The organism is Streptomyces sp. ICC4, assembly GCF_003287915.1.
GTDB lineage: Bacteria > Actinomycetota > Actinomycetes > Streptomycetales > Streptomycetaceae > Streptomyces > Streptomyces tritrimontium.
The window spans coordinates 799,419-855,459 of record NZ_CP030286.1 but is presented as its reverse complement, the minus strand read 5'-3'; the positions used below and the strand labels follow the sequence as shown (position 1 = coordinate 855,459).

The following is a 56,041-nucleotide window of genomic DNA, read 5'->3' as shown; positions in this document are numbered from 1 at the left end:
CCGCGACGGCAAGGTCATGGGCACGCAGGACGTGGAGCTGTCCGACTCGGGGGGCTTCACCCTCCCGGCGGCGAACGCCGCGTACAAGCTGGTCACCTCGTTCACCCGGCCGGAGACGGTGGCGCGGACCTCGACCAAGGTGACCGCCACCTGGTGGTTCCGTTCGAAGACGACGCCCGAGGACAAGAAGGTCACGGTCCCCGTCTCGACCGTGCACTTCAGCCCGGAGCTGTCCCTGAGGGGTACGTCGCCGGCTGACCGGAAGGTCCGCGTCCCGGTGACCGTCCTCGGCGGCAAGTCGAAGTCCCTCACGGTCCAGGTCTCCTACGACGACGGCCGCACCTGGCGGACCGTCCCGGTGACGTCCGGCGCGGCGACGGTCAAGAACCCGGCGAAGGGCGGCCACGTCTCCCTCCGGGGCACGGTGACCGACGCCTCGGGCAACAGGTCGGAGATCACGGTCACCCGGGCCTACCTGACGGCCTGACCGGTGCGGTGGGGTGCGGTGCGGTGCGTGCGCCCGCGCCCTTGGAACACAGGCCCTCAGGGGCTTGACGCGGGCCTGCGGACCCGCCCCGAGTGGGGCGGTTCCGCAGGCCCGCGGTCGCGCTCAGGGCTGCCGGGAGCTGGGGCCGGGGCCGCACCGGCTTGGGCATGACGGCGTCCACGGGCATCCCTTCGGTGCTGCTCGCAGCATCTCAAGGCCGAAGCCGGCGCTATTTCTCCGCGAGGACGGGGTCGATCATCGAGCGCAGCTTCTCGGCGTTGACCGCCGCCAGCATGCGGGCGGCGATCTTGCCGTCCCTGTCGAGGATGATCGTGGACGGAATGGCGTTCGGGTTGAGCGAGCCCCCGGGGAAGCGGAGCAGTAGCTTTCCATCCGGGTTGAAGAGGCTCGGGTAGGTGATCCCGTAGGTCTCTTCGAAGGCGGCGGCGTTCTCCTTGGTGTTGTCGCGGATGTTGATGCCGACGAAGGCGGCGGGCTGTCCGGCGGCCTCCAGTTCCTTGGAGACCTGCGCGAAGTACGGGGCCTCCCCCCGGCACGGCCTGCACCAGGAACCCCAGACGTTGAGGACGACGACCTTGCCCTTGAGCTCGGTGGTGTCCAGCGTCTTGCCGTCGACGGTCTCGCCGTCGAGCTTGGGTGCCTCGATGCGGTCGGCCTTGGCCGCGGTGGAGATGCCGTTGGAGCCCGTCACGTAGTTGCCGCCGGCGGAGCCGGCGGAGCCGGCGGACTTGGCCCCGCCCGCATCGCACGCCGCGAGGGTCAGGGCGCCGGCGAGGGCCGCCGCGGTCAGCAGGGCAGTGCGGCCGCTGACCGAGCGGCTGCGACGGGGGGCGCGGCTGAGGCTCATCGGAAAAGTTTCGCATGAGCCCGCGCGCGATCCGCCGTGCCCCCGAGTCCGCCCAACCCATGGCCCTCGGCGACGCGAAACGCGGCCACGAGCTGCGCGGCAAACGCCTCGGCATCGTTCTCAGCGGGACCCCGCGGCATGGTCCACGGTCGTCATCGTCCATCGTCCATCGGCCTCGAAGCCTCACGCTGCCCCGCTGGGGCGGACGACCTCGCGCGGCCCCAGCCTGAGCTACCGCGCGGCCCGCAATGCCGCCGCGATCTCGGTGACTTCCAAGTCGACGACGACCTCCTCGCCCTCCCATACGCCGCGCGAGGTGATGGCCAAGCCGATGAAGGCGAGCTCGGCGGCATCGTCGCGCAGCGCGTACTCTTCGCGGCTCTCGTCTGCGACCCCACCCAGTTCGTCGCGATCCCAGGCGGCAACGGCCGACTCGCCAACGGACCGCGGCAACCGCACGCTGATCCGGCCGATCTGGGGATCGAGATGAGCCCCGATCGCCGCCAGCACGGTCCGGTCCTGCTGATACCTCACATGCTCCTCGCGATCTTCCACAAGGCGAGGGTACCCAGGCGGCCCAGGCCGTCTCTTTCGGATCTTGTCGGCCGAGCCCGCAGCGCCTGGTGCCGTGCCTGGCAAGGCGGAGGGGCGCTCCGTGTACTGGACGTACTCGTGGACGATCGCGGCGCGCCGCTCTTCGTCGAGGCCGGCCACCTCGACGCGGGGTCGCCCCGCCTTCTCGTACGGCTTCCGCGTCTCGGCGGCGTCACCGGTCAGACGGTGCAGCGCGTACACGGCCCACAGCTTCGCCTCCTCGGTCGGCGCCTCGGCCAGGTAGGCGCGCAGCCGTTCGGGGTCGGTCAGGAGCGCCTGGGCGCGGTAGGCGACGCCCCGGTCGCCAGTGGGCGAGCGCGCCGGTCATGTCCCCGCCTCCTCGATGGCGCATACGGGCTGCGACGGAGCGGTCCTCGGGCCTGGCCCCGCCGAGTTCGGCCGGCACCGACTCGACCCCGCGCCGGGCGGCCAGTGCGTCCAGCCCGGCCCCGCCGGTCTCCCGCCGGTGACGCCACGGGCTGAAGGCGAGCGTCGCCAGGTCCCTCGCCGCCGTACGGTCGCCGAGCGCACCGCGCGCCTCGAGGACCGCCTCGGCCATGCCGTACGAGTTCTCCCGCATCCGGTCCTCGTGCTGCAGCCGGGGCAGCAGCTCCGGCCGGTCCGCGAGGAGGTGCTAGGCGGCACCGGTTCCTCGCCGCCGTGAACGGGGAACTCGGCGAGCTGCGGGCGCCGGGGCGCTGAATCTCCGGCGGCCCGCATCCGTGGCCGCCCTTACCGGAGAAGACAGGGGTACGAACAAACGGCGCCGGCCCTCCTGGCTGTCGCAACACCCCTCGTCTCATCTCTCTCAATGATTGAGATTGTCAACTGTTGAGACAGATCTCCAGGAGCTTCATGTCCGCCTCACCACGCTTCACCCGATGGCTGATCCCCGTCATCCTGCTCGTCGCATGGCTGCTCGTCGGAGGCGGGCTGGGTCCGTACGCGGGCAAGCTCGGCGAGGTGGCCACCAACGATCAGACCGCGTTCCTGCCCCGCAGTGCCGAATCCACCCAGGTCGTCGAGGCGCAGAAGGCCTTCCGGCAGGACGAGACCCTGCCGGCGGTCGTGGTGTGGACGGCGAAGACGCCGGGCGCGAAGCCGGGTCCCCAGCAGCAGGAGGAAGCCACGCGGGCCTTGGCCGGTCTGGGCGACGCCGACTTCGTGGCCGGTCCTTCCTCCGCCGCCGCCCTCTCCGCCGACGGCCAGGCGCTGCAAGGCGTCGTACAGCTCAAGCCCGACCTCGGAGAGGAGTTGCCCCGCGCCTTGGAGGAGATCGCGGCGGCCGCGGGCAAGGTCCCCGGGACCGTCGCACAGGTGGCCGGCCCCGCGGCGAGCCAAGCCGATCTCGCCGATGCGTTCGCCGGGATCGACGGGCTCCTGCTGGCCGTTGCCCTGATCGCGGTCCTGCTCATCCTGCTGGTGGTCTACCGCAGCCTGCTGCTCCCCGTGGTGATCATCGTCGGGGCCGTGTTCTCCCTGGGACTCGCCTGCGCGATCGTCTACGTGCTGGCCGACCGGGGCGTCGTCCGCGTCGACGGGCAGGTACAGGGCATCCTCTCGATCCTCGTGATCGGTGCGGCCACCGACTACTCCCTGCTGCTCACAGCACGCTTCCGCGAGGAGCTCCAGGCCCGCTCGGACCGATTCGCCGCCGTACGGGCGGCCCTGCGCCGGTCGGTCGGCCCCATCACGGCGAGCGCGGGCACCGTCGCCCTCGGCCTGCTCGCCCTGCTGTTGAGCGACCTCACCAACAACCGCGCCCTCGGCCCGGTGGGGGCGATCGGCATCGTGTGCGCGGTCTTGAGCACCCTCACCTTCCTGCCCGCCGTCCTCGTCCTGCTGGGCCGCGCCGCCTACTGGCCCGCCAAGATCCGCCACACCGCTGACGACACCACAGGCCGCGGCATCTGGGAGACCGTGGCGGCCTGGGTGGACCGCGCCCCGCGCAAGGTCTGGGCCCTCAGTCTCGCCCTGCTCCTGGCCTGCGCCGCGTTCGCCCCCACGCTCAACGCCAAAGGCGTGCCGCTGGACGAAATCTTCGTGAACGACGCCCCGTCGGTGGCCGCACAGCAGACCCTGAGCGAGCACTTCCCCGGCGGATCGGGCAATCCGGCCGTCGTGATCGCGGACGCCGACCAGCTCGCCCAGGTCACGCGGGCGGCCGGGCAGACCGAAGGCGTCGCCGCCGTCACTCCCGTCACCGCACCGGGCCCGGCGGGCGGCACCCCGCTCGTGGCGGACGGGAAGATCCGCCTCAACGCCACGCTCGAGGCACCCTCGGACAGCAGGGCCGCACAGCAGACCGTCGTCCGACTGCGTCAGGCGGTTCACGCCGTACCGGACGCCGACGCGATCGTCGGCGGCTACAGCGCGCAGCAGTACGACACCCAGCGCACGGCCGAGCAGGACCGCACACTCATCATCCCCGTCGTCCTGGTGATCATCCTGATCATCCTCGTCGGGCTGCTGCGCTCGGTGCTGATGCCCCTGCTCCTGGTCACCACCGTCGCCCTCAGCTTCGTCGCGACCCTGGGCATCTCGGCGATCGTGTTCCAGCAGCTCCTCGGGTTCAGTGGGACGGACTCCTCCGTACCGCTCTACGGCTTCGTGTTCCTGGTGGCCCTCGGGGTCGACTACAACATCTTCCTGATGACCCGCGTCCGCGAGGAGTCCCTTCTGCACGGCGCCCGCCAGGGAGTGCTGCGGGGACTGGTGGCCACCGGCGGCGTGATCACCTCCGCGGGTGTCGTCCTCGCCGCGACGTTCGCCGCGCTCGGCGTGATCCCGCTGGCGTTCATGCTCCAGATCGCCTTCATCGTGGCTTTCGGCGTGCTCCTCGACACCCTCCTGGTCCGGTCCCTCCTGGTACCGGCCCTCGTCCGGGACATCGGCCCGGCCGCATGGTGGCCCGGCGCCCTCAGTCGCGCCGCCCACCAGGACGATCGGCACTGAACCCATCCGCCCACGACGTTCCGCACGGTCCACGGCGACGCCTCGATGTTCACCGGGGGCTGGAAGAACTTCCAGCACCGCGGCGATGACGTCCCCGACCACGGTCTCGGTCGGGGACGTCATCGTGCCTCACTCGGCGTGCGGGTGGGTCGGAATCAGCCGCACTGCAGGCCGAGCTGCGCGCTCGCGACGGCCGTGTCGAGCTTCTGCAGGTCCGGGGTGAGCTTGGTCAGGGCATCGGCCCCGGTGGTGTCGCCGGGCAGGTCGTCGTACGCCTTCTTCACGTCGTTGGCCGCGGACTTGATCGCGTCCTTCTGGGCGGCGTTGAACTGCGCGGTGGACTCGGCGACGGTCTTCCAGTCGTCCTGGACGGCGTTGTGCGCGTCCTTGATCTGGTCCTTCGTGGCGGTCGCCGGGTCGAGCGTGCGCAACTTCGCGTTGTCGGCCTTGAGTTCGGTCAAGCTGCTGCACAGCTCCTTGGTCGCGTCGTCAGTGGGCTCGGCGGAGGCCGAGGCGGCCCCGCCGGCCACGAGAAGCGCTGCGGCGGCCGTGCTCACGGCCGTGGCGAGAAGTCGGTTCATCTGCGATGCACCCCTTCGGGAAAGACGCCCCCTGATCCAGCCCCCACTCGTACCAAGCTGGCACAGGGCCACCGGGCCCGCATCCGCACACCACACCTCCACCACGCCGGCACTCCGGACGAAACCGCAGGTCAGCAGGGGTTCACAGCTCGCCAAGCGGTGAAGATGTTGCAGAACTCGCGCATCGTGCGGCCGGAAAGCTTGTGTCGGGGGCACCGATTCATTCGTACATGCTTTCGCATCACGTTAAGTGGGGATGCGTACCGCGCAGGGGGCCGCGCGTCCTGCGGATCCTGCCATCGGTGACATGAGTTGCGCGGAACTGGAAACCAGCGGGGCATGAGAAGCGCCTCGCACGCCCGCCGTGATGACGAACGCACACGCACACGCGCACGCAAGGACACCGGCAAGGACCAGGACGCGGGGCCGACCGAACCGAGTGAACCGGCCCAACCGGCGGAGAAGGGGGCTCCCGAGACGCCCTCCGGGCTGCCGAGGCGGCAGTGGTGGGCCGTACTGCGCGGAACGGCCAGGGAGTTCACCGACGACGAGCTGAGCGACCGCGCCGCGGCGCTGACCTACTTCGGGGTGCTGGCCGTCTTCCCCGCCCTCCTGGTCCTCGTTTCCCTCCTGGGGATCGCCGGCGAGGCTACGACCGCGAAGGTGCTGGACAACCTGCAGAGGCTGGCCCCCGGATCGGCCCGGGACCTCATCAGCGACGCGGTCGCGCAGTTGCAGGGCCGAAGCGGCGTCGGTTCCATGCTGGCGATGGTCGGCCTGGCCATCGCGCTCTGGTCCGCCTCCGGCTACGTCGCCGCGTTCATCCGCGCCTCGAACGCCGTCTACGACGTGCCCGAGGGCCGGCCGGTGTGGAAGACCCTGCCCCTCCGCCTGGCGCTCACCCTGACGCTGATGGTCCTCGCCACCGCCAGCGCGCTCATCGTGGTCTTCACCGGCGGTCTGGCGCGGCAGGCGGGCCTGGTCCTGGGAATCGGCGACGGCGCACTGACGGTGTGGTCGATCGCGAAATGGCCGGTGCTCGTGTTCCTCGTCACGATCATGATCGCGCTGCTGTACTGGGCCTCACCGAACGCCAAGGGCCGCGGCTGGAAATGGGTGACGCCCGGCAGCCTGCTGGCCCTGGTGATCTGGCTGGCCGCCTCGGCCGGCTTCGCGTTCTACGTCGCCAACTTCGCCTCCTACAACAAGACGTACGGAGCCGTCGCGGGCGTCGTCGTCTTCCTGGTGTGGCTGTGGATCACCAACCTGGCCATCATCCTCGGGCTGGAATTCGACTCGGAACTGGCCCGCCAGCGCGCGATCGCCGGCGGACTGCCCAAGGACCGGGAGCCCTACGTCGAGCCCCGCGACACCCGCACCTGGAGCGACAAGGAGCGCCGCCGCATGGCATGACCCCGGTGGGCGGGACGTTTCCCGGCCGTGGCGCTCGTCGGCAACCGGCGGTGGAAGCCGAAGGCCGCGGCGCCGCGCGCCGGCGAAGGCGATGCCCGTCGAGCACTGGCCTCGCGCGCCGATGGGGCGGGGCCGGACCGTGGATCGGTCCGGCCCCGCCCCATCGGCGGCATTCGCGGTGGCGGGGGCGGTGCCGCCCCGGGCCTGCCGTAGGCCGTCGCCTCAGCCGATGAAGCCACCGTAGTAGCCGCCGATCCGGCTGTAGTAGTCCGTGTCCCCGATGTGCTTCTCGCTGGAGAACTCGGGAGCCGCCTTGATCTGCTCCTTGGTGCGGTCGACGTAGATCTTCTCTTCCTCCACGTCGACGTGGGTGACCGTACCCGCGGGCAGGAGCACCTCCCGGCCGAAGATCCACGGTCCGGTGTCCACCACGAGGTAGGAGGAGCCGACCTCGTCGGAGTGCTTGCTCACCTTGCCGATGCCCCCGTCGGCCGCCTCGACCTTGAACCCGCTCAGGTCGATCGCCTCCAGTCGGCCCGAAGTCTCGCGGTAGCTCCACACGTTCACGTTCACGGGTGTCTCCCTCTTCTGTGCGTCGGCGCGCCCGCTCCCCCGGTCCGACGGGTCACGGGCGCCTCTGTCGACGACCGCCTGCCCGACGGTCCCGATCTCACACGTCGACCTCGCGACGGGGCGCCCGCGGCGCCCTCACGTCGGCCAGGTGCCGGTGAAACGCCGGGTCACGACGGCGCCGGACCGGTCGACACCGGCCTTGACGACGGCGAAGATCACGCCCTGGATGGCGGCCGCGATGAGCACCTCCGTCCAGGAACGGTCCTCGTCGGTGGCGCTCGGGGCTTCGTCCTGCCCTTCGATCAGCTTCCAGGCCTTCTTGAACGCCATACCCGCGAGCAGGCCGCTGACGGAACCCAGAGCCAGCCCGACCGGCTTGTACGCGCCCTTCGACACCTTCACTTGTGCCCCCGACCGTGACGTACCCACAGGATGACGGCGAGGACGACCCCGAAGGCGATCAACGGGACCCGGTTGGCCCGGGCCGTGGTCGCCACCTGGCCCGCCGTGTCCAGTACGGGTTCGGCCGTCTTTCCCCTCACCAGCCGTGCGGCCTGCTCCTTCACCGCGGCAGCCGCCTCCACGGCGTGGGCCGCCGTCTCCTTGGCCTGGGCCTTTACGTCGGTTCCGCCCGCGAGGGCCTCGACGGTCCGGGTCAGCCCGGCACGGGTGTGCTCCATCCGGTGGCGCAGCTCTCCAGGGGAAAGGGAGGAGGTGAATCCGTTGCTGCGGGAGTGGTTCTTCATCGGTGTTCGTCTCCTTGGTCTCGGCCTCGTCTGCCCGTGTCGTGCGCCGGCCAGGCGGACTTGTGACTCCACGCGTGCTCAGTCACGCAAGAACGACTCCTCCGGCAAGCGGAGGACGTTCGCCTGAACACCGTCTGCCCCGCCGTTTGGCTCTCACGCCCGAACGGTCTGGTGGTCGGACCGGCTGCGGCTTCCGGGAAGCAGCCGCCTCTGCGCACTCGTGTCTGAAACCTTGCCGAGTGGGTAGCCGGTCGAGGGGAGGCGCCACGAATGAAACACAGTGACTGGATGCTCACCGCCGGTGAACGCGGGAACACCGCCACCCGGGTCGACAGCCGCCACCCCGACGGAGCCGCCTGGACCCGCGGCAACGAGGCGCGCCCGCTCGTGCACGGCGCCACGTACTTCGCGGAGCTCCTGCGGAACATCCGGGCCCAGCGGCGCGGCGACCTCCTCTTCTTCACGGACTGGCGCGGCGACCCCGACGAACGGCTCGACGGCGAGGGCACGGAGGTCGGCGCCGTCCTGGCGGACGCGGCCGCGCGCGGCGTGCTCGTCAAGGGCCTGCTCTGGCGCTCCCACCTGGATGGATTGCGGTTCAGCGAGAGCGAGAACCGGCACCTCGGGGAGGAGATCGCGGCGGCGGGCGGTGAATGCCTGCTCGACATGCGGGTCCGCCCCGGAGGGAGCCACCACCAGAAGCTGGTCGTCCTGCGCCACCCCGGCCGCCCTGCCCTGGACGTGGCCTACGTCGGCGGGATCGACCTGTGCCACAGCCGCAACGACGACGCCTCGCACCACGGGGATCCGCAGGCCATGCCCCTGGCGGCCGCGTACGGCCCCCGGCCTCCTTGGCACGACGTCCAGATGGCCGTCCGGGGACCGGCCGTCGGTGACATCGAGGCCGGCTTCCGCGAGCGCTGGGAGGATCCGGCCGCCTTGAGCCGCAGCCCGCTCGTGAAGCTGCGGGCGCTCATCAACGGGGAGGACACCTACGCGGATCCCATCCCGCCGCAGCTCCCCGACCCCCCGCCCTGCGGCAACCAGACCGTTCAGGTGCTGCGCACCTACCCGAACCGGCTGCTGCGCGGCTACCCCTTCGCGCCGGACGGAGAGCGCAGCGTCGCGCGCAGCTACCTCAAGGCGTTGAAGCGGGCCAGGCGGCTCATCTACCTGGAGGACCAGTACCTCTGGTCCCCGGAGGTGGTGGAGTCCTTCGCCCTGGCGCTGCGCGAGAACCCCGAACTCCGCCTGATCGCCGTGATACCCAGCGTTCCCGACCAGGACGGACGGCTGTCCGGGCCCATGAACCTGGTCGGAAGGGTCCAGGCGCTGGACAAACTGCGCGAGGCGGGTGGCGGACGGGTGGCGGTCTACGGGCTGGAGAACCGCGCGGGCACGCCGGTCTACGTGCACGCCAAGGTGTGCGCCGTCGACGACGTGTGGGCCACGATCGGATCCGACAACATCAACCTGCGGTCCTGGACCCATGACTCGGAACTCAACTGCGCCGTCCTGGACGACGACGTGGACTCCCGCGCGCCCGCCGATCCCGCCGGGTTGGGTGACGGTGCCCGCCGCTTCGCGAGGGAGCTGCGGCTGAGGCTCTCCCGCGAGCACCTCGACGTGCCCGAGCCCGACTCCCCCGACTCCCCCGGCGGCCCGGACTCCCCGTGTGACCCGGACCCGCTCTGCGACCCGGTACGGGCCTTCGAGGCGTTCGCCGCGAGCGCTGCCGCGCTGGACGCCTGGCACGAGGGCGGCGGCCGCGGCCCGAAGCCGCCCGGCCGACTGCGTGCCTACCGTCCGCCCGACCTCTCGTACGCCAAGCGGCGCTTCACGATGCCGCTGTACCGGCTGCTCGTCGACCCGGACGGCCGCACGTTCGGCCTTCGGCGGCGCAACGCGTTCTGAACTCGGCCGGGGACGGTGTCCTGCCGGATGGACGGGGCTGGTGATCAGCCGGCGGTCCCGGTGGTCCCGGCGACCTCCGGGACGGGGTCTTCACCCCCCGCTGCCCCGCTCGACCGGGATCCACAGCTGGGAGCCGGTCTCCGCTCCGACCTCCACCGGCTGCGTCCGCAGCAGCTCCGGCCCCGGCCGGCTCGTGTACGGGTTCGAGGGGAACCACTGCGTGAACACGTCCCGCCACAGCTCCTGGAGGGCGCTCGGATAGGGCCCGCGGTTGTCGAAGACCGCCCAGGTGCCGGCCGGCACGTCGAGGGCGTCGAGCTCCTCGGTCGCCGCCTCGGTCGCCGTCTCGGGACCGGTCACCGCGCCGATCCAGTAGTCCACCTCGGCGCCCTCCTCCCGGCTGTCGGTCAGGTGCACCACCGCCGACAGGATCCCCTCCGGCTCCCGGTCCGCCAGCGACTTCATCCGTACGATCGCCTGCTCGTCCAGGCTCGCCAGGTGCGCCGCGGCGGCCGCGTTGAGCCCTTCGTGCACGAGGGGGACCCGGGCCTTCCTCCCGACGACCCGGAACGACTCCTTCTCCACGATCCGGTACCGCATGGCCGTACTGCCTTCGACGACGACGCGGAAGGACATGCGGGGCTGTGCCGTGAGCACCGCACCCGTGCGGCGGGCCTCGCCCGGCCCGATGCCGTGCACCGACCGGAACGCCCGGGCGAACGCCTCGCCCGAGCCGTACCCGTAGCGCACCGCGACATCGAGCAGCGTCAGCTCCCCGGCCAGCACGTCGGCCCCGGCGAGCGTCATCCGCCGGCGCCGCACGTAGACCGGGAGGGGCATCCCGGCGAGCGCGGAGAACAGCCGCCGGAAGTGGTACTCCGACACCGCGGCGATCCGGGCCACCTCGGCCATGTCGATCTCCCGGTCGAGGCAGGTCTCCAGGTGGTCCAGCGCCTGATTCAGCCGCTCCAGCACGCCGTCCGTCCTTCCTCCGTGTGTCCCCATCGTGTCTCCACGATCGCGTCCCGCCCGACAAAACCGGTGCGGGAATTGTGGGGCAGGAGGCCCTGGCGCCACCTGAGGCTTACACCCATGACAGACATTAAGGGATTTTGTGAGCCCCGTTTCGCCCCGGTCCGGGAGGCACTCGCAGCTCTGCTCGACAAGGACGACGTGGGCGCCTCGGCGGCCGTCTACGTCGACGGCGAGCCGGTGGTCGACATCTGGGGCGGGTACGCCGATGCGGACCGTTCCGTCAGCTGGGAGCGCGACACGCTCACCGGAGTGAACTCGACGACCAAGAACATGACCGCCCTGTGTGCGCTGATCCTGGCCGACCGGGGCCTGCTCGACCTGTCCGCGCCGGTCGCCGCCTATTGGCCGGAGTTCGCCGCTGCCGGCAAGGAAGGCGTGTTGGTGCGGCACGTGCTGTCGCACACGGCGGGGCTGCCGGATCTGTCCGGGCTGAGGGCGGTCGAGGAGCTCTACGACGGGGAAAGCGTGACGGCAGGGCTGGCGGCGCAGGCGCCCGAATGGGAACCGGGAACGGCCGCCGGCTATCACGCACTCACCTTCGGATTCCTCGTGGGTGAGATCGTCCGCCGCATCACCGGCCGCGGCCTCGGCGAGTTCTTCGCGGAGGAGGTGGCCAAGCCGCTGGGCGCGGATTTCCACATCGGGCTCTCCGCGGAGCACGACCACCGCGTCGCACCCCTCATCCCGCCGCCGTCATTGACCGACGAGTACGCCGCCAGCGCGCCGCCCGGACCGGACGGCGCACGCCGGGAGAACACCGGTGCCGTCATCCGGGTCAGGGACGTCAACTCCTCGGCCTGGCGCCGTGCGCAGATCCCTGCGGTGAACGGCTTCGGCAACGCTCGCTCGGTCGCCCTCGTCCAGTCGGTACTGGCGAACCAGGGAACGGCGGGCGGTGTGCGACTGCTGTCCCCGCGGGGTTGCGAACCCGCGCGGCAGGAGGTTTTCAGCGGCGAGGACCGCGTTCTGCGGACGCCGATGTCCTGGACGGCGGGCTTCGGCAAGTTCGGCAACACCTTCGGCTGGGGCGGCTGGGGCGGCTCACTGGTCGTGAGCGACCCCGACGCACGCATGACGGTGGCGTACGTCATGAACCGGATGATCGACCGCGAGCGGCAGGAGGACAACCGCGGCATGGAAATCGTGATGGCCGCGTACAGCGGACTGCACTGACAGCGCGACGGCGGCTACGACTACGAGTCCTGCTCGAACAAGGACGGCTGGCGAACTCCCGGCTGACACTCCGCGACTGAACGCCGGAGCCCCCGGGGGAAGCCGTGTCCGGAGCGAATGCCGGTGTGTCGGCTGACACCGGCCGCGGGCAGGTGGGGTGAGATGGCAGGACGCGGCGAGCGGACGAGGCGATGGGTTTTCCCGGCCCGGCACGTCACCACCGTGGTCGACAACACAGGAGGAGCACATGGCTCAGCTGCTGAGGGTCCAGAACTTCAACGTCTCGAGTGACGGGATCGGTGCCGGTGAGGACCAGACCCTCGAGAGGCCGTTCGGTCATGTCGATCCCGGAAGGCTGTTCGCCTGGGCCGGCGCCACGGCGAGCTGGCCCATGCGCACCGCCCCCGGGGGGAGCCGGGGGCTGGACGACTACCTCACGCGGGACTACCCCCGCAACATCGGCGCCGAGATCATGGGCCGCAACAAGTTCGGTCCCCAGCGCGGGCCCTGGCAGAACCACGAGTGGCAGGGGTGGTGGGGTGACGAACCCCCGTTCCACACCCCGGTGTTCGTGCTGACTCACCACCACCGTCCTTCGCTCACGCTTTCCGACACCACGTTCCACTTCGTCGACGGGGACCCTGCCACCGTCCTCGAACAGGCCCGGGAGGCGGCACGGGGCAAGGACGTCCGGCTCGGCGGCGGAGCCACGACCATTCGGCAGTTCCTCGACGCCGACCTCGTCGACACCCTGCACGTGGCGGTCTCGCCGATGAAGCTCGGGTCCGGAGTGCGGCTCTGGGAGTCCCCCGACGAACTGCTCGACCGGTTCCACCTGGAGGTCGTCCCCAGCCCCAGCGGGGTGGCGCACCACCTGTTCTGGCGGAAGTGACCGGCCCGGGGTCAGACGGACGGGGAACCGGTGTAGTCGTATCCCCGGTAGCCGTGCCCGTCCTCGTGCCAGTCCAGGTACAGGACCGCGTCACCGAGGGCGCCGGGGCCGGCGCGGTGGCGGATGGTCGGGGTGCGGTAGCTCCCGTTGCGGTCCCCGTTTGAGGTGGCCTTCTCCATCCGCTCCTCCAGCTCCGGGAAGTCCTTCTCCGCCACGACGGGGTCGGTGCCCTCGCGGGACCGCTTGATCTGCACCCGCGCCTTGGCCCCGTCGAAGATCGTCGCGTCGGTGGTGGAGTAGAAGGCGGGTCCGTCCCACCTGATGTCGGCGTACGCGTACACGGTGGCCCCGGAGCGCGCTGCGCACACCGACACGGTCACCTCCCAGTTGTCGGGCCAGGGGCCGGAGTACCCGGCATCGTCGATCGACTTGGTGCCGCTGGAGCACGTGTAGCGCGGCGTGGCGGAGGCCGGGGACGCGGAGGCCGGGGACGCGGAGGCGGAGACCGCGCACGCGAGTACGACCACCGCCGCCGCCGCTACCGGCACCGGGTGTGTGGACATCTTCATGCCCGTTCAAAGCCGTCGGTGCCCGGAACGACACGGGCTGGTGCCCGAGACCACCCCCACGCGCAGGACCGCGGGATGCGTGCCCGAACCCGGACGTGGAGTCGCCCGTCCCCCGTCCCCCGTCGCCCGTGTCGGCGTCGGGCCTACGCCGGTGGGGTGGCAGCGCCGTTCAGGCAGCGGTCGAGGAGTGCGCGCATGCGGGGGACGGGGAGGGACGGGTTGGCCGCGGCGCCTTCCGCGGTCCGGGGGTTGACGAGGAGCGCCTCCAGGGCATCCGGCGTCAGGCTCGGGTTGGCGGCGGCCGCCCGGCACACCGACTCGTCGGGGTCGTCCACCGGGGGGTCGGACAGGGTGGGAGCGGCCGCGGCCAGGGCCCGCACCTCTGGATCCGGGTGGCCGACGAGGGGGGTCAGGCCGGTGCGGGGGAACGCGGGCAGGGTCAGCAGGTGCGGACGGTGGGCCGGGCGGGTGACGAAGACGTCCAGGAGGAGGTGGGGCGGAGCCAACGGGTGGTGGCAGGCCAGCCGGATCCGTACCTCCTCGTCTTCGTCCCGCGCGAGGGTCGCGACGAGTTCTGCGGGCAGGCCGGGCCGGCTCGCCGCGACCCGGCGCAGCACCGGTTCCTCGGACGTCGCGCAGGCGGCGAGCCATTCGGGGGACGGCTCGGTGGCCGACTCGGTGATCGGGCCGGTCCAGTCCGGACCGTGCCCGATGACCCCGTAGATCGCCCAGTACTCGGCCCAGGTGCGGGGGAAGGGGTGGAGGCGGGCGCGCATCCGCACGTCCTGGTCCGGGTCCTCCCTCAGTTCGGCGACCAGGTCCGGTGCCAGGTCGGGCCGGGCGGCGGCCATCTCGCGGATCTTCGCCTCGGGGTGGCGGGCGAGCCGGGCAACGGCGTCGGCCGGGATGTGACGGTTCCAGGTCAGGGGGTGCACCTCGTCATCCGCGAAGCACTGCTCGATGAGCGCCGGGGACAGGGCGCACCTGCCGAGGAAGAACGACCTGCTGTGCGAGCCGATGGACGGCAGCGTGGCCTCCACCCGCTCCGGGTCCAGCTCCCAACTGTGCTCCTGCGCCGCTTCCCGTACCGCGGGGACGGCGTCGTCGAGCAGGGCCTCCCGCTGTCCAGGGGTGAGCGACTGCCACTCCCAGGCGGCGCGTTCGCGAATCTCCGGGTGCTCGTGCCCGGCCATGGAGCGGTGGAAGGACAGGGGGATCTGCCGCGAGGAGCTGAGCTCCTGGACGATCTCGTGTTCGGTGAGCATGCCGTCCTCGCCCCCGTCCTGGGCGGTCAGGAGGGTGACGAGGATGTCGTCCGGCAGCGGTCGGACCCGTCGGGGGCGGGGGCGGGGGCCGGCAGCGAGCCGATAGCGGACGATCCCCGACTGGTCCGTGGCCAAGGGGGCGAGTCGCGCGGGGTCGACGTGCCGGTTGAGGGCGAGGGCGCCGCGGATCTTCCTGCCCGGATGGCGCAGGGCCGCGTCGATGGCGGCGTCGGGCAGGTCGCGGCCCTCGCACATCAACAGGCCGGCCTCACCGGCCACTTCACCCATCAGGCGTATCAGTACATCGGAGGGAGCCGCCGGATTGAAGGCGATGCCGCGCAGCCACGGTTCACGGAGAAGATCAGACACCGCGCCATCCTGCCACCTCCGCGGGACCCCCCTGGGCCCGTCGGGTGGCGACCGGGCCCCGTGACGGCGGCTCCCCGGGCGCTACAAGGGGGCGTTGGCGGTGGCTGACCCGTCGGTTTCCGGGCCGGACGGGGGCTCTGTCAACTGCTCGCGCAGATAGTTCCAGACCACCGCGATCAGTGCCGCCGCCGGAACCGCCAGCAGGCTGCCGACCACTCCGGCCAGACTGCCGCCCAGCGTCACCGCCAACAGGATCACCGCCGCGTGAAGTCCGAGACCGCGGCTCTGGATCATCGGCTGGAACACATTGCCCTCCAACTGCTGCACCACGATGATGATCGCCAGCACGATCAGCGCGTCCGTCAGACCGTTCGAGACGAGCGCGATGAGCACCGCGACGAGGCCGGCGAACAGGGCACCCACGATCGGCACGAACGCGGACACGAAGGTCAGCACCGCCAGCGGCAGCACCAGGGGAACACCGACGATCCACAGGCCCAGCCCGATGAAGACGGCATCGAGCAGACCGACGAACGCCTGGGAGCGGACGAACGAACCGAGCGTCTCCCAGCCGCGCTCGGCGACCACGGGGACATCGGTGGCGAGCCGGCCGGGGAGCTGACGGGTGAGCCACGGCAGGAACCGCGGGCCGTCCTTGAGGAAGAAGAACATCAGGAAGAGGGCCAAGACGGCGGTGACGAGACCGCTGAAGACGGTGCTCACGCCGGTGGCGACCGTGGAGACCGTGGTGCCGACGCTGTGCTGGACCCGGTCGACCGCGGCGTCGAACGCCCCTGTGATCTGGGCGTCGCCGATGTTCAGCGGCGGCCCGGCAGCCCACTCGCGCAGCTGCTGGATCCCCTTGACCACGCCGTCGCCCAGCTCGCCGGACTGTGACGCCACCGGTACGGCGATCAGCGCCACGACGCCCGCGGCGACGGCGAGGAACAGTACGGTCACCACGGACGCGGCCAGGGCCGGGGGCCACCCGCGCCGGCGCAGGAAGGCGGCCAGCGGCCACGTCAGCGTGGTGAGGAAGAGGGCCACTATCAGCGGCCAGAGCACCGACCACATCCGACCCAGGAGCCACAACGCCACGGCGGCCATCACGAGGACCAGCAGCAACTCGGCGGAGACCCGCGCGGATGCCCGCAGCGCGGACGCGGTCTTATCGGAACTCAACGTGTCAGACATGGACTCACCCTATGGGCCGCACCGACACCGACACCGCCCGCGACGGGGAACGCGATGCGTGCGCATGTCTGCGAGGCATCCCGTACGTCCTCCATGGCTACGGGGCCGGGCAACTCCTGTCGCTGGAGCAGTACGTGGCGGGTCAGCGGTAGGGGCTCCAGCGTCCGAGGCGTGCCATCAGTTTGCGTGCGGCGTTCTCGTCGAGTCCGAGGGCGGCTGCCGCCTGTGCGGTGTCGAGGTCGTTGGCGGTGCCGCGGGCGGCCCAGTATCCGACGCGTTCGGCAGTGACCTCCAGTCGGCGAACCGCCCGTACGGCCGCGACCGGAGAGGTCTTGGCCAGTTTGTCGATCTCCTCCTCCAGCCGCTCCAACAGCGTGGTGACGATCTCCGGCAGGGGGACGGTCGTCGCCTCGACCCGGACGGTGTGCACGTCCCAGTCCTGGACGCACGCGTCCGCCTGCTCGTCCCCGCCGTCCACCAGGTCCTGGTCGCCGATCGCCGTCCAGTCCAGGCGGTGTTCGGGGCCGGCCCAGCCGCAGGAACACACCGCGCGCAGCGCGGCCGCGCGCGGTACGTGGGTCCAGCGGCCGTCGTAGACGCTCCACTGCGACACCGGCTCGCCGCCCCCGCCGGAACCGCTGTCGAAGTACACGGGCGACGGAACGGTGCCGTCGGCGAGGAGCACCCCGACCGCGCCCTCGTGAGATGTGCCGAACTCCTCCATCGTCCACGCCTCGCGCCTGCTCACAACGCCCTCCTCGACCGACTCCGTGCTCGTGCGGCCTGCTCTCCCGGCCGCCTGAACACGACGATGCCGCAGTGTGGGCTTCGGGTAGGCCGGTATTCACGAAATGACGTCGCCGTCCGCGTCCGTCATCACCTTGCCGGGGCCCGCCCGCACAGGCCTGGGCCCGGCCCCCTGCCGGGTGTCCCTTGGCGCTGACGGTCGCACGCCGCCGTGCTCAGCTCGTGGCTGTCGGACTCCCCTCGGCCTCGACCTGACGCCACGTGACGGCAGCGCCGGCATCGCCGGCGAGGCTCTCCCGGACGTCGCGATAGAGGTCGTCCAGCGACAGGACTCCGCCGCTCGGCTGCTCGGGCGGCCCGGCCCACGTAGCAGGCGTCGATGAAGACGATCAGGTTGCCGGCACGGGCTTGGGAGAGCTGGTGCACCGCCTGAGCGGTACCCGGCAGCGGGGGCAGGTCCGCGTACGACTCGGCTCCGATGATCAGCGCCCGCGAAGCCTGCCGGTGGACCGACACCTTGCCGGTGGAGCGCGCGGGAGCGTCGGGCGGTCCCGTGCGCGGCCCGTGCGGCTCCGGAGCCGCGCGGGCCATGGTTCCGCCCCCGGGATCGTCGTCGGGGCCTCCGTCAGGGCCGTCGTCGGGGCCTGCGTCGGGATCGCTCCGCGCGTCTTCCGCGTCGACCGGGTGAGCGGGCATCGGCAACGGACCGACCAGCAGGCCGGGCTCCGGCACGGCTTCCCGCAGTACTGCCTGCCACAGACCGTCGAAACGATCGCGCTCCACCTCCTCGTCCGCACGCCAGCAGAGCACGGAGAGGTGGCGAACGATGCCCAGGAGCACCCGCAGGTTGGGGAGTTCGTCAGCGGTGAACACGCGGTAGACGGTGCTGCGGGCGACCGGACTGGTCCCCGCGTCCTGTGAGAGACCGCCGGTGATGTGACCGAGCGACGGCCATCCCGCGCGGGCATTCAGCTCATGGAGCTCGTGGTTGGGCGTCCGACAGTTTCGGGAGCTGGCTCGCCACACCGAAGGGCCAGACCTTCCGCTGGTCCGTCACCACGGTGCTCGCCGTGGTCGCCGTCGCCGCCGGCTGCGGCGGAAGGTGAGGGATCACGGAGTCGGCGACGACAACGACCGCGGCGGAGTCGGGCCGGACAGAGGCATGTGCGCGGAACGCCACGTCGGATTGCCGCCAGCACCGACTGCCGCCGTCTCGTTTTATTGAACCAGCAACCAATAGCGAGGGAGAGCACATGAACGGCAAGGCGGTTCTGGTGACGGGTGGCAGCCGGGGCATCGGTGCGGCGATCGCACTGGCGATGGCCGAGGCGGGAGCCGATGTGGCCATCACCTACACGGCGAACGAAGCCGCGGCCAAGGAAGTGGTCCGCGGGATCGAGGCCCTCGGACGCCGAGGCGCCGCCGTCAGGGCGGACGCGGGCGATGTCGGTGACGCCGCCGGCTCCGTGGACTGGGCGGCGCAGACGTTCGGCCGGCTCGACGTGCTGGTCAACAACGCCGGCGTGGGCGTCCTGGGCCCGCTCGCCGGGCTGACGCTGGCCGACGTCGACCGCGTGCTCGCGGTCAACGTACGGGGCGCGTTCCTCGCCTCGCAGGCGGCAGCGGGCCACATGGGCCAGGGAGGCCGGATCATCACCATCGGCACCTGCATGACCCAGCGGGTACCGGGGCCCGGCGGAACGCTGTACGCGATGAGCAAGTCGGCGCTGACCGGGCTCACCAAGGCCCTCGCCCGGGAGCTCGGCGGACGGGGCATCACCGCCAACATCGTCCACCCCGGACCGGTCGACACCGACATGAACCCGGCCGACGGACCCTACGCGGACCCCCAGGCCGCGATGACGGCCCTCGGCCGGTTCGGCCGGCCGGAGGAGATCGCGGCCACGGTCGCCTTCCTCGCCGGAGACGGAGCCGCCTACATCACCGGCTCCGAATTCTCCGTCGACGGCGGGCACGCGGCCTGACGGAGCCGGGCAGCGCCCCGTGCCGTTCGCCTCGCCGTCTTCGGCAGGGCGAAAGGCGCGGGGCTTCGGCCACTTCACAGCCTGGCGGCCAGCCAGGCGGTCACAGCCGCGGTGGCGGCGAGCCCGGCATTGAGTGCGATCCGGCGGTCTCCGCCGGTCAGGTGGACGGCGATCGCACCGGGTTCATGGTTCCCGTTCGTGGGCCACCGGTTCGCGCAGGCCCCGTCGATTGCGTCGATCGCCAGACGGGGTGCCCGGCACGATCGAGTGCACCGCCGGTGTCCAAGACCCATCCCGCGACACGGATACCCCGTGGGTATCGTTGCAGGATGGAGCACATGGAGCACATGGAGCTACGGACCCTGCGCTACTTCGTGGCGGTCGCCGAGGAGCTCCACTTCGGCCGGGCCGCCACCCGCCTGCACATGAGCCAGCCGCCGCTGAGCCGTGCGATCAAGCGGTTGGAAGCCGAGGTCGGGGCTCTGCTGTTCACCCGCTCGTCCGCCGGCGTCACGCTCACCGCGGTGGGCACGGTGCTGCTCGACGAGGCGCGGGCCCTGCTCGCCCATGCCGACCGTGTCCGTGTACGCGTGAGCGCGGCGGCCGGCGTCGCGACCCTCACCGTCGGCATCCTGGGCGACGGCACCGACCCGGGCTTGTCCCGGCTGGCCGACTCCTACCGCCGAAGCCATCCCGGCGTCGACATCCGCATCCGCGACACCGATCTGACCGACCCGACGTGCGGACTGCGCGCCCGGACGGTCGACGTCGCCGTGACCCGGGCGCCGTTCGACGAGACGGCCCTGACCGTGCGTACGCTGCGGACCGATCCGGTGGGCGTGGTCCTGCGCGCCGACGATCCGCTGGCACCTCGCGACCGGCTGCGGCTGGCCGAACTGGGCGACCGCCGCTGGTTCCAGTTCCCGCGAGGCACCGACCCCGTCTGGCAGTCGTACTGGAACGGCGGCCGGCCGCGCGAGGGGCCGGTGGTGCGCGCCGTCCAGGAATGCCTGCAGGCCGTGCTGTGGAACGGCACCGTCGGGCTGGCCCCGCTCGGACACGAACTGCCCGCCGAGTTCGTCGTGGTGCCGCTCGTCGACATGGCGCCGAGCCGGGTGGTGGCGGTGTGGAACGAAGGCTCTGCCAACCCGTTGATCCGGTCCTTCATCGGGATCGCGACGGCCGCGTACCGCCGCTGAGCACCGCTGAGCACCGCCGTCCGTCCGGTGCCGCCGCGGCTCGTGAGGGATTCGAACACTGCGCTCGGGTCTGCCGCTCTGCTGGTTAGGATCCCGACATGGGTGGACCAGCGTTGGTGATCGAGTTGGCCGAGGCGGTTCCGGCCGAGGTTGTCGAGCGGCTCCGGGGCTTCCTGGAGGACTCTTCGGCCTGGTTCGAGGAGAAGCGCCCCGGCGGCTACGACCTCAACGTGTTCGCTGACCGGCTCGGGGCCGCGGACCCGGGTGAGATCGACGGGCGCCGGCCGTTCCTGGTCCATGTCATGGGGCCCGGGAACGGGGACGAGGACATCTTCGAGGCCGAGCACGCGGATGACCCCGACCTGGAACCCCTCATCGGCTTCGCTCCGACACACGCGGTGGGCGTCATCGCCGGGTGCAACAGGCCGATCGACCACATCACCACGGCCCTGCTGACGGCCGCCGTCATGGACGTGGTCGGCGGCGTCGCCGCTGCTGAGCTCCTTGACGGGCAGGTCGCGGTCGTGGACGGGCTTCCGGGTGTGCTCGCGATGACGGACGGCCCGTTGCCGGAGGTGTACGGCACGGCGGAGTTCCTGCGTGCGTGGGCCTCTCAACCGGGCTTCCGGCTTCTCAAGTAGTCGGGCCCGAGGGCGTGGTCGCCGAGTCGGCGCCGCGATCGGCCGACTCGCACCGCGCTTCCGCGATCGCCGCCGCCCGGTGGGGTATACGTCGTCGGGCTGACCCGATGCCGGCGAAGGAAGTGGTTTCCGTGGAGCGTACGACCTGCTGTGTGGTGGGAGGCGGGCCCGCCGGGATGGTGCTGGCCCTGCTGCTGGCCCGGGCCGGGGTGGAGGTCACCGTACTGGAGAAGCACGGCGACTTCCTGCGCGATTTCCGCGGCGACACCGTGCACCCGTCCACCCTGTCGCTGCTGGACGACATCGGCCTCGCCGTACGGTTCGCCCGGCTGCCGCAGCGGCGCGTGACCTCGGTGCAGTTGCCCATCGGGCCGGACCGCTCCCTCGTCACGGTCGGGAACATCGGGGCGCTGCACGGGAAGTACAACTACATCGCGATGGTGCCGCAGTGGGACCTGCTCGACCTGCTCGCCGACGAGGCGGGCAAGGAGCCTTCCTTCCGGCTGCGCATGGACACGGAGGCGACGTCCTTCCTGATGGAAGGCGGCCGGGTCGCGGGCGTGCGGTACCGCACCGCGAACGGCGCCGAGGGCGAGCTCAGGGCCACACTGACGGTGGCCTGCGACGGCCGCGGATCCTTCGCCAGGGTGCTGCCCGAGCTCGGCCTGGAGAGCTTCCCGTGCCCGATGGACGCCTGGTGGTTCCGGCTGCCGCGCCATGAGAGCGATCCCAGCGGGCTCGTGGGAGGCCTGAGCGAGCGGTTCTTCAGCGCGCTCATCGACCGCGGGGACTACTGGCAGTGCGCGGGCCTCATCCCGAAGGGGACCGATGCAGAGCGCCGCGCCGAAGGCCTGGACCGGTTCATGGCCCAGTTCACACAGGCCGTCCCGTGGCTGGCCGACCGGGAGCACTCGGTCGCCTCCTGGGACGAGGTCAAGCTGCTCGACGTACGGCTGGACCGGCTGCGCCGCTGGCACCGGCCGGGACTGCTGTGCATCGGCGACGCCGCGCACGCCATGTCGCCGGTCTTCGGCATCGGCATCAACCTCGCCGTGCAGGACGCGGTGGCCGCGGCCCGCCACCTCGTGGAACCGCTGCGCGCGGGGACGGTCGGGCTGCACGACGTGCGCCGCGTACAGCTCCGCCGCATGCCCACGACCGTGGCGACCCAGGGCCTGCAGCGCCTGGCCCACGCCCAGGTCATCGAACCCCTGCTGGCCGGGCGCGTCGCGTTCGGCCACCTGCAGGTGGCGAAGCGGCTGACGGAGCTCGTCACCGACTCGCGGTGGCTGAACCGGGTGCCGGCCTACTTCATCGCGTACGGGGCGCTGCGCGAGCGGCCGCCGGCGCAATCGATCCGCGGCGGCGCCACGGTGCGGGGGGCGTCCCGCGCGGCGCGACCGTGCTGATCGGCTCGGCCGTCGCCGACCGGGACCCGGGGCGGTTCCCGGATCCCGGAACCGGGAACCGGGAACCCGACCGTACGAGTTCCGTCGTCAGTCGTCGCGCGGCAACGAAAGGTCGCTGTCGATGCCGGTGACGACCGGCGGCCCGAGCGGGGCTTCGGACGTCGCGATCCCCGCTTCCTCCAGCGCGGTCGAGACGAGCCTCGTGGCGTCGAGTTCCGCCTCGTAGCGGTCCGGGGCGTCCACTTCGAGGCGGATGGAGAACGTACCGCCCTCGTTGAGCGTGAGGAGGTCCAAGCCCCGGCTCTCACTGACGTCGGTGTGCTGTGAGGCCAGTTCCCGTTCGAGGTCCGAGCGCTCCGAGTCGGTGATGCCCGAGATGAACGTGCCGGGAACGGTGATGACGAAGGTGGTCATGGCGACTCCTCGTTTGGTCCGGAGCTTGGATGTCGTCCTCCTGCCCTCGTTCTGCCTCATGAACCCGTAGGGGGCGGGTCCGGGCGTCCCGGTCGCGGGCCGGTCCCGTACCGGTCCCGTGCCCGTCCCGTGCCCGCCGTCCGGCCGTTCAGTACGCTGGCGGCATGCGTACGCGCCCCACCCTGAGCTGGACCCCGACCGCGGACCTGCCACCCGGCACCACGGACCCGGGCCCGGTCGCCGACGCGCTGCGGGCCGGCGGGGTGCTGGTGCTCAGCGGGGCCGGGATGTCCACGGAGTCGGGCATCCCCGACTACCGGGGCGAGCGCGGAAGCCTGCGCCGGCACACGCCCATGACCTACCAGGAGTTCACCGCCAGCGCTCAGGCCCGGCGCCGGTACTGGGCGCGCGGCCACCTCGGCTGGCGGACGTTCGGGCACGCGAGGCCCAACGCCGGGCACCGGGCCGTCGCGGCGTTCGGGCTGTCCGGGATGGTCTCGGGCGTGATCACCCAGAACGTCGACGGCCTGCACCAGGCCGCCGGCAGCGAGGGAGTGGTGGAACTCCACGGAAGCCTGGACCGGGTCGTCTGCCTGTCCTGCGGCGCCCTCAGCGCCCGCCGTGAACTCGCCCGGCGGCTGGAGGAGGCCAACGCGGGCTTCGAGCCGGTGGCCGCCGGACTGAACCCGGACGGTGACGCCGACCTCACCGACGAGCAGGTCGGGGACTTCCGCCCGGTGCCCTGTGCGACGTGCGGGGGAGTCCTCAAGCCGGACGTGGTGTTCTTCGGCGAGTCCGTGCCGCCGGTGCGGGTCGGGCGCTGCCGCGAACTGGTCGACGCGGCGACCTCTTTGCTCGTACTGGGTTCCTCGCTGACGGTGATGTCCGGGCTCAGGTTCGTCCGCCAGGCGGCCGAGGCCGGGAAGCCCGTACTGATCGTCAACCGGGATCCGACCCGCGGCGACCGCCACGCCGTCACGCGGATCGCGCTCCCCCTGGGGGCGACGCTCACGACCCTGGCCGAACGGTTGGACGTTCCCGTCGCCCCTTGAGGGGCAGCCCGGGGCCGGTCGACGGCCCGGGGCCCGCGACCTGGTCAGCGCAAGGGGCGCGCGGTGACCCCGTGGGGCGGCTCCTGGCCGGCCCCGGTGGCCAGGACGCGCACTTCCGATCGGTCGCTGATCTCCGCCTGGATGATGCCGGTGGCGTCCTCGTACACGGGATGGCCTCCCGGCCCCGTCCGGCCGGTGACGGTCACCTCCACGGTGTCCGGGCCGCCCTCGCCCCCGTCGGGGAACACCAGCTCGAACGCGCGCCGGATCCCGCCCGCCGGATCGTTCACCACCGGATGCGCGGCGGGTCGGGGTGCTCCGCCGAGGTCGCCGCCGAGGTTTTCGGCGTTGGCGTTGGCGTTCGCGACCCGCTCGGGGTCGGACGGCGGCGCGGTCGAGCCCGTGCCCACCCGGGATGCGGCCCCCGGGGCCCGCCCGTGATCATCGACGACTCCGCCCCGGTGCTGCGGAGGAGACGCCTTCGCGGGACCGTCGGGAGCGGGGCGTACGCCTTCTGCCGCTTCTCCCATCCTTCTCTCCCATCTGCGCTGGTGGCCCCTCACCCGCTCCGACCTCCGCCTCGGCGCCCGTCGGGCAGTCCTCGGCCTGCGGGTGGTCGTGGTGATCCGTCGGTCCGGGCACCCGCCACCACAGGCGACGCGGGCAGCCGGAATGCGTCCGTCCCTTCCATCCTGCGCCGCCGGACCGGTGGTGTCGATCGCAAGTGGGCCGGCCCCCGGCCAGCCGAATCGATCAGGACATCCATTCTTGACCTGTGGGTCAAGAATGGATAGCGTGCGGTCATGGGCAGGCCGAGGAACTTCGAACCGGACGCGGTCATCGCACAGGCGATGGAGGCGTTCTGGACCAACGGCTACGCCGGCACCTCCCCGGCCGATCTCGCCGCGGCCACCGGTGTGGCCAAGGGCAGCCTGTACCACGCCTTCGGATCCAAGCGCGAGCTGTTCGGCAAGGCCCTCGAGCTCTACGATCGCGCCGGCTCCGAGATGACCGAGGAGTTCCTCGCACGGCCGAGCTCGACCAAGCAGTGCATCCGCGACTACCTGACCCTCCTCGTGGACACGGACCTGAACGGGCCGGTCAGGCGCGGCTGCCTGGGCGCCAACACCGCCCTGGAGCTCGGCGGGCGGGACGCGGAGGCCACCCAGGCGGTCCACCGCATGGGGCAGCACACCATCCAGCACCTCACCGCCCGCATCGAGCAGGGGCAGCGCGACGGCGATGTCGCCCCCGAGGTCGACGCCAGGGCGCAGGCGCAGTTCCTCCTGAACACCATCGTGGGGCTGCGCGTCATGGCCAAGACCTTCGACAGGCCGACCCTTCACGGGATCATCGACACCGCCCTGGCGGGCCTCTGACCCGCCGTGCCCCGACGGGGGCATTTTTTACGCCCTGATTCTTGACCTGTGGGTCAAGAAAACCTCCAGCCCAAGAAAGCCACCCCAAGAAGGAGAGTCATGGACCTCGGAATCAACGGAAAGACCGCTCTCGTCACCGGCGCGGGCCGCGGCATCGGCCTCGCCATCACCCAGGCACTGGCCGCGGAGGGCGTCAGGGTGGTGGGCGCCGCGCGCACCATCACCCCCGAGCTGGAGAAGGCCGCCGCCGCCACCGTGTCGGTCGACCTGAGCACGCGCGACGGGGCGACGAAGGTGGTCGAGGAGGCGATCGACGCGGTCGGCGGGATCGACTTCCTCGTCAACAACGTCGGCGCGGGCGATCCGGACGCGCTGTCCCTGGGCGGCTTCCTCGACGTGGACGACGAGCAGTGGCAGACCATCTTCGACCTCAACCTGTTCAGCGCGGTCTGGACGACCCGGGCTGCGTTGCCGAGCATCCTGGAGCGCAGGGGGGCGATCGTCAACATCTCGTCGATCAACGCCCGCGTGCCCGCCGGTTCACCGGTCGGCTACGCGGAGGCCAAGGCGGCACTGAACCAGCTGAGCAAGCGGCTCAGCGAGGAACTGGCACCGCGCGGCGTGCGCGTCAACACCGTCTCCCCCGGTGTCGTCGCGAGCCCGCTGTGGACCGACCCGAACGGCTTCGGCGGCAAGGTGGCCGAGGCCTACGGCGTCAGCCACGGCGATCTGCTCGCGAACATTCCCGGGCAGTTCGGCCTCGCGTCGGGACGCATCACCACACCCGAAGAGGTGGCCGACCTGGTCGCCTTCCTGCTGTCCGAACGCGCCGCCAACATCCACGGCGCCGACCACGTCATCGACGGCGGCACCCTCAAGGCCGGCTAGCCCGGCCGGGCCGGGCTGACCGGCTCTCACGGATCGTGCCCGGCACCGGTTCCACGGTGCCGCCGTGCCGGGCGCGTTCGGCCGCGAGGACCGCGAGGTGGCCGGCCAGGGACTCGCGCGCGCCGGACGTGACGAGGCCGCGGTCCCCGGTGGCGACGGCTCCCACGAAGGCGTCCATCAGTCCCGCGTCGCCTCCGCCGTGGCCGTCAGCGGCCGTCACCCCGCCCTGCCCGGCGGGCGTGACGGTTTCCTCGGCGCGGGTGAGGAAGTCGTACACGCGGATGGTCTCGCCGTCGCCGGTCAGCTCGCCGCGCGTGCCGAAGATCCGGGTGCGGCGGTTGGTCAACTCGGTGAAGGCGGTCATGGTGAAGGTGGCGGTGGCCCCGCCGGGGAACTCCATGGCGACGACCTGGTGGTCGACGACGTCGTTGTCACAGGCGTACACGCACCGGCCGTACGGGCCGGTGCGCAGGGCATCGTCGAGCACGGAGGGGGTGAACTCGTCCACGACGACGCTGAGCGGCCAGACATGCTCTCCCCGGTCGAGCATGCCGCCGTACAGCCGCCGGGCGGAGTACGGGCAGCCGGGCTCGACGGCGCAGTCCGGGCAGCGGTCGGCGGCGCCGGCGGGCCGGTTGGCCGCGGTGAAGTGGGACAGGCGGCCGAAGCTGGACACCCGGGCGGGCGGGCTGCCGATGATGTACTGCAACCAGTCCAGGTCGTGGCAGGACTTGGCCATGAGCATGGAGGTCGACTCGTCGTGGCGGCGCCAGTTGCCGCGCACGAAGGAGTGCGCCTGGTGCCAGAAGCCGACGGGCTCCAGGTGCTGGACACTGACGATGTCACCGATCCGCCCGGAGTCGACGAGCTGTTTGAGGGTGCGCGTGTAAGGGGTGTAGCGCAGCACGTGACCGACGGCGAGCATCACCCCGGACCTCTCGACGGCCGCGACGATCTCCCGGCACCCGTCCTCGTCGAGGGCCATCGGCTTCTCCAACAGGATGGGGTAGCCGAGGGCGGCGAAGGCCACGGCCGGTTCCACGTGCAGCCTGTCGGGCGTGCAGATGAGCACCGCGTCAGCGATCTTGCCGCGGGCGAGGACGTCCTTCCAGTCGGCGACCGCGCCCTCGGGAGCGATGCCGTGCGTCGCCGCGAAGCGGGTACGGCGCACCTCGCGGGGTTCGGCGACGGCGACGACGGTCGCACGGTCCGGGTGGTCAAGGGCCCACCGGGCGTATCCGGTTCCGCGTTCACCGGCGCCGATGACGAGCAGCGAGACAGGTGGCATGCGGCGACCATAACGCGGGGGCCGTCAGCCGATCCTCATGCTCGCGAACTGAACGTTTCGATCATTCGTTCAGATGCTCTTGACGGTCAAGATTCATGAGCGAATGATTCGACTCGTTCAGCCCACTCCCCGAGGAGCGGGCCTGGCGAACCCCACCGAAGACGGGAGCCGACCCTTGTCGCCCTCACCCAGCAGCCCCCGGCGCCGCGTCCTGGTCGTAGGCATCGACGGCGTCCGCCTCGACCTGCTCCGGGCCGTACCGACACCGCACCTCGACGCGGTCGCCGACGCCGGATTCCTCGGCCGGATCGAGATCGACGAGGCCACGCCCACGATGTCGGGCCCGTGCTGGACCACCATCGCCACCGGCGTGGGCGTGGCCAAGCACGGCGTGTACGGCAACCACTTCGGGGGCAATCGGCTGGACGTCTTCCCGGACTTCGCCACGCGCCTGGCACAGGAGGACGGCCGCAAGACCTTCGTGGCCGGCGGCTGGGAGCCCCTGTTCCTCGCGCGGCAGGGCGGCCCGCTGTTCGCCGCCCCCGGCCGTCTCTCCTACATCGCTCCGCGCGCCGACACGAGCGAGGACTGGGACGCCTGCGACGACCAGGTCACCGACGACGCCGTCCGCGTCCTGGCCACCGACGACCCCGAGGTCTCCTTCGTCTACCTCGGCGCGGTGGACGAGACCGGCCACCTGCTCGGCTGTGGCAGCGCCTACCTGCGGGCCATCGAGCGGGCCGACGAACGCCTCGGCAGACTGCTCACCGCCGTCCGCTCGCGCCCCGTGTACGCCCGCGAGTCCTGGACGGTGATCGCCGTCACCGACCACGGCCACCGGGACGAAGGCGGTCACGGTGGACGCACCCCGCAGGAGCGGAGCGCCTGGGTCGCCTGCTGCGGACCGGACATCCCCGCGCGACCCCCCTCCCGCCCGCTGCGCTTCGAGGACGTCGCCGTCCAGGTCTACGCCTCCCTCGGCCGCGCGGCCGACTCGCACCGGACGCCCGACGGCAGCGCCCTCTCCACGCCCGCATCCGCGCCCCTCACCCCCGCCCCGGCCGGCTCCCCCGTCATGTCCCTGACCGTCCAGTCGCCCGGTCTGGCCTGCTCCTGGAGCGCGCCGCTGCGCGTCGCCGCCCCGGGCACGGTGGGGCTCGACCCCTCCTCCGTCACCTCCGGCGCCCCGCCGACCTGTTCGCCGGGCGCCCGGAGCACGCTGCGGCTGCTTCCCGACGGAAGTCTGGTCCGGGAGCTCGAAAACAGCGCGAGCGCCCCGCTCACGTACCGCCGGAGATGATTATTTCGATGTCAATAAGCCTGTAAGTAAAGCTTGTTGCGTCCTGCAACTCCCCCGCACACTGCGGCACATGGAGCCGTTGAAGGTAGTGGCACAGCTGTGGGAGCGGATCGGGGCGCGCGACTGGGACGGGCTGGCTCCGCTGATCGCCGAGGACGCGGTGATCGAATGGCCCGTCAGCGGCGAACGCATCGTCGGGCGGGCCAATTTCATATCCGTCCTCAGCGATGAGGACTACGCGGACGAGAGATCCGTGGAAGTGCTGCGGATCCTCGGTGACGGCGATCTCGTCGTCACCGAGGTGGAGATACCCCAGGACCACGTCGTCTACCGCGCCGTCTCCCTGTGGACCGTGCGGGGCGGGGAGATCGTGGGCGCGCGGGAGTACTGGACGAGCCCCGGCCAGGACCCGGCCCCCCGCTGGCGCGCGGGGTACGTCGAACCGCTCGGCGAGCCGCTCGACGGCCCGGTGCCCGGCTACCCGGCTCCCGGCCCGTTTCCCTTGTCCCGGATGGCGGACTGACCCTCTTTCAGCCTGCCCCCTCCCTCCCTGAGTAGCCCCTGTCATACCTGAGGGCTACTTGGGAAGACCGCTCTCCAGCGGGACGCCGACCATGGCCTCCGCTTCCTAATTTCGTGACCAGAGAAGAACGCAGCACCGCCCCTCTGGCACGAACGAAGGAACGGACCCATGAGCCGCCGCCCCACCGCACGTCCCGACAGCCGCCGCAGCGGCCGTCCGCGCCGCACGCTGCTGGCCGGGCTCGTCGCCGCGGCCGTCGTGTTCCCCGTCTCCGCCGCCGCGTCTCCCCGGATACCCGCCCCGGCTCCCGCCGTTCTCGCCGAGACCGCCTCGTTCCCCGACCGGTACGCCGCGAATCTCGCGAACCTCTCCGAGGCCGCCGGGATGGCCCAGGACGCCGGCCGCAGCGGCCGTGCCGCGAAGCTGCGGGCCATGGAGGCGGACGGCGGCGCCCGGTTCCTCGTCTTCGACGGGCGCGGCACGGGCCGCGCGACAGAGGTCTTCGGCGACCTGGAGAGCGCCGACCGGATCACCGTCCTGGTCCCCGGTTCGGACACGACGCTGGACACCTACCAGAGGTTCCGTACCGGGGCGGTCGCTCTGCAGCAGCGCCTCCAGGCCGAGCATCCGCGCTCCGCCGTGGTCGCCTGGCTCGGGTATGACACCCCCGGCACGGTCAGCCCGTCCGTCCTGACCACCGACCGCGCGGACGAGGCCGCGGCGGAACTGGAGCCGTTCCTCGCCCGCTTGGAGCGCATCACCGTCGCGGACGCCCGGCTCTCGCTGCTCTGCCACTCCTACGGTTCCGTCGTCTGCTCCCGCACCGGGACAGGTCCCAAGGTCACCGATGTCGCACTGTTCGGCAGCCCCGGCACGGGGGCGGACTCCGCCGGGGATCTGCCGACCCGGGCCCGGGTCTGGGCCGGTCGGGGCGCCGGCGACTGGATCGCGAACGTCCCGCACGTCCGCGTCGCCGGCATCGGCTTCGGCGTGGATCCCGTGGACCCGGCCTTCGGCGCCCTTCCCTTCACGGCCGGCTCCGGCGGGCACAGCGACTACCTCAAGCCGGGCACCGAGTCCCTGGACGGCCTGGCCGGGATCGTGCTCGGCACCTCCCCGGCGGCCCGTCCCGCGCCCGCCACCGCGCCCGTCACCGCCCACGTCACGGCGCCCGCCACCGCGCACGTCACCCCGTCAGCCGTCACCGCTCCGGAGGCCTCCCATGCGCTCGCGTAAGCCGCACTCCCGTTGGTCCGCCCTCGCGGACCGCATCGACGCCGGCACCCCCGCCCACCGGGACCGGGCCGTGGACGCTCTCAGGGCCTTCGCCATCCTCGGTGTCGTGCTGGGGCACTGGCTGGTCACCGCGCTCACCAGCGTCGACGGCGGCCTGCGGACCACCAGTCCGCTGGCCCACATGAGCGCACTGGCCCCGGTCTCCTGGGTGTTCCAGACCCTGGCCGTCTTCTTCCTCGTCGGCGGCCACGTCGCCGCCCAGGGGTACGAGTCGGCGCGTGGGCGCGGAGTCTCCTACGGCCGGTGGGTCGGGCAACGGCTGGGCAGGCTGTTCCGGCCCGTCGCCGCCGTCCTCGTCCTCTGGACCGTCGCGGCCTCGGGGATGCTGCTCGGCGGGGTCGGCACGGACACCGTCCACACCCTGCTCAAGCTCGTCCTCTCCCCCTTGTGGTTCCTGCTCGTCTTCGCCGTGCTCACCGCCGCGACCCCGCTCGTCTCCCGGCTCAGCCCCTGGTGGCCGCTGGCCGCCGTGGCCGCCGTCGATGTCTGGCGCTTCGGGCTCGACGGGCCGGAGTGGATCGGCTGGGTCAATGTGGCCGCCGGCTGGCTCGTCCCCTACACCCTGGGCGCCGCCTGGTCGCGGGGCGCGTTCTCCCGGCGCACCCCGGCGGCCCTGCTGCTGGGCGGCGGGGTCGCCGCCACGGCCGCGCTGATCATCTGGGGCGGGTACCCGGCGTCCATGGTCGGCGTCCCGGGGGCCGCGATGTCGAACCTGAACCCGCCGACGCTGGCCGCCGTCGCGTTCGGTCTGGCCCAGTGCGGGCTGGCGCTGCTGCTGCGGGAGCAGCTGGCCCGGGCGATGAGCCGGCCGCGCGCCTGGGCGAAGGTGGCCCTGGTGAACCTGTCCGCCATGACCGTCTTCCTGTGGCACCAGACCGCGATGATGGCCGTCACCTCCCTGGGGCTGCTGGTCTCCTCGGACCTGCCCGGGCTGCACACCGTGCCCGACTCTGGGCGCTGGATAGCCGTCCGGCTGCTCTGGCTGCCGGTGTTCGCGGCCGCGCTGGCCGTCTGCTGGGCCGCGTTCCGCACCTACGAGCAGGGCGGCCGCCGGCCCGAGAAGCGCGGCCCGCGCGGGCGTTCCCCGCAGCCGGTCACGGCCTCGAGGATCGTCGCCTCGTCCATGCCGGCCGCGGGGAAGACCGCGCTCGCCGCCGCCGATGGCCCGGCGGCGCCCCGGAAGGAGGAAGTCCGTGCCTAGTGCTGTGGCCGGGAAGGTTTGCCGGGTCGCGGCGAGGTGCCGTGCCGGGCGCCGCGACCCGGCGGACCTTCCCGGTCACAGCACTAGGCTGGGCGGCGTGAACGATCAGAGCGAGCCCCCGGCCCCGACCGGTGCGGGCTCTGGTGGCCGCCTCGCCAGGACCTCGGCCGTGGTGCGGAGCGTGGCCCGGGACCTGCTCGACCTGAAGTCCGATCCGCTGCCGAAGATGTCGCGGCCGCGGTGGCTGGCCTGGCTCCCGCATGTGGCGCTCGTCTATCTCGCCGCGTTCTTCTGCTCGATCACCCTGAACCAGATCAACGACCACTACAAGGTGACGGGCCCCTCCGCCCTGCTGCTGTCGATCCTGGTCGGTTTGTCCGTCCTGGTCGCCATGCGGCGGCCGCTGGCCGGGTACTGGCTCGGCCTGAGCGCGGCGGCCCTGGTCGCCTGGATGATCCACGACCACGTCGGGCAGGGCCAGAGCTGGCCCTGGCTGCCCGCCGGGATGTTCGCCTTCGCCCCGGTGCTGCTGCTGGTGGCCCTGCGCGTACCGCCCCGGGTGACCGTCGGGGCCGTCGCCGTCGCCGCCGTCTGCACCGGGCTGGCCGAGGCCCTCTTCAAGCCCGGCCAGGCGGGCAGCAGCGCCCCCGGGGCCGTCCTCCTCTTCGCCTTCACCGGCCTCCTCGGGTACGCCCTGCGCTCGACGCGGCTGGCCCGCACCCAACTCGTCGAGCAGGAGACCCTCACCGAGGAGGAGCGCGCCCGGCGCACCCTGCTGGAGGAGCGCAGCCGGATCGCCCGCGAGCTGCACGACGTCGTGGCCCACCACATGTCGGTGATCTCCATCCAGGCTCAGGTGGCCCCCTACCTCGTGGAGAACCCGTCGGAGGAGCTCAAGGAGAACCTGGCCGGCATCCGCGCGAACGCCTTGGAGGCGCTGACGGAGCTGCGGCGCGTGCTCGGCGTCCTGCGCTCCGAGCAGCCGGACGATCCCGGCGCGCCCCACCATCCGCAGCCCACGCTGGCCGAGTTGGACGGCCTCGTGGACAACGTGCGGGGGGCAGGGCTGGATGTCACCACGGAGATCGCGGGCGTCCGCCGGCCACTGTCCCCGGGCGTGGAGCTCACCGCGTACCGGATCGTGCAGGAGGCGCTGAGCAACTGCCTGCGGTACGCACCGGGTTCCCGGGTGGAGGTCGGGCTCGCCTACGGGCCGCGCGAGCTGCACCTGTGCGTCGCCAACTCCGCGCCGACCCGGCCGGTCCCGCCGTCGCCCGGAGCGGGGCACGGGCTGCTGGGGATGCGGGAGCGGGCGGGCATGCTGGGGGGCGAGCTGGCCGCCGGCCCCCGCCCCGGTGGGGGGTACGAGGTGAGCGCCGTGCTTCCCGTCGACCCCGTGTCCGCGGGCGGCGGTCTCCCACCCGCCGCCGGCACGAAGAAGGAGGAGGAGGACTCATGACCGCCCCGACCGCTCCGATCAAGGTGATGATCGCCGACGACCAGATGATGGTCCGGCAGGGCTTCACCGTGCTGCTCAACGCCCAGCCCGACATCGAAGTCGTCGGCCAGGCGGTCGACGGCGCCGAGGCCGTGGCGAAGGTGGCCGAGCTCGCGCCGGACGTGGTCCTGATGGACATCCGCATGCCCGGGATGGGCGGCATCGAGGCCACCTCCCTCATCACCGGCGCCCCCGGCTCCACGGTGAAGGTGCTGGTGCTCACCACCTTCGACCTCGACGAGTACGTGTATGAGGCGCTGCGCGCCGGCGCCTCGGGCTTCCTCCTCAAGGACGCCTCGGCCAATCAGCTGGCGGAGGCGGTCCGTGTGATCGCGGCCGGGGAGGCGCTCCTCGCGCCGAACATCACCAAGCGCCTGATCACCGAGTTCTCCCGGCTGGGGGCTCCGAGAGCGCCCTCGAGGGCGCGGATCGACGAGCTGACCGGCCGGGAGACGGAGGTGCTGTCGCTGGTCGCACAGGGCATGTCGAATGCGGAGATCGCCGGGCACCTGGTCCTGGCCGAGCAGACGGTGAAGACGCACGTGGGCCGGATCCTGGTGAAGCTGGGCCTGCGGGACCGCACGCAGGCCGCGGTGTTCGCGTACGAGACGGGTCTGATCCGTCCGACGGGCTACTGAAACGGCCCGGGTAGTACTTGAGGGGGACCCCGGGAAATCCCCTTCAGCGGCGACGCGGGCGAGGTGGCGGGCAACCTACCGTGGAGAACATGAGCGAGACGACCCCCGGGGCCACCCCCCGGACACCCGAGATCCGGCTGGCTTCGGGCCTCATCCAGAGCCTGCGCCAGGATCTGATCACCGATGCCTTCGCCTACCGTCCGCTTCCCCCCATGCGCCCGGACGGGCGGCTGATCCGGCGGCTCCCGCAGCGGATACGGGCGGAGGCCGCGCACCTGCCGCATGCGGCCCTGTGTGTCGTGGCGTTCTTCACGGTGACCTTCACGGCCGCCACCAGCAGCATGCCCGCGGCCGGCCTGGTGATGGGACTGCTGACGGCGGCCCCCATCCTGATGACCCTGGTGCGTCCCGTGGGCGCCTTCTGGGCCGCCGTGGCCGTCACACTGCTCTTCTCCGTCATCGATTCCTCGGATCCCAACTGGCCCTGGTCCCCGACGATGTTCGTCTCGTACCTCGTGACGATCACCGTCGTCGCGATGCGGACCAAGCCCCGGACCGCGGGCTGGATGTGGCTGGTCACGGTGGCGATCGGCACCGGGCTGTCCGTCGTGGTGCTCGGGCACGGCAACTCCGTCACCGTCGGCCCGATGGCCTTCGTGTCGGCGATCGCCCTGCTGACGGTCAGCGTCCGCAACATCCGCAAGCAGGCGGAGCGGGAAGTGTCCGCGCAGCAGGAGGTCACGGCCGTGGAGCGGGACCGGCGGACGCTGCTGGAGGAGCGGACCACGATCGCGCGGGAGCTGCACGACGTGGTCGCCCACCACATGTCGGTGGTGGCCATCCAGGCGGAGGCCGCGCCCTACCGGGTGAAGAATCCGCCGCCGGAGCTGGAGGCGGCCTTCGTCACCATCCGGGAGAACGCGGTGGCGGCCCTGACCGAGCTGCGCCGGGTGCTGGGCGTGGTGCGCTCCGCCGACTACGAGGCGCCGGACGCCCCGCAGCCCTCGCTGGCCTCGCTGGACGGGCTGCTGGCCAATGTGCGCGAAGCCGGGCTGAGCGTGGACAAGACGGTGACGGGCTCCGTGCGCGAGCTGCCGCCGGGCGTGGAGCTGTCGGCCTACCGGATCATCCAGGAGGCCCTGAGCAACACCCTGCGGCACGCACCGGGCGCGGTGGCCGCGGTCGAAGTGTCGTACGTACTGGGCGGCCTGGGCATACGCATCGTCAATGAGGCGGCGACCGGGGACGTCCGGCCCTCCCCGGGGTCCGGGCAGGGGATCACCGGGATGCGCGAGCGGGTGGCCATGCTGGAAGGGGAGATGACGGCCGGGGAGAGGGCCTCCGGAGGGTACGAGGTGGCGGTGTTCATACCCGTGTCCAGCAGCCGCCCGGAGCCGGCGAAGGACCCGGCATGACGATCAGAGTGCTCATCGTCGATGACCAGATGATGGTCCGGGAGGGCTTCTCCGTCCTGCTGAACGCGATGGACGGCATCGAGGTGGTCGGGGAGGCGGTGAACGGACGGGAGGCCATCGCGCAGGTGGCGGCGCTGCGGCCGGACGTGGTGCTGATGGACATCCGGATGCCGGAGATGAACGGCCTGGAGGCGACGCGGGAGATCGTGGCCGCCGACACGAACGCGAAGGTGCTGGTCCTGACGACCTTCGACCTCGACGAGTACGTGTACCAGGCGTTGCGGGCCGGGGCCTCCGGGTTCCTCCTCAAGGACGCCTCAGCCCGGCAACTGGCCGACGGGGTAAGGGTGGTGGCCGCCGGAGAGGCGCTGCTGGCCCCCTCGGTGACCAAACGGCTCATCACCGAGTTCTCCAAGCTGTCGGACGTCCGGACGCATGCGGGCGCGGCGGCGGTCTCGGAGCTGACGGAGCGGGAGACGGAGGTGCTGGTGCTGATCGCGCAGGGGCTGTCCAACGCGGAGATCGCGGACCGTCTGATCATCGCCGAGTCCACGATCAAGACGCACGTGAGCCGGATCCTGGTGAAGCTGGGCCTGCGGGACCGCACGCAGGCCGCGGTGTTCGCCTACGAGACCCGGCTGGTGACCCCCTCTTAGCCGGATCCGAAAAGTTGTCCACAGCTGTGGACAACTTTTCGGAAATCGGCGGGCGCGTGCGAAGGCCGCGGCGAACAGCGTCCCGGTGGCGCCGACGCCGAGCACGAGCGCGAACGGGCCCGCACGCCCCACCACCGCTGCTACCGAAGGCTCCTGACGGTTCGTCTCCTCCTCGCGGGTCGGGCGAAAGCCTGGCTCCCGCTCTGGCCCCCGCGAGCGTCTCCCTCGGCGGCGGCAGGGGCAGTGGCGTGGCGGTCAGTGGCGTGGCGGCCAGTGGATCAAGCTTCGCGCAGGACCTGACCCCGGAAGAGGCCCTGGTCATGGCCGTGACCCCTGGCGGGCGAAGCCGTCCTGGTACCAGGTCTCCACCGCCGACCGCATGATCCACCCCGACAACGAGCGCCGCATGGCCGCCCGCATGGATCCCCGCAGGACCGTCGAGCTCGACGCGAGCCACGCCTCCCTGGCGTCCCTCCCGGGCCCGGTCTGCGACCTCATCGAGTCGGCCGCCCGAGGCTGACGGCCGCGCCCCGCCGCCAAAGCGCGCGCGCCAGGCCCAGCTCGCGGGCGAGCGGGGCCCAGACGACGGCCCCCGGGCCCGGATCCCCGGCCAGCCACACCCAGCACTCCGCCGACGGGGGCGCGAGGGCCGACGGCGCCGGGGCCGGATCCGTGCGGGGCCGGGCCCGCGGCGACAGCACCCGCCGGCCGAGCGGCCCCAGGGTCAGCACGTGGCGGCCGCCGTCGAGGACGAGCAGCGGCGCCGGCCCGCTCCCCCGCAGCACCCGCGCCTCGTACGGGGTCCAGCGCAGCCCCTGGGTCCGCAGGATGCGGGACACGCGCCGGGCGGCGTACAGCTCCCGGAGCGCGAAGAGCACCGGGAGGCACAGCAGCCCCAGCAGTACCGCCTGAAGCGGCGCGGGGCGGGTCACCAGCGCCCCGATCAGCGCGGGCCAGCACAGCGCCGGCAGCACGCAGATCAGCGTGGCGTCCTGGCGCCAGTCGCCGAGCGCGTCGCGGACGGCCGCCTCGTCCGGGGGCCCGGGCCCGTCCACCTCGTGGAGCCGGCCCGGACCAGGCTGGTGCACCACCGCTTCCGCCTCCTCCGCCGCGCACCGGCCCCCGGGCCGCTCAGCGCTGCAACGGCAGTGTCAGGCCCCACGCCGCCGGGCACAAGGTCCACGTACGGCGCCGGACCGGACCGGTGACGGCCGCGTCGGCCCGGTAGCGGAAGTCCGCCCCGGACACGGTCACGGCGGCCGCCCGCGCGCGCACCACGGACCCCCCGTCCGGGCCCTCTCCCGCGCCCAGCCGCACCACGACGTCCGCCAGCCCGTCGCCCTCCCGCGCCGACACGCAGACGTCCTCCACCAGCCGGTCCACGTCCGCCAGGAGCACCCCGTCGGCCTCCACGCGCAGCCGGTGGCCGCCCGTAGCCGCGGACCCCGCCCCCGGCGGGCGCACCAGCGTGCGGACCAGCGAGCGGTACGCGCTCCACACCGACGGCCCGGACGGCCGCGGCACGGCCCGGACGGGCGGGATCGCGACCCCGCCCAGCACCACCCCGTCGCTGTCGTCGACGAGGAGGTCCCGCATGCCGACGGTCCCGTCCAGGACCGCGCGGGCGGCCGACACGGCCGAAAGCGGCACGCCGAGGCGCCTCGCCAGTCCGAGTGACCCCGCGGGCCCCACGGGAATCAGCGAAACGGCCCCCTCGGAGAGCGCCCGCTCCCGGTGCAGCAGACCGACGGCCCGCACGAGCGCCCGGTCGTCGCCCACGATCACCGGCCGGCGATGGCCCCGGCGGGCCAAGGCCCGCGCAAACTCCTCCTGCGAGTCCGGGAGGCAGATTTTCGCCGCGGCTCCGGCTGACAGGACATCTTTCGCGATTCGCACGGACTCGCCGTCAAGACGGCGGGCGACCGGGTCGACGAGCACGAGCAGGCCGCCTACCGGCGCGCCCGCATGGCTCATGGTGGGCTCTGGAGCCGACACCTCGGTCCTTCCTCGGGTAGCATCTTTGTGCAAGAGGCCCTTGCGCTATTGCGCCAGGGCCTTCGTCTATTCCGGGGTACCGGTCCGACGGCTCAGCCTGCGGTGTACATCGTCGTACGCCCCCTGACCTTGGACATGCCCCATCCGGAAGAGGTGTACGCCTGTGCCCGCTCTTGTGCTGCTCGGAGCTCAGTGGGGTGACGAGGGCAAGGGAAAGGCCACCGACCTGCTCGGTGGATCCGTTGACTATGTAGTGCGCTATCAGGGCGGCAACAACGCCGGCCACACGGTCGTCGTGGGCGACCAGAAGTACGCGCTGCACCTTCTCCCTTCCGGCATCCTCTCCCCCGGATGCACCCCGGTCATCGGCAACGGTGTCGTCATCGACCCGGCCGTCCTGCTCTCCGAGCTGCGCGGCCTGAACGAGCGCGGCATCGATACCTCCAAGCTGCTGGTCAGCGGCAACGCGCACGTGATCACGCCGTACAACGTCACCCTCGACAAGGTCGGCGAGCGCTTCCTCGGCAAGCGCAAGATCGGTACGACCGGCCGCGGCATCGGACCGACCTACGCGGACAAGATCAACCGCGTCGGCATCCGGATCCAGGACCTCTACGACGAGTCGATCCTCACCCAGAAGGTCGAAGCGGCGCTCGAGGGCAAGAACCAGCTCCTCACGAAGCTGTACAACCGCCGTGCGATCGAGTCGGCGCAGATCGTCGAAGAGCTCCTCGGGTACGCGGAGCAGATCAAGCAGTACGTCGCCGACACCACCCTGATCATCAACAACGCGCTCGACGAGGACAAGGTCGTGCTCTTCGAGGGCGGCCAGGGCACGCTGCTCGACGTCGACCACGGCACGTACCCCTTCGTCACCTCGTCCAACCCGACCGCCGGTGGCGCCTGCACCGGCGCCGGCGTCGGCCCGACGAAGATCAGCCGCGTCATCGGCATCCTGAAGGCGTACACGACCCGCGTCGGCGCCGGCCCGTTCCCGACCGAGCTGTTCGACGCGGACGGCGAGGCCCTGCGCCGCATCGGCGGCGAGCGCGGTGTGACCACCGGCCGCGACCGCCGCTGCGGCTGGTTCGACGCCCCGATCGCCCGCTACGCGACCCGCGTCAACGGCCTGACGGACTTCTTCCTCACCAAGCTGGACGTGCTGACCGGCTGGGAGGAGATCCCGGTCTGCGTCGCGTACGAGATCGACGGCAAGCGCGTCGAGGAGCTCCCGTACTCGCAGACGGACTTCCACCACGCGAAGCCGATCTACGAGAACTTCCCCGGCTGGTCCGAGGACATCACCAAGGCCAAGACCTTCGCGGACCTCCCGAAGAACGCCCAGGCGTACGTCAAGGCCCTCGAGGAGATGTCGGGCGCCCCGATCTCCGCGATCGGCGTCGGCCCCGGCCGCACCGAGACGATCGAGATCAACTCGTTCCTCTAGGCACGAGGCAATCGGGAGGGGCGGTGCGCACCGTACGGTGCGCACCGCCCCTTCCGTGTGTCCGGTGCTCACCGGCCGGGCGGATCAGTCCTTCTGGTAGATCCCGAGGCTGTCGACGACCACGTCGACGGACTGCCAGCCCTGGTTCCAGAAGTCGATGACGTCACCCTTGCCACCGGACGTCTGGACCAGGTTCGGGACGGTCTGGCCGGCCGTCCAGTTCAGGGACGAGGAGACGGGCCGGGCCGGTGTGACCTGCGTGCCCTTCTGGTAGTCGGGCCAGGTGTTCGGGTCCGGGGACACCGACAGGAAGCCCACGTCGCGCGTGTTGGTGACCGTGACGTTCAGTGCCCAGCCGTCGACGGGCGAGGCCGAGTCGCCCATGAGCGGCAGCGGGAGGTACTCGCGGGCCGCCACCGGCCCGGCCTTGCGGTACCAGGTGTCCTCGCGGGTGTCGATCAGCCGGTACGGCCCGATCGGCCACAACGCCGCCTGGCTGTCGGGGCTGTAGTAGCCGACGACGTCGATCACCACGTCCGCGGGCTGCCAGCTGCCGTTGCGGACGACGATCTTCCCGTCGGGGCCGACCGGCACGATCACCGAGTTGGCGACGGTCTGGCCGGCGGCGAAGTTCACGCTGGACGTGGACGGCGCCTGCTGCCCGCCGGGGTAGACGGTCAGGTGACCGGCTTCCTTCGGGTTCGTGACGGTCAGGTTGAGCGCCACGGCGGTGGCGCCCTTCGGGACACCGTTGCGGTCGGCGACCGTGACGCCGAGGTTCGCCTGCCCGGCGACCTGGCCCTTCGGCGCGCCCAGGCCCGAGCGGGTGTCGACGGCACGGACCGGGGACAGCGTGGTGTAGCCGCTGGCCGAGGACGCGGTGAAGTAGCCGGTGACGTCCGCGATCAGGTCGACCGGGGCCCAGCCCCCGTTGACCAGGTGCACCCAGCCGTCCTTGACCTGCACGATGACCAGGTTCGGGACGCTCTGGCCCGCGGTGTAGTTGAGGTTCGACGTCTCGGGATCGACGTAGTCCCGGCCGGGCTGGACCGCGATGTGGCCCGCCTCGGTGGTGTTGGTGACCGTGACGTTGAGGACCACGGCGGTGACCCCCGCGGGAATCGCGCCGGTGCCGCCGATCTTCAGGGACACGCTGCCCCGACCGCCGACCTTGGCCTTCGCCCCGCCGATGCCCGCGCGGGTGTCCAGCAGCCGGGCGGGTGCGACCGGGGTGAACTCGCCACCCGCCGTCACGACCTCGATCTGGTTCACGGCCTGGACGTTGTTCTTGGTGTCCTTCACCGTGACCGTGACGGTGTACGCGCCGACCTCGGCGTACGTGTGGACGAGGTTGCGGTGGTCCCCGCCGGAGGCGGTGGGGTTCTCCGTGACGCCGTCACCCCAGGAGACGGTGACATCGAGATCGGCGCCCGCACCCGTGACGGCGGTCACCAAGTCGATCTTGTGCGCGCTGACGGCGTAGGCGTCCAGCTCGATCACGGGGGCGGCCTGGCCGGCCGCGCCCTGCGCCCGCGCGCTCGCGCCCTTCCCGGTCTCGGCGCCGGCCGACGGCGTGACGACCGTACGGTCGCCGGCGCTGTGGAAGGTCTCGGACGTGGGCCCCCCGGCCCGGTCCGCGGTCGTTCCGGGTGCGGCCACCCCGTGGGCGGCGGGAGCGGCGGGACCCGCCGCCTGAGCCGTCCCGGGTACGAGCCCCACACCCGCCGCCACCAGGGCAGCGGAAACTACGAGTCGGCGATTGCGCACCGGCCCCCTATTTTCGTTCGGCAGTCGATCAAGTTCGAAAGCCAGGTCAGCGTACATAACCCCTTTCCGGCCAGATCCGGCGGCCGGAAAGGCTCGGAAGCGAACACGATGAAGGTCCCGGCCGATCGTGGGATCGGGCGGGACCTTCCGGCGTTTCAGGCGGGGATGCCCGTCAGTTGGAGCCGTAGTAGCCGAACATGTCGACGATCAGGTCCGCGGTGCCGAAGCTCTGGTTCCAGAAGTCCACGACCCCGTGCTCGCCGGCGCTCGCCTGCACCAGGTTCGGGACCGTCTGGCCCGGGGTCCAGTTCAGCGTGGAGGAGACGGGGCGCTGGGGCTCCTCCGCGGTGCCGTTCTCGTAGTCCTCCCACGCGTTCGGGTCCGGGGAGACCGAGAGGAAGCCGGTGTCGGTCGGGTTGGTGACCGTCGTGTTCAGGACGTAGCCCTCCACGCCCTCCCCGTCCGAGATCTGCATGCGCAGGTAGGCGCGGGCCGGCGCCGGGCCCACGGGGCCGTACTCCGGGTCCCGGCTGTCGAAGATGCGGCCCGGCTCGAAGGGGACGAACGCGGCCTTGCTCTCCGGGCTGTAGTAGCCGACGACGTCGACGATGACGTCGGCGCCCAGCCAGCTGCCGTTGCGGACGCTGATCTTCCCGTCGGGGCCGACCGGCACGATCACCGAGTTGGCGACGGTCTGGCCGGCGGTGAAGTTCAGGTTGGACGTGCTGGGCACCGCGCCGCCGCTCGGGAAGGCCGTCAGGTGGCCGGCCTCGCGCGGGTTGGTGACGGTCACGTTGAGGGCGACGGCGGTGGCGGTCTGCGGGACCCCGCCCAGGCCGTTGATCTGGGTGGAGAAGGTCCCGTAGCCGGGGACCTGGCCCTTGGCGGTGCCCAGGCCGCTGCGGCTGTCGACGAAGCGGGTCGGGGCCAGCGAGGTGTAGCCGCTCGCGGCGCTCTGGGTGAAGTACCCGGTCACGTCCGCGATCAGGTCGATCGGCTGCCAGCCGCCGTTGAACAGCTCCACGTAGCCGTCCTCGCCGACCGGCACGATCACCAGGTTCGGGACGGACTGGCCGGCGGTGTAGTTGACGTTCGACGTGTCCGGACGCTCGGAGCCCTTGCCGGGGAAGACGGTGACGTGCCCGGCCTCGGTCGTGTTGGTGACCGTGACGTTGAGGGCGACCGCGGTGGCGCCCTGCGGGATCTGCGCGTTCTGGGCGATCTTCACGCGTACGCTGCTGCGCGCGCCGACCTTGGTCTTCGCCGCGCCCGTCCCGGAGCGGGTGTCCAGCAGGCGGGTGGGGGCGTGCGGGGTGAAGTCCGAGCCCATCAGCGTGACGGCGAGCTGGTTGAACGCCTCCACCTTGTTGGCGGCGTCCTTCACGGTGACCTTGGCGGTGTACGCGCCGCTCTTCTTGTAGACGTGGTGGTAGTTCTCCGCCAGGCTGCCCGTCGTCTGGACCACGTCCTCGGTCCCGTCGCCCCAGGCGATGGTGACCGTGAGCGGCACGTCGGCGCTCTGCACGGCGACCGACAGCCAGGCGCCGAGCGCGGAGTTGCTGAAGCCGTCGAGCTCGACCTTCAGGTCCGGGTTGCCCGCGTCCGCCGACTGCGCGGCCGCCATCCCCTTGGCGGCGGGCAGCGTCGTGCGGACCGTGCGGTCCGCCGGGCTGGAGAAGGTCTTCTTGGCGCCTTCCAGGGCCTTGTCGAAGTCCGCGTCCACATCGGGAACGGCGACCGAGCGGCCGTCGGACGTGACCGGATCGGCCTGGGCCGCGCTCGGTACGAGGCCTACGCCCGCCGCGATGAGAGCGGCGGAAAACATGAGTCGGTGATTGCGCACCGGCCCCCCCTTTTTCTGCTGAACACCTGAACCGGTTCGAAAGTGTGCTCAGCGTACAGAGGGACATACCGCTCCCCTCCCGCACCCCGTGACCAGGCCTTACGGCCGGTCCCGGGGCGCGGACGGGATCGGCTACTTGGTCTCGTAATAGCCGAAGATGTCGACGATCAGGTCGGCGTCCTCCCAGCCCTGGTTCCAGAAGTCGACGATTCCGGTGTTCCCGGAGCTCGCCTGGACCAGGTTCGGGACGGTCTTGCCCGCCGTCCAGTTCAGCGTGGAGGCGACCGGCCGGTCGGGCCAGCGGTTCGTCCCGTTCGCGTAGTCCTCCGCGGTGTTCGGGTCCGGCGCGACCGACAGGAAGCCGTCGCCGACGGTGTTGGTGACCGTGGTGTTCAGCACGTAGCCCGCGATGCCCTCCTCCCCCGGGGAGAAGTGGCTGGAGACGTAGCCGCGCGCGGGCGCCTGGCCCTTGCCCCAGGCGCGGGTGTCGAGCCACCGCGCCGGCTTCTTGAGCGGCACGAAGGAGCCGGAGCTGTCCTTGCCGTAGGTGCCGACGAGGTCGACGACCACGTCGGTCGGCTGCCAGGCGCCGTTGCGGATGGTGACCGAGCCGTCGGCCGCGACCGGCACGATCACCGAGTTGGCGACGGTCTGCCCGGTCTTGAAGTTCACGTTCGAGGTGGTGGGCGCCGACTGGTCGCTCGGGTAGGCGGTCAGGTGGCCGTCCTCGCGCGGATTGGTGACCGTCACGTTGAGCGCGATGGCCGTGTGGAGCCCGGCAGGCATCTGGATCTTGAAGGAGCCCTGTCCGGCCAGCTGGCCGCGCTGGGTGCCGATGCCCGAGCGGGTGTCGACGATGCGGGCGGGGTCCCTCGGCGTGTAGCCGCTCGCGGCCTTGCGGCCGAAGTAGCCGGTGACGTCCGCGAGCAGGTCGACCGGCTCCCAGCCGCCGTTGTACAGCTCGACGTAGCCGTCCTTGCCGACCGGCACGATCACCAGGTTCGGCACGGTCTGACCGGCCTCGAAGTTGACGTTCGAGGTGGTCGGGCGCTCGCCGCCCGAGGGGAAGGCCGTCACGTGGCCCGCACTGGTGGCGTTGGTGACGGTGAGGTTGAGGGCCACCGCGGTGACGCCCTCGGGGATCTTGCCGTTGCCGGCGATCTTCACGCGGGACGTGGCGTACGGGGCCACCTTGGCCTTCGCGGCGCCCGTGCCGTTACGGGTGTCCAGCAGGCGGGTCGGCCCGTACGGGGTGAAGTCCGAGCCCGCGGTCTGCACCTCGAGCACGTTGGAGACCTCGGCGTTGTTCACCGGGTCCTTCACCGTGATCTTGACGTTGTACTCGCCGAGCTTCGCGTACGCGTGCGTGTGCTGGAGCACCGCCGAGCCGTACGGGTCGGCCTGGTCGCTCTGCCCGTCGCCCCAGTCGATGACGACGTTGAGCGAGGCGTTCGCGCTGTTGACCGTGGTCGTCAGCGCGAAACCGTGCGCGGAGACGGCCTTGGCCTCCAGCACGATGCCGAGGTCGGGGTTGCCCTCCGCGGCCTGCGCGGCCACGGCGGCGCCCTTGGCGGCGTTCAGGGGCTTGCGGACCGTGCGGTCCTTGGGGCTGGTGAAGGTCTGGAACCCGGCCGAGGCCTTGTCCAGGTCGCTGATGGCGGGCGAGGCCACCTTGTGGACGCCCGGCTTGACCGGATCGGCCGCGTGGGCCGTGACCGGTATGAGTCCTGCTCCGGCCGCCGTGACGATGGCGGCAGCGGACATTACGAGACGGCGATTGCGCACCGGCCCCCCATTTTTTGAACACGCTCAGGATGAAATCCCGCTCAGCGTACAGACCCGGCCGGGCATGATCACCCGGGTATCCACGAGGCGGGGGGAGTTGGCCCGGATACGTCCCCGACTGGCCGGTTCGCCAGGCGTCCGCCGGCCCTACCAGGCCAGCTGCGAGAGCTCCTCCGCGACCACCGCGCACGCGTCCGCCGCCGGGTCGATGAGCGGGAAGTGGCCGACACCGTCCAGCAGGGTCAGGCCCACCGTCTCCCCCGCCCGCGCGGCCGCCGCCACGTACGCCTCGGACACCGCCTCCGGGACCACGATGTCGCCACGGCCCTGGACCACCGCCGTCGCGATGCCCGTCGGGAGCAGCGCCGCCGGGTCGGCGTATGGGCGGCGCTCGGCGAAGACGGCCTCGCCGCCGAGCAGTTGCGCCGAAGCTCCGCCGCACACCCCGAGCTCCTGCGCCACCGCGAAGTCCGCGATGGGGGCCAGCGCCACCACCCCGCGCAGCAGCGGCGGGGACGGCAGCCGCCAGCCGGCCGGGGCGTCCGGCGGGAGCACGTGCCGGGCCGCGGCCCACAGGGCGAGGTGGCCGCCCGCCGAGTGGCCGGTCAGCACCGTGCGCCGGGGGTCGGCCTGCGGCAGGGCGGCGGCGGCCAGGTCCGGCAGGGCGTCCATCGCGGCGGCCACGTCGTCGAAGGTCTCCGGCCAGCGGCCCGCGACGGGGCCGGCCGCGTCCTGGTGGGGCAGGGAACTGCCGCGCCGGTACTCGACGTTGGCGACGGCGAAACCCCGGCGGGCCAGGAAGTCAGCGAAGGGGGTGATGTGGTGGCGGTCGTACGGGGCGCGCCAGGCGCCGCCGTGCAGGACGACCACCAGCGGGGCGGACCGGGCGGAGCCGTCGGCCCTTTCGCCGCGCGGGGCGTAGAAGTCGACGATCTGGTCGGGGTGTTCCCCGTAGGCCGCCGTGGCGTCGGGGGCGACCGGCGGATGAGAGAAGGCCGAGGCGGCCTCGGCGGCGTCCCGTTCGACTGCGGGGTCCGTCATCGGCTCAACCTCCGGTAACGCATGGGACAGGGGGGACAGATGTTCCGGTGTACCCGGCAGAGCGGGACCGTATCAGGCTGGAACGGGCCCATCCGTGGCGGGCCGGGCGGATATGGGCGCGGGCGGGGCCGAAGCCCCGCCCGCGCGCTGATGTGACGTTTCGCTACCTGGTGCTACCAGGTCACCCGAAAATGTGACCCAACGTGCGGGCCGCGCGCTCCGCGTCGGCGAAACCGACGTACAGCGGGGTGAAGCCGAAGCGCAGGATGTCGGGGGCCCGGAAGTCCCCGATCACGCCCCGGGATATGAGCTCGCGCATGACCTCGGCCGCGTTCTCCGTCCGCAGGGAGACCTGGCTGGCCCGCTGCCCGTGCCCGGTGGGGGTGACGAGTTCGACCCTGCCGTCGGGGACGTACGCCGCCACGCACTCGAGGAAGAAGTCGGTCAGCGCGAGCGACTTCGCCCGGACGTCCTCGACCGCGACCCCGTCCCAGGCGTCGAGGGCGGCCTCCAGGGCGAGCAGGGAGAGGATGTCGGGCGTCCCGACCCGGCCCCGGACCACGCCGGGCGCCGCCTCGTAGGACGGGGTCATCGCGAACGGCTCCGCGTGGCCGTTCCAGCCGGGCAGCGGGGAGTCGAAGGCGGCCTGGTGGCGGGCGGCGATGTACAGGTACGCGGGGGCGCCGGGGCCGCCGTTGAGGTACTTGTACGAGCATCCGACCGCGAGGTCCACCCCGTGCGCGTCGAGGTCGACGGGCAGGGCGCCGGCCGTGTGGCACAGGTCCCAGACGATGACCGCGCCCGCCGCGTGGGCGGCGGCGGTCAGGGCCGGGAGGTCGTGCAGGCGCCCGGTGCGGTAGTCGGCGTGGTTGAGGAGGACGACGGCGGTGTCGGCCGTCATCGCCTCCGCCGCCCGGGCCGGGTCCACCGGGACGACCCGCAGGCCCGTCATCCGGGCCGCCGATTCGGCGATGTAGCCGTCGGTGGGGAAGGTGGCGGCGTCCACGAGCATCTCGACGCGGCCGGGCGCGGCGAGGCGGGCCGCGCCGACCAGGGCCTTGAACAGGTTGACGCTGGTGGAGTCGCCGACGACCACCTGGCCGGGGGCCGCGCCGAGCAGCGGGGCCACCCGGTCGCCGACCCGCTCGGGGGCGTTCCACCAGTTGGCTTCGCCCTCGGTCCAGGAGCGGATGAGGCGGGCGCCCCACTGCTCCGTGACGACCTCCGCGAGGCGGGCCGCGACGCCCGCCGGGAGGGCGCCGAGGCTGTTGCCGTCGAGGTAGACGACGCCGTCGGGGAGGGTGAAGCGGTCGCGGAGCTTGGCGAGGGGGTCCGCCGCGTCCAGGGCTTCGGCGCGGGCGGACAGGGTCGGCTCAGACATGGCTGCGCGCCGTCCAGAGCTCCGGGAAGACGTTCTTCGTGGCCCGCTTCTCCAGCCAGGTCACGCCGGCCGAGCCGCCCGTGCCCGTCTTGGCGCCCATCGCGCGGCGGGTGGCGACCAGGTGGTCGTTGCGCCAGCGCCAGACCAGCTCCGCGACGTCCGTCAGGACCTCGCCGAGCCGGTGCAGGTCCGGGTGGGCGTCCGGGGTCGCGTACAGGGAGGTCCAGGCGGCCTCCACCTCGGGCGAGGGCTCGTGGCGCCGGGCCGGGTCGCGGTCGAGGACGTCGGCCGGGACCGCCAGACCGCGGCGGGCGAGCAGGCGCAGCACCTCGTCGTAGAGGCTGGGCTCGTGGAGGGCCTTCTCCAGCTCCGCGTGGACGCGCGGCGCGCCGCGGTGCGGGACCAGCATGGAGGCGGACTTCTCGCCGAGCAGGAACTCCATCCGGCGGTACATCGCCGACTGGAAGCCGGAACCCTCGCCGAGGGCGGCGCGGTACGAGTTGAACTGGCCCGGGGTCAGCTGGGCGAGGGGGCGCCAGGAGGCGTTCAGGGCCTCCAGCTCGCGGAGGGATCGTTTCAGCGCGTCCATCGCGACGGGGAGGTCGTCCTCGCGGAGCGCCTGCGCGGCGGTCTCCCACTCGTGGACGATGACCGTGAACCACAGCTCCATGACCTGGGTGGTGACCAGGAAGACCATCTCGCCCGGGTCGTCCGAGCGCAGGTGCTGGAGGTGGGTGAGGACGTCCGCCTGGACGTAGTCCTCGTAGGGGGTCGTGCCGGCGAAGTCGAGGTTCGGGGTGTCCGAACCGCCGTCTCCGGAGGCATCAAGGGCGTGCGACATCGCTGTCTCCTCGATACGTGCTTCCGGGTAGCGGTCCGCTCCTTCCGGTGAGGTGAGTGGAGCTCCGGTCCCCTGTCCGCATCATAAGACCGTCGTGCCGCAGGGCTTCAATAGTGAGTGGCGTACGTCACGTCCGGCGACCGGGGCCGGGCCGGACGGGTCCGAGGACCCCGCCCGGCGCCGGACCCGCCCGGCCGCGTGCGGCGTCAGGCGCCGAGGACGTCCGCGGCCGTCTCGGAGGAGTCGCGCAGGAAGGTCGAGCAGCGCTCGTACTCCTCCTTCTCCTCGATCGCGCCGGCCGCGCGGGCCAGGGCGTTCAGGGCGCGCAGGAAGCCGCGGTTCGGCTCGTGCTCCCACGGCACCGGGCCGTGGCCCTTCCAGCCCGCGCGGCGCAGCGCGTCGAGGCCGCGGTGGTAGCCCGTGCGGGCGTACGCGTACGACTCGACCGTGCGGCCGGCCTCGAAGGCCTCGTCGGCGAGGAGGGCCCAGGCCAGGGAGGAGGTCGGGTGCGCGGCGGCCACCTCGACGGCGGGCGTGCCGGCGGCGATGGCCGCGCGGCCCGGCTCGTCGGGGAGGTGGGTGGGGGCGGGGCCCCCGAGGAGGTTCTGGTGAATGGACATGCCCACAGTCTGGGGTATCGCGGCATGCGCGAAGGGCCCGGCCCCGCCGTCCGAAGACGGCGGGCCCGGGCCCTCGCGCACGGCTCGGCGCCCCGGGTTGCGAGCGCACGGCTCGAGACTCGGGACGCCGGGCGACTACTTGAGCTTGGTGCCCGTGGAACGCAGGTTCGCGCAGGCCTCGGTGACGCGCGCGGCCATGCCGGCCTCGGCGGCCTTGCCCCACGTGCGGGGGTCGTACTTCGACTTGGTGCCGACCTCGCCGTCGACCTTCAGGACCGCGTCGTAGTTGCGGAACATGTGGTCCACGACCGGGCGGGTGAACGCGTACTGGGTGTCGGTGTCGAGGTTCATCTTCACGACGCCGTTCTCCAGCGCGGTGGCGATCTCCTCGGCCGTGGAGCCCGAGCCGCCGTGGAAGACGAAGTCGAACGGCGAGGACTTGCCGTACTTCTCGCCGACGCCGGCCTGGAGGTCCTTGAGGAGCTCGGGGCGCAGGACCACGTTGCCCGGCTTGTAGACGCCGTGCACGTTGCCGAAGGAGGCGGCCAGCAGGTAGCGGCCCTTCTCGCCCAGGCCCAGGGCCTCGGCGGTGCGCAGCGCGTCGTCGACGGTGGTGTACAGCTCGTCGTTGATCTCGTGGCTGACGCCGTCCTCCTCGCCGCCGGTCGGGGTGATCTCGACCTCGAGGATGATCTTCGCGGCGGCGGCCTTGGCCAGCAGCTCCTGGCCGATGGCCAGGTTGTCGGCGAGGGTTTCGGCGGAGCCGTCCCACATGTGCGACTGGAAGAGCGGGTTCAGGCCGCGGGCCACGCGCTCGGCGGAGATCTCGATCAGCGGACGGACGTAGGTGTCCAGCTTGTCCTTGGGGCAGTGGTCCGTGTGCAGCGCGACGGTGATGTCGTACTTGGCGGCCACGATGTGCGCGAACTCGGCCAGGGCGGCGGCGCCGGTGACCATGTCCTTGTTGTACTGGCCACCCAGGAACTCCGCACCACCGGTGGAGATCTGGATGATGCCGTCGCTCTCGGCCTCCGCGAAGCCGCGCAGCGCAGCGTGCAGGGTCTGGGTCGAGGTCACGTTGATCGCCGGGTAGGCAAACTTGCCTGCCTTCGCCCGGTCGAGCATCTCGTTGTAGACCTCGGGGGTTGCGATGGGCATCTGTCCGCTCCTTGGATGTGCGGGGAGTGTGCTTATTGCGGGCCCTGACCTGGGGGCGACGTTGCCGTCGGGCCCATCTTTCCAGACTCGGCGGCACACTCCACCTCGGTGACGGCGCGACATGGATCCGGCCGGGTGGAGTGTTTCACGTGAAACACTCCACCCGGCCGGAAAAGCCCAGGTCAGCAGCGGTCGGTGCGCTGCGCCGCGGGGCTTGGGGACCTAAGTCACCAGTTGCGTGAAACGCCCCCTGCTCTTCTCAGAGGCCGAGATCGTCCAGCTGGTAGCCGGTGAGGTAGGGCAGGCCGGCCGCGGCGATGGCGTCGGCCGCACCCCGGTCGACGATCGTCGCGACGGCGACGACCTCGCCGCCGGCCTCGCGGACCGCCTCGACGGCGGTCAGCGGGGAACCGCCGGTGGTCGAGGTGTCCTCGACGACCAGGCAGCGCTTGCCCTTCACGTCGGTGCCCTCGATACGGCGCTGCATGCCGTGCGCCTTCTGCGCCTTGCGGACGACGAAGGCGTCCAGGGTCGCGCCGCGCGCGGCGGAGGCGTGCAGCATCGAGGTGGCGACCGGGTCGGCGCCCAGGGTCAGGCCGCCGACGCAGTCGAACTCCAGGTCGGCGGTGAGGTCGAGCATGACCTGCCCGACCATCGGGGCCGCCTTGCCGTCGAGGGTCACCCGGCGGAGGTCGATGTAGTAGTCGGCCTCGAGGCCGGAGGACAGGATCACCTTGCCGTGCACGACGGCCTTGTCCTTGATCTGCTGCAGAAGCTCATCGCGTACGTCACTCATGGGCACGAGCTTAGTGGGGCCGGGAAAGGCCCCTAAGCCAGGCGCCGCCAGCTCCAGGTCGTGGAGATCTCCAGCGGGTCCACCGGGGTGACCAGGTGCGGGAGGCTGTTCAGGCCGTTCGGCGGGCCGGACTGCGGCTCCACGCAGACGGCCTCGGGCTCCTCGTCGTAGACGACCACCCATTCGGAGCGGCTGGCGACCTTCAACTCCAGCGCGCCGGGCCACGTCAGGGTGACGTCCACGCCGTAGGGCATGCCGAAGCAGTCGTCCCACGGGCCGGTCTTCGGGTCGATCCGGTTGCCGGTGGGCAGGTGGTCGGCGCCGCGCTCCTCCTGCCAGGCGGCGTCGAAGGCGATGCGCACGTCCTCGCCGCCGTTGCCGAGGTTGCGGTGGAACCAGGGGTGCCAGCCGGCCTGCGCCGGGAAGGAGTCCTCGTACGTCTCGATGCCCATGGTCAGGGTCAGCGCGTCCTCGCCGAGCTCGAAGATCTGCGTGACGAGCCCGTCGTACGGCCAGGGGTCGGCGAGCGGGTACGTGAACGCGGCCTCGGTGGCGGTCGCGCGGGCGGGGCGCCAGGCGGCGTCGCGGCCGAAGCCGTGGATGGCGTGCGGCGGGTGGTTGAGCGGCAGCTGGTGCAGGGTCGCGCCGTCCTGGAACTGCCCGTTCCTGGTGCGGCCGCACCAGGGGACCATCGGGAAGGAGCCGTAGTGGTCCCCTTGCCTCAGCAGCTCCGTCCCGTCGACGCGCAGACTGCTGATCCGGCAGCCGTTCTCCTGGTCGATGGTCACCTCGGCGCCGCCGGCGCGCAGTTGCGTACTCATGCCATGACCTTAGCCAGGTCGGCGGGGTGTTCAGGGCCGCACGGTGCGGCGCGTGGTCAGCGGCGGCGGCGCAGGGCCCGGCCCAGGAGGACGGCCGATGCGACGGCGACGGCGGCTGCCGGGGCGATCCAGCGCAGGTTCGCGCCCGCCGCGGCGGAGGTGGGGGCGGGGACCGGGGCGTAGCGGCCGCGCGGCGGGGCGTGGTCGACCTCCTCCGCGCTGCGGCCGATCATCGTGCGGCGGGCGTGGGCGGCCTCCGCGGGCGGGCGCGGGGGGCCGCCGAGGTCCCCGAGGGCGGCGCCTTCGAAGGTGCCGTCGAGGAACGGGTCGAGCGAGGGGGGCGGGACCTCGGTGTCGAAAACGGAGGCGGTGACCTCGGTGATGTCGAGGTCGGCGTCCGCGTCCGGACCGGGGTCCAGATCGGAGTCCAGGCCCGGGTCCACGTCGAGGTCGGCGTCGAGGTCGGCGTCGAGGTCGGCGTCGAGGTCGGCCGCACGGTCGGCCGCACGGTCGGCGCCGAGGTCCGCGGCCGGGGCCGCGGCCCCGGAATCCTGGCGCGCTTCGGGCGCTTCGCGCTCCTCGGGCGCGTCGGTGACCGCGAGCGCCGCCAGGTGTCCGGCGGCCCGGTCGAGGAGGCGGTGCGCGGCCGTGGCGGCCGCTTCCGGGGCGAAGGCGGCGGCCCGGCCGTCGGCGGCGCCCTCGGCGGTGAACTCCAGCCGGGTGCCGCCGTCCGCCTCGGTCAGGCGCAGCTCGAGGGAGAGCTTCACGCTGCCGCTGCCCCGCACCTCCGTGCCCTCGCCGGAGAGGGTGAAGCGGTCGGGGTCCCGCTCGGTGACGGTCAGGGCGCCCCGGTAGGTCACGGTGTGCCCGCCGACCCGCACCTTAAGCCGGCCGGACAGCGGCCCGGCCCCGGTGTCGGCGTCCTGCTGGAGTCCCGGTACGCAGCGCGCCACCCGGGCGGGATCGCGCAGCACGGCGCGGACGTCGGCGGCGGGGACCGGAACGAACACCTGATGCTCCATGCGCTCGAGCCTACCGACGCGGCCGCTTCCCGTCAGTGAGGCGGCGAAGTCAATGACCCCGGGCCCCGGGCGGCACCCGTCACCCGTCACCCGTCCTCCGGCATCGGGGCGGGTTACGAGTACCTCGGGTGCGGGAGCGTCGACGGCGGCAGGCCCGGCATGCGGACCCGTTCCGCGTCGCGGGCGGCGTCGCCGAGGGACTGCGTGGACAGTGAGCGCAGCGCGGGCGTGTCCCGGTCCACGCGCAGTCGGGGGACTCCCTCGCGGGCGGCGAGGACGAAGCCCCAGTCCTGCGGCGGCGGCGCGGCGGCGGCGCCGAGCGCCCGGTCGGGCCCGGCGGCGAAGCCCGAGAGGCGGCCGCCCGCGCTGTAGGGGGCGGTGCTCAGGCCCGCGGCGCGCAGGGTGGCCTCGACGGTCCAGTAGCTGCGGGGCCTGGTGGCGAACGGTCCGGCGTGGACGGCGAGGCGCCCGCCGGGGCGCAGGGCCCGGGCGGCCAGCCCGTAGAACTCCTGCGAGTACAGCTTCGTGCTGGGGGTGATGCCGGGGTCGGGCAGGTCGGAGACGATGACGTCGAAGCGACCGTGTGCGGCGGGTCCGCGCAGCCAGCGGAAGGCGTCCTGGCTGACGACGCCGAGCCGCGGGTCCTCGTACGCCCGGCCGTTGAGCGCGGAGAGCATCGGGTCGGTGCGGGCGAGGTGTACGACGCCGGGGTCGAGCTCGACGACGGTGACGGAGGCGACGTCGCGGTAGCGCAGTACCTCGCGGGCGGCGAGGCCGTCTCCGCCGCCGAGGACCAGCACGCGGGTGTGCGAGCCGGTCATGGCGGGGTGGACGAGGGCCTCGTGGTAGCGGTACTCGTCGTAGCCGCTGACCCGCAGGCGGCCGTCGAGGAAGAGGTCGAGGGAGCGCGGCGAGCCGGTCGCGGGGCCGGTGAGGACGAGTTCCTGGACGCCGGTCTGCACGGCGACGCGGACCTCGCCGCCGTAGACGGCGCGGCGGGCCACGCGTTCGAAGTCGTCGGCGAAGACGGTGGCACAGCCCAGGACGGTGAGGACGGCGAGGTTGGCGGCGACGAGCAGCCAGCGGGCGCGGCGGCTCAGGTCCCGGCGGAAGAGCCACAAGACGAGGCCGCCGCCGACGAGGGCGTTGACGGTTCCGGTGAGCACGGCGCCGGAGAGCTGGCCGAGGACGGGCAGGAGCAGGAAGGGGAAGGCGAGGCCGCCGACGAGGGCGCCGACGTAGTCGGCGGCGAACAGGTCGGCGACGGCGCCGCCCGCGTCCTGTCTGCGGATCCGCTGGATGAGCACCATCAGGAGCGGGATCTCGGCGCCGATGAGGACGCCGATGGCGAAGGAGAAGGCGACGAGCGCGAGCCGGGACTCCCCCAGCCAGGCGAAGCTGGCGTAGAGGGCCATGGCGGAGAGGCCGCCCAGGAGGGCGAGGGCTGCCTCGATGGCGGCGAAGCCGAAGGCGGGGCGGTTGCGCAGCGCCTTGGCGAGCAGGGATCCGACGCCCATGGCGAAGACCATGACGGACAGCACGACCGACGCCTGGGTGACGGAGTCCCCGATGAGGTAGGAGCCGAGGGCGAGCAGCTCCAGTTCGTATACGAGCCCGCAGGCGGCGCAGACGAACACGGTGGCCAGGACGAGGAGTCGGCCGGTCCTCGGCCGTACGGGAAGGGCAGCCGGGACGCGGGCCGCTCCGCGCGGCTCCGGAGCCGGGAGGCGGCGCCACCGGGTGCGCAGCACCCCGCGCGGGGCGGAACGGTCGATCATGAAGCGAACCGTACGTCACCGCCTGCTCGCATCCGGTCACCCACATGGGTGTAAGTGGCGCACTGGTTGGGGCAGTTGGCGTAACCGCTCGGCAACCCCCGGCTCCCGTGCCCCCGCGGCGCCCCCGCCGGAGCCGGGGACGCGGAAGCCGGGGACGCGGGAGCCGGAGACGCCGGAGACGCCGGAGCCGGGCCTACCGGACCCGGGGACCTGGGAGCCCGGGGACTAGATCAGCGCCGGCGATTCGACGGAGGACGCGAAGGGAGCTCCCGCGGAGGCCCCGACGGGAGCTCCGAAGGTGCCGGCCGCCGCCGTGGCCGCGGCGGCGGCCGCCGCGCCCGCCGCCCCCATCCGTACGCCGACCCGGGTGCGGGTCGCCACCAGCTGTCCTTCCTGCGGGTACGCGTGCCAGGTCCGCCACCGGACCTGGCCCTCGTAGCGCTGCGCGAGCATGGCGGTGAAGGCGTGCGGGCTGCCGGGGAAGGTCCCGGCGAGCCCGTTCGGGTGATCGGCCACCAGAGCGAGCAGCTCCTGCGCCCGCCCGGCGAAGGAGCCGCGCGAGAGGGTCTCGACCCGGGCGGCGAACTCGTACTCCCATTCGCCGACCCGCTTGGCCACGCCGAGCGGGAGGGGGGTGCTGCTGCCGGGCATGCAGGCGACGGTCTCCGAACAGAACACGTCACCCTCCTCCAGAAGCACCTGGTGGGAGGCTCCGAGGAGGCGCAACTCCACTTTCGCGCCACCAAGTTCGAGGTTCAGTACGGCCAGGGCGGGCAGCCGGTCCCGACCCAGGGCCCAGGCGAGATCGGCTGCACGCGTGTCGGTATAGGTGGTCTGGAGGGTCGTGAGCATGAGTCGGCTCCGCAAACGCGCGAGGGAGATGGGCCGGGGCCCGCCAGCGGTAGTCAACGGGTGGGGGACACCGGCACGGGTCCACAGGAAGTCCAGGGAGGTCCGAGGACTGGTCTACTCAACCGAGGGAATCATGAAAGGCACGGCACTCACAGCGTTTTTACCCAACTTGACGGGGTTTACATCCCCTCGGGGGCTCCACAGTTCACGTGTTCAACAACATGCCGCCCGTACGCCGTAATGCGCGGCCCCGTCGCCCCGAACAAGAAGACGCCCGACGGAAGTTGTCCCCGGCGGGCGTCTCTTGTATTCCCGCGGCGGAGGCCACGGATCCATGCTGCCCCGTGTCAGCTGGAACCGCATCCTCCGCCGCCGCAGGACGAGGACGATCCACAGGAGGACGAGGAGCCGCAGGAGGACGAGGAGGACCCGCAGGAGGACGTCGAGGATCCGCCGCCACTGCTGCTGCCGCCCACCCACCAGCTGCTGGTGGCGGCGCTGTCGGACCCGCCCGAACCGCCCGACGTGTACCCGCTGCATGCCGCGCGGACCGCCGCCACCGCGATGAAGCCGATGCCGACAACCACGGCGACGCCGACCAAGACCAGGACGACCACCATGCTCGTCCCCCCTTCCGTCTGACCCCCGGTTTCCCGGGTGCGGAATCCCCTGTTGTCCCGCGTACCGGGGGGATGCCCTCGGGCAGCACGGCCCAAAGCACACTTGAGCAAGTCCAG

Annotated in this window: 53 protein-coding genes and 2 pseudogenes (1 of these 55 running past the window's edge); 25 read left to right on the top strand and 30 right to left on the bottom strand. The window is 72.0% G+C overall.

The genetic code is table 11. The features are described 5' to 3' along the window. Positions 1–487 carry the 3' portion of a S8 family serine peptidase gene (locus DRB89_RS03960; RefSeq protein ID WP_239516003.1) on the top strand. The gene continues 2,963 nt to the left of window position 1, outside the view, so only the last 487 of its 3,450 coding nucleotides appear in the window; its start codon lies beyond the left edge, outside the window; the stop codon is at positions 485–487. A 229-nt stretch (positions 488–716) separates the two neighbouring features. Here DRB89_RS03960 and DRB89_RS03955 read toward each other — a convergent pair whose 3' ends face one another. Together DRB89_RS03955 and DRB89_RS43615 are read right to left on the bottom strand one after the other, a co-directional pair. Next, entirely contained in the window at positions 717–1,355 is a 639-nt protein-coding gene (locus DRB89_RS03955; protein ID WP_112448548.1) for a TlpA disulfide reductase family protein, read from the bottom strand. Between the two features lie 231 nt (positions 1,356–1,586). After that, positions 1,587–2,150 (bottom strand): hypothetical protein, encoded by a 564-nt coding sequence (locus tag DRB89_RS43615; RefSeq protein ID WP_204357706.1) that lies wholly within the window; start codon positions 2,148–2,150, stop codon positions 1,587–1,589. A 654-nt stretch (positions 2,151–2,804) separates the two neighbouring features. Here DRB89_RS43615 and DRB89_RS03940 point away from each other — a divergent pair. Then, the gene (locus DRB89_RS03940) at positions 2,805–4,904 is read left to right on the top strand and encodes an MMPL family transporter (RefSeq protein WP_112448550.1); all 2,100 of its coding nucleotides are present in this window, start codon (positions 2,805–2,807) and stop codon (positions 4,902–4,904) included. Between the two features lie 155 nt (positions 4,905–5,059). On the opposite strand, the gene DRB89_RS03935 is transcribed toward DRB89_RS03940, so the two are convergent. After that, a complete protein-coding gene (locus tag DRB89_RS03935) occupies positions 5,060–5,485 on the bottom strand; it encodes a hypothetical protein (RefSeq protein WP_112448551.1) in 426 nt (141 codons plus the stop codon). 339 nt (positions 5,486–5,824) lie between these two features. Here DRB89_RS03935 and DRB89_RS03930 point away from each other — a divergent pair, with 339 nt between their 5' ends. Next, on the top strand, positions 5,825–6,898 hold the full coding sequence (locus DRB89_RS03930; RefSeq protein WP_112448552.1) for a YihY/virulence factor BrkB family protein: 1,074 nt from the start codon (positions 5,825–5,827) through the stop codon (positions 6,896–6,898). Between the two features lie 222 nt (positions 6,899–7,120). Here the strand turns inward: DRB89_RS03930 and DRB89_RS03925 are convergent, their stop codons facing one another. The 3 genes from DRB89_RS03925 to DRB89_RS03915 all read right to left on the bottom strand — a co-directional run bounded on the left by DRB89_RS03925 (position 7,121) and on the right by DRB89_RS03915 (position 8,217). Continuing rightward, the gene (locus tag DRB89_RS03925) at positions 7,121–7,471 is read right to left on the bottom strand and encodes a PRC-barrel domain-containing protein (RefSeq protein WP_112448553.1); all 351 of its coding nucleotides are present in this window, start codon (positions 7,469–7,471) and stop codon (positions 7,121–7,123) included. Positions 7,472–7,606: 135 nt separating this feature from the next. Then, the gene (locus tag DRB89_RS03920) at positions 7,607–7,873 is read right to left on the bottom strand and encodes a DUF4235 domain-containing protein (protein ID WP_112448554.1); all 267 of its coding nucleotides are present in this window, start codon (positions 7,871–7,873) and stop codon (positions 7,607–7,609) included. Further along, positions 7,870–8,217, bottom strand: a complete 348-nt coding sequence (locus DRB89_RS03915; RefSeq protein WP_112448555.1) for a DUF3618 domain-containing protein — start codon at positions 8,215–8,217, stop codon at positions 7,870–7,872. Before DRB89_RS03915 ends, DRB89_RS03920 begins: the two co-directional genes overlap by 4 nt. A 270-nt stretch (positions 8,218–8,487) precedes the next feature. Here DRB89_RS03915 and DRB89_RS03910 point away from each other — a divergent pair, with 270 nt between their 5' ends. Next, positions 8,488–10,131: a phospholipase D family protein gene (locus tag DRB89_RS03910; protein WP_112463206.1), complete on the top strand. Its 1,644-nt coding sequence runs from the start codon at positions 8,488–8,490 to the stop codon at positions 10,129–10,131. Between the two features lie 90 nt (positions 10,132–10,221). On the opposite strand, the gene DRB89_RS03905 is transcribed toward DRB89_RS03910, so the two are convergent. Then, the gene (locus DRB89_RS03905; RefSeq protein ID WP_112463205.1) at positions 10,222–11,106 is read right to left on the bottom strand and encodes an AraC family transcriptional regulator; all 885 of its coding nucleotides are present in this window, start codon (positions 11,104–11,106) and stop codon (positions 10,222–10,224) included. A 117-nt stretch (positions 11,107–11,223) separates the two neighbouring features. On the opposite strand from DRB89_RS03905, the gene DRB89_RS03900 reads away from it, so the two are divergent. Both DRB89_RS03900 and DRB89_RS03895 read left to right on the top strand, forming a co-directional pair. Then, positions 11,224–12,339, top strand: a complete 1,116-nt coding sequence (locus DRB89_RS03900; protein ID WP_112452781.1) for a serine hydrolase domain-containing protein — start codon at positions 11,224–11,226, stop codon at positions 12,337–12,339. Between the two features lie 247 nt (positions 12,340–12,586). After that, complete coding sequence (locus tag DRB89_RS03895) at positions 12,587–13,231, top strand: dihydrofolate reductase family protein (RefSeq protein ID WP_112452782.1); 645 nt, start codon at positions 12,587–12,589, stop codon at positions 13,229–13,231. An 11-nt stretch (positions 13,232–13,242) separates the two neighbouring features. On the opposite strand, the gene DRB89_RS03890 is transcribed toward DRB89_RS03895, so the two are convergent. From DRB89_RS03890 to DRB89_RS03880, 3 genes are all read right to left on the bottom strand, one after another. After that, a complete protein-coding gene (locus DRB89_RS03890) occupies positions 13,243–13,800 on the bottom strand; it encodes a hypothetical protein (protein ID WP_112452783.1) in 558 nt (185 codons plus the stop codon). 143 nt (positions 13,801–13,943) lie between these two features. Further along, positions 13,944–15,434, bottom strand: a complete 1,491-nt coding sequence (locus tag DRB89_RS03885) for a hypothetical protein (RefSeq protein ID WP_112463204.1) — start codon at positions 15,432–15,434, stop codon at positions 13,944–13,946. Between the two features lie 81 nt (positions 15,435–15,515). Continuing rightward, a complete protein-coding gene (locus DRB89_RS03880; RefSeq protein ID WP_112451112.1) occupies positions 15,516–16,628 on the bottom strand; it encodes an AI-2E family transporter in 1,113 nt (370 codons plus the stop codon). An 11-nt stretch (positions 16,629–16,639) separates the two neighbouring features. On the opposite strand from DRB89_RS03880, the gene DRB89_RS42685 reads away from it, so the two are divergent. After that, a complete protein-coding gene (locus DRB89_RS42685) occupies positions 16,640–16,780 on the top strand; it encodes a hypothetical protein (RefSeq protein ID WP_162688461.1) in 141 nt (46 codons plus the stop codon). Here DRB89_RS42685 and DRB89_RS03875 read toward each other — a convergent pair. Continuing rightward, positions 16,771–17,376 carry a hypothetical protein gene (locus DRB89_RS03875; RefSeq protein ID WP_204357837.1) on the bottom strand — a complete coding sequence of 202 codons (606 nt, stop codon included), beginning with the start codon at positions 17,374–17,376 and terminating at the stop codon, positions 16,771–16,773. The genes DRB89_RS42685 and DRB89_RS03875 overlap by 10 nt on opposite strands. Before the next feature lie 1,252 nt (positions 17,377–18,628). Between DRB89_RS03875 and DRB89_RS03865 the strand changes: the two genes are divergently transcribed. Beyond that, positions 18,629–19,360 carry an SDR family oxidoreductase gene (locus DRB89_RS03865; RefSeq protein ID WP_112451109.1) on the top strand — a complete coding sequence of 244 codons (732 nt, stop codon included), beginning with the start codon at positions 18,629–18,631 and terminating at the stop codon, positions 19,358–19,360. Positions 19,361–19,434: 74 nt separating this feature from the next. On the opposite strand, the pseudogene DRB89_RS44170 reads toward DRB89_RS03865, so the two are convergent. Continuing rightward, a pseudogene (locus tag DRB89_RS44170) lies at positions 19,435–19,545 on the bottom strand (DoxX family protein); the annotation flags it as partial. 162 nt (positions 19,546–19,707) lie between these two features. On the opposite strand from DRB89_RS44170, the gene DRB89_RS03855 reads away from it, so the two are divergent. From DRB89_RS03855 to DRB89_RS03845, 3 genes are all read left to right on the top strand, one after another. Further along, positions 19,708–20,559 (top strand): LysR substrate-binding domain-containing protein, encoded by an 852-nt coding sequence (locus DRB89_RS03855; RefSeq protein WP_204358079.1) that lies wholly within the window; start codon positions 19,708–19,710, stop codon positions 20,557–20,559. A gap of 98 nt (positions 20,560–20,657) precedes the next feature. Then, a complete protein-coding gene (locus DRB89_RS03850; protein ID WP_162688460.1) occupies positions 20,658–21,200 on the top strand; it encodes a DUF6368 family protein in 543 nt (180 codons plus the stop codon). 131 nt (positions 21,201–21,331) lie between these two features. After that, positions 21,332–22,609, top strand: coding sequence for an FAD-dependent oxidoreductase (locus DRB89_RS03845; protein ID WP_112463203.1), 1,278 nt, complete (start codon positions 21,332–21,334; stop codon positions 22,607–22,609). Between the two features lie 87 nt (positions 22,610–22,696). On the opposite strand, the gene DRB89_RS03840 is transcribed toward DRB89_RS03845, so the two are convergent. Then, positions 22,697–23,023 carry a hypothetical protein gene (locus DRB89_RS03840; protein ID WP_112451106.1) on the bottom strand — a complete coding sequence of 109 codons (327 nt, stop codon included), beginning with the start codon at positions 23,021–23,023 and terminating at the stop codon, positions 22,697–22,699. A 164-nt stretch (positions 23,024–23,187) separates the two neighbouring features. Here DRB89_RS03840 and DRB89_RS03835 point away from each other — a divergent pair, with 164 nt between their 5' ends. Beyond that, complete coding sequence (locus tag DRB89_RS03835; protein ID WP_112451105.1) at positions 23,188–24,075, top strand: NAD-dependent protein deacetylase; 888 nt, start codon at positions 23,188–23,190, stop codon at positions 24,073–24,075. A 44-nt stretch (positions 24,076–24,119) separates the two neighbouring features. Here DRB89_RS03835 and DRB89_RS46245 read toward each other — a convergent pair whose 3' ends face one another. Next, entirely contained in the window at positions 24,120–24,605 is a 486-nt protein-coding gene (locus DRB89_RS46245) for a DUF6296 family protein (RefSeq protein WP_343234607.1), read from the bottom strand. A gap of 273 nt (positions 24,606–24,878) precedes the next feature. On the opposite strand from DRB89_RS46245, the gene DRB89_RS03825 reads away from it, so the two are divergent. Next, entirely contained in the window at positions 24,879–25,454 is a 576-nt protein-coding gene (locus tag DRB89_RS03825; protein ID WP_112451104.1) for a TetR/AcrR family transcriptional regulator, read from the top strand. Positions 25,455–25,553: 99 nt separating this feature from the next. Next, on the top strand, positions 25,554–26,342 hold the full coding sequence (locus DRB89_RS03820; protein WP_112451103.1) for an SDR family oxidoreductase: 789 nt from the start codon (positions 25,554–25,556) through the stop codon (positions 26,340–26,342). Here DRB89_RS03820 and DRB89_RS03815 read toward each other — a convergent pair. Beyond that, a complete protein-coding gene (locus DRB89_RS03815) occupies positions 26,329–27,630 on the bottom strand; it encodes a Gfo/Idh/MocA family oxidoreductase (RefSeq protein WP_112451102.1) in 1,302 nt (433 codons plus the stop codon). The two genes, DRB89_RS03820 and DRB89_RS03815, sit on opposite strands and share 14 nt — an antisense overlap. A gap of 175 nt (positions 27,631–27,805) precedes the next feature. Here DRB89_RS03815 and DRB89_RS03810 point away from each other — a divergent pair, with 175 nt between their 5' ends. From DRB89_RS03810 to DRB89_RS44160, 9 genes are all read left to right on the top strand, one after another. Further along, on the top strand, positions 27,806–28,930 hold the full coding sequence (locus tag DRB89_RS03810) for an alkaline phosphatase family protein (protein ID WP_343234820.1): 1,125 nt from the start codon (positions 27,806–27,808) through the stop codon (positions 28,928–28,930). Positions 28,931–29,000: 70 nt separating this feature from the next. Beyond that, on the top strand, positions 29,001–29,453 hold the full coding sequence (locus DRB89_RS03805) for a nuclear transport factor 2 family protein (protein WP_162688459.1): 453 nt from the start codon (positions 29,001–29,003) through the stop codon (positions 29,451–29,453). Between the two features lie 168 nt (positions 29,454–29,621). Continuing rightward, positions 29,622–30,689 (top strand): alpha/beta hydrolase, encoded by a 1,068-nt coding sequence (locus DRB89_RS03800; RefSeq protein WP_112446253.1) that lies wholly within the window; start codon positions 29,622–29,624, stop codon positions 30,687–30,689. Further along, positions 30,676–31,950 (top strand): acyltransferase, encoded by a 1,275-nt coding sequence (locus DRB89_RS03795; protein WP_112446252.1) that lies wholly within the window; start codon positions 30,676–30,678, stop codon positions 31,948–31,950. The genes DRB89_RS03800 and DRB89_RS03795 overlap by 14 nt, the downstream gene beginning before the upstream one ends. Positions 31,951–32,047: 97 nt before the next feature. Beyond that, entirely contained in the window at positions 32,048–33,409 is a 1,362-nt protein-coding gene (locus DRB89_RS03790; protein ID WP_239516002.1) for a sensor histidine kinase, read from the top strand. Next, a complete protein-coding gene (locus DRB89_RS03785) occupies positions 33,406–34,086 on the top strand; it encodes a response regulator transcription factor (protein WP_112446251.1) in 681 nt (226 codons plus the stop codon). The genes DRB89_RS03790 and DRB89_RS03785 overlap by 4 nt, the downstream gene beginning before the upstream one ends. An 89-nt stretch (positions 34,087–34,175) precedes the next feature. Then, entirely contained in the window at positions 34,176–35,501 is a 1,326-nt protein-coding gene (locus DRB89_RS03780; RefSeq protein ID WP_204357600.1) for a histidine kinase, read from the top strand. Then, positions 35,498–36,157, top strand: a complete 660-nt coding sequence (locus DRB89_RS03775) for a response regulator transcription factor (RefSeq protein ID WP_112446249.1) — start codon at positions 35,498–35,500, stop codon at positions 36,155–36,157. The genes DRB89_RS03780 and DRB89_RS03775 overlap by 4 nt, the downstream gene beginning before the upstream one ends. 379 nt (positions 36,158–36,536) lie before the next feature. Further along, the gene (locus tag DRB89_RS44160; protein ID WP_239516001.1) at positions 36,537–36,677 is read left to right on the top strand and encodes a hypothetical protein; all 141 of its coding nucleotides are present in this window, start codon (positions 36,537–36,539) and stop codon (positions 36,675–36,677) included. Here the strand turns inward: DRB89_RS44160 and DRB89_RS03765 are convergent. Continuing rightward, positions 36,652–37,248, bottom strand: a complete 597-nt coding sequence (locus DRB89_RS03765; RefSeq protein WP_112446248.1) for a hypothetical protein — start codon at positions 37,246–37,248, stop codon at positions 36,652–36,654. The two genes, DRB89_RS44160 and DRB89_RS03765, sit on opposite strands and share 26 nt — an antisense overlap. Positions 37,249–37,288: 40 nt before the next feature. Next, positions 37,289–38,131 carry a diacylglycerol kinase gene (locus DRB89_RS03760; RefSeq protein WP_112446247.1) on the bottom strand — a complete coding sequence of 281 codons (843 nt, stop codon included), beginning with the start codon at positions 38,129–38,131 and terminating at the stop codon, positions 37,289–37,291. A gap of 184 nt (positions 38,132–38,315) precedes the next feature. Here DRB89_RS03760 and DRB89_RS03755 point away from each other — a divergent pair, with 184 nt between their 5' ends. Then, complete coding sequence (locus tag DRB89_RS03755) at positions 38,316–39,599, top strand: adenylosuccinate synthase (RefSeq protein WP_112446246.1); 1,284 nt, start codon at positions 38,316–38,318, stop codon at positions 39,597–39,599. 84 nt (positions 39,600–39,683) lie between these two features. Here DRB89_RS03755 and DRB89_RS03750 read toward each other — a convergent pair whose 3' ends face one another. The 13 genes and pseudogenes from DRB89_RS03750 to DRB89_RS03690 all read right to left on the bottom strand — a co-directional run. Next, complete coding sequence (locus DRB89_RS03750) at positions 39,684–41,366, bottom strand: PKD domain-containing protein (protein ID WP_162688458.1); 1,683 nt, start codon at positions 41,364–41,366, stop codon at positions 39,684–39,686. Between the two features lie 172 nt (positions 41,367–41,538). Then, on the bottom strand, positions 41,539–43,191 hold the full coding sequence (locus DRB89_RS03745; protein ID WP_112446244.1) for a hypothetical protein: 1,653 nt from the start codon (positions 43,189–43,191) through the stop codon (positions 41,539–41,541). 150 nt (positions 43,192–43,341) lie between these two features. Next, positions 43,342–44,973 carry a hypothetical protein gene (locus DRB89_RS03740; protein WP_112446243.1) on the bottom strand — a complete coding sequence of 544 codons (1,632 nt, stop codon included), beginning with the start codon at positions 44,971–44,973 and terminating at the stop codon, positions 43,342–43,344. A 168-nt stretch (positions 44,974–45,141) separates the two neighbouring features. Beyond that, positions 45,142–46,035 (bottom strand): alpha/beta hydrolase, encoded by an 894-nt coding sequence (locus tag DRB89_RS03735; RefSeq protein ID WP_112446242.1) that lies wholly within the window; start codon positions 46,033–46,035, stop codon positions 45,142–45,144. 181 nt (positions 46,036–46,216) lie between these two features. Next, positions 46,217–47,416, bottom strand: a complete 1,200-nt coding sequence (kynU, locus tag DRB89_RS03730) for a kynureninase (protein WP_112446241.1) — start codon at positions 47,414–47,416, stop codon at positions 46,217–46,219. Next, on the bottom strand, positions 47,409–48,257 hold the full coding sequence (locus DRB89_RS03725) for a tryptophan 2,3-dioxygenase family protein (protein ID WP_112446240.1): 849 nt from the start codon (positions 48,255–48,257) through the stop codon (positions 47,409–47,411). The genes kynU and DRB89_RS03725 overlap by 8 nt, the downstream gene beginning before the upstream one ends. A 206-nt stretch (positions 48,258–48,463) precedes the next feature. Next, the gene (locus DRB89_RS03720; protein WP_112446239.1) at positions 48,464–48,877 is read right to left on the bottom strand and encodes a DUF3151 domain-containing protein; all 414 of its coding nucleotides are present in this window, start codon (positions 48,875–48,877) and stop codon (positions 48,464–48,466) included. Positions 48,878–49,012: 135 nt separating this feature from the next. After that, complete coding sequence (gene fbaA / locus DRB89_RS03715) at positions 49,013–50,035, bottom strand: class II fructose-bisphosphate aldolase (RefSeq protein WP_112446238.1); 1,023 nt, start codon at positions 50,033–50,035, stop codon at positions 49,013–49,015. A gap of 259 nt (positions 50,036–50,294) precedes the next feature. Continuing rightward, on the bottom strand, positions 50,295–50,831 hold the full coding sequence (gene pyrE / locus DRB89_RS03710; protein ID WP_112446237.1) for an orotate phosphoribosyltransferase: 537 nt from the start codon (positions 50,829–50,831) through the stop codon (positions 50,295–50,297). 32 nt (positions 50,832–50,863) lie between these two features. After that, positions 50,864–51,652: an aldose 1-epimerase gene (locus DRB89_RS03705; RefSeq protein WP_112446236.1), complete on the bottom strand. Its 789-nt coding sequence runs from the start codon at positions 51,650–51,652 to the stop codon at positions 50,864–50,866. A gap of 56 nt (positions 51,653–51,708) precedes the next feature. Next, positions 51,709–52,674, bottom strand: a complete 966-nt coding sequence (locus DRB89_RS03700) for an SRPBCC family protein (RefSeq protein ID WP_112446235.1) — start codon at positions 52,672–52,674, stop codon at positions 51,709–51,711. A 113-nt stretch (positions 52,675–52,787) separates the two neighbouring features. Continuing rightward, entirely contained in the window at positions 52,788–54,452 is a 1,665-nt protein-coding gene (locus DRB89_RS03695; protein WP_112446234.1) for a polyamine aminopropyltransferase, read from the bottom strand. A gap of 348 nt (positions 54,453–54,800) precedes the next feature. Continuing rightward, a pseudogene (locus DRB89_RS03690) lies at positions 54,801–55,304 on the bottom strand (DUF2617 family protein); the annotation flags it as partial. 240 nt (positions 55,305–55,544) lie between these two features. Between DRB89_RS03690 and DRB89_RS42680 the strand changes: the two are divergent. Then, a complete protein-coding gene (locus DRB89_RS42680) occupies positions 55,545–55,946 on the top strand; it encodes a hypothetical protein (protein WP_162688457.1) in 402 nt (133 codons plus the stop codon). The last annotated feature ends 95 nt before the right edge of the window (positions 55,947–56,041 follow it).

Bases quoted from the DNA above. Each gene is read 5' to 3' on its own strand.
- DRB89_RS03835 (WP_112451105.1), top strand. From the start codon at position 23,188: ATGCGTACGCGCCCCACCCTGAGCTGGACCCCGACCGCGGACCTGCCA.
- DRB89_RS03955 (WP_112448548.1), bottom strand. From the start codon at position 1,355: ATGAGCCTCAGCCGCGCCCCCCGTCGCAGCCGCTCGGTCAGCGGCCGC.
- DRB89_RS03795 (WP_112446252.1), top strand. From the start codon at position 30,676: ATGCGCTCGCGTAAGCCGCACTCCCGTTGGTCCGCCCTCGCGGACCGC.
- DRB89_RS03940 (WP_112448550.1), top strand. From the start codon at position 2,805: ATGTCCGCCTCACCACGCTTCACCCGATGGCTGATCCCCGTCATCCTG.
- DRB89_RS03760 (WP_112446247.1), bottom strand. From the start codon at position 38,131: ATGAGCCATGCGGGCGCGCCGGTAGGCGGCCTGCTCGTGCTCGTCGAC.
- DRB89_RS03825 (WP_112451104.1), top strand. From the start codon at position 24,879: ATGGGCAGGCCGAGGAACTTCGAACCGGACGCGGTCATCGCACAGGCG.
- DRB89_RS46245 (WP_343234607.1), bottom strand. From the start codon at position 24,605: ATGGGAGAAGCGGCAGAAGGCGTACGCCCCGCTCCCGACGGTCCCGCG.
- DRB89_RS03865 (WP_112451109.1), top strand. From the start codon at position 18,629: ATGAACGGCAAGGCGGTTCTGGTGACGGGTGGCAGCCGGGGCATCGGT.
- DRB89_RS03815 (WP_112451102.1), bottom strand. From the start codon at position 27,630: ATGCCACCTGTCTCGCTGCTCGTCATCGGCGCCGGTGAACGCGGAACC.
- DRB89_RS42680 (WP_162688457.1), top strand. From the start codon at position 55,545: ATGCGCGGCCCCGTCGCCCCGAACAAGAAGACGCCCGACGGAAGTTGT.
- DRB89_RS03700 (WP_112446235.1), bottom strand. From the start codon at position 52,674: ATGGAGCATCAGGTGTTCGTTCCGGTCCCCGCCGCCGACGTCCGCGCC.
- DRB89_RS03775 (WP_112446249.1), top strand. From the start codon at position 35,498: ATGACGATCAGAGTGCTCATCGTCGATGACCAGATGATGGTCCGGGAG.
- fbaA (WP_112446238.1), bottom strand. From the start codon at position 50,035: ATGCCCATCGCAACCCCCGAGGTCTACAACGAGATGCTCGACCGGGCG.
- DRB89_RS03735 (WP_112446242.1), bottom strand. From the start codon at position 46,035: ATGACGGACCCCGCAGTCGAACGGGACGCCGCCGAGGCCGCCTCGGCC.
- DRB89_RS03705 (WP_112446236.1), bottom strand. From the start codon at position 51,652: ATGAGTACGCAACTGCGCGCCGGCGGCGCCGAGGTGACCATCGACCAG.
- DRB89_RS44160 (WP_239516001.1), top strand. From the start codon at position 36,537: ATGATCCACCCCGACAACGAGCGCCGCATGGCCGCCCGCATGGATCCC.
- DRB89_RS03880 (WP_112451112.1), bottom strand. From the start codon at position 16,628: ATGTCTGACACGTTGAGTTCCGATAAGACCGCGTCCGCGCTGCGGGCA.
- DRB89_RS03910 (WP_112463206.1), top strand. From the start codon at position 8,488: ATGAAACACAGTGACTGGATGCTCACCGCCGGTGAACGCGGGAACACC.
- DRB89_RS03745 (WP_112446244.1), bottom strand. From the start codon at position 43,191: ATGTTTTCCGCCGCTCTCATCGCGGCGGGCGTAGGCCTCGTACCGAGC.
- DRB89_RS03805 (WP_162688459.1), top strand. From the start codon at position 29,001: ATGGAGCCGTTGAAGGTAGTGGCACAGCTGTGGGAGCGGATCGGGGCG.
- DRB89_RS03915 (WP_112448555.1), bottom strand. From the start codon at position 8,217: ATGAAGAACCACTCCCGCAGCAACGGATTCACCTCCTCCCTTTCCCCT.
- DRB89_RS03800 (WP_112446253.1), top strand. From the start codon at position 29,622: ATGAGCCGCCGCCCCACCGCACGTCCCGACAGCCGCCGCAGCGGCCGT.
- DRB89_RS03780 (WP_204357600.1), top strand. From the start codon at position 34,176: ATGAGCGAGACGACCCCCGGGGCCACCCCCCGGACACCCGAGATCCGG.
- DRB89_RS03900 (WP_112452781.1), top strand. From the start codon at position 11,224: ATGACAGACATTAAGGGATTTTGTGAGCCCCGTTTCGCCCCGGTCCGG.
- kynU (WP_112446241.1), bottom strand. From the start codon at position 47,416: ATGTCTGAGCCGACCCTGTCCGCCCGCGCCGAAGCCCTGGACGCGGCG.
- DRB89_RS03820 (WP_112451103.1), top strand. From the start codon at position 25,554: ATGGACCTCGGAATCAACGGAAAGACCGCTCTCGTCACCGGCGCGGGC.
- DRB89_RS03695 (WP_112446234.1), bottom strand. From the start codon at position 54,452: ATGATCGACCGTTCCGCCCCGCGCGGGGTGCTGCGCACCCGGTGGCGC.
- DRB89_RS03840 (WP_112451106.1), bottom strand. From the start codon at position 23,023: ATGACCACCTTCGTCATCACCGTTCCCGGCACGTTCATCTCGGGCATC.
- DRB89_RS03720 (WP_112446239.1), bottom strand. From the start codon at position 48,877: ATGTCCATTCACCAGAACCTCCTCGGGGGCCCCGCCCCCACCCACCTC.
- DRB89_RS03740 (WP_112446243.1), bottom strand. From the start codon at position 44,973: ATGTCCGCTGCCGCCATCGTCACGGCGGCCGGAGCAGGACTCATACCG.
- DRB89_RS03785 (WP_112446251.1), top strand. From the start codon at position 33,406: ATGACCGCCCCGACCGCTCCGATCAAGGTGATGATCGCCGACGACCAG.
- DRB89_RS03850 (WP_162688460.1), top strand. From the start codon at position 20,658: ATGGGTGGACCAGCGTTGGTGATCGAGTTGGCCGAGGCGGTTCCGGCC.
- DRB89_RS03890 (WP_112452783.1), bottom strand. From the start codon at position 13,800: ATGAAGATGTCCACACACCCGGTGCCGGTAGCGGCGGCGGCGGTGGTC.
- DRB89_RS42685 (WP_162688461.1), top strand. From the start codon at position 16,640: ATGGGCCGCACCGACACCGACACCGCCCGCGACGGGGAACGCGATGCG.
- DRB89_RS03895 (WP_112452782.1), top strand. From the start codon at position 12,587: ATGGCTCAGCTGCTGAGGGTCCAGAACTTCAACGTCTCGAGTGACGGG.
- DRB89_RS03725 (WP_112446240.1), bottom strand. From the start codon at position 48,257: ATGTCGCACGCCCTTGATGCCTCCGGAGACGGCGGTTCGGACACCCCG.
- DRB89_RS03930 (WP_112448552.1), top strand. From the start codon at position 5,825: ATGAGAAGCGCCTCGCACGCCCGCCGTGATGACGAACGCACACGCACA.
- DRB89_RS03935 (WP_112448551.1), bottom strand. From the start codon at position 5,485: ATGAACCGACTTCTCGCCACGGCCGTGAGCACGGCCGCCGCAGCGCTT.
- DRB89_RS03855 (WP_204358079.1), top strand. From the start codon at position 19,708: ATGGAGCTACGGACCCTGCGCTACTTCGTGGCGGTCGCCGAGGAGCTC.
- pyrE (WP_112446237.1), bottom strand. From the start codon at position 50,831: ATGAGTGACGTACGCGATGAGCTTCTGCAGCAGATCAAGGACAAGGCC.